This is a genomic window from uncultured Cocleimonas sp. (assembly GCF_947495625.1).
In the GTDB taxonomy this organism is placed as follows: Bacteria; Pseudomonadota; Gammaproteobacteria; order Thiotrichales; family Thiotrichaceae; genus Cocleimonas.
Map to the genome: position 1 here is coordinate 1 of NZ_CANLZW010000011.1, position 57671 is coordinate 57671.

Here is a 57671-nt window from a genome sequence, read left to right on the forward strand (position 1 = left end):
CTTTAATGAGAGATAAAGCTCAATATAGAATCGTTTAGACTTATTGCTTGATTATTACCATAGAATCTCGGCTGGTTCGTTTATTTTGGCTGAGCAAAATAAATGAACTCGTAGCTTTCGCTACGAAACAATTAATCCCCAAATGCCGTATATCTGTTTTCTAAGATAGAAATAGCTTTGCGAGCTATTCTCATTTACGATAGCACAACCAATCATAACAATAATTTGCATGGACATAATGTTCCATGTTTTAAAGGTAAAAAATGCATAAAAAAAGTCTTAGAGTAATCCTCACTACTTTGTTTATTAGTGTCTGTTCGTTTTCTTCTTCCGTTTTTGCAGAAAAAAGTTATACCGTTGGCGTGGTTCCGCAGTTTGATGCACGACGCACTCAAGAGGTTTGGACACCTATTCTTAAACAACTTGAAGCTGAAACAGGTAAGACATTTAAGCTGGTGGGTTCGCCGGATATTCCTGAATTTGAGAAGGCTTTTAATGCGGGCGAATACGATTTCGCTTATATGAATCCGTATCATTTGATTGTAGCTAACAAGAGTCAGGGTTATCAGCCGATTGTGCGCGATATTGGGCGTAAGTTGTATGGCGTTATCGTGGTGAAGAAGGACAGCCCTATTACTGATGTGAAGCAACTGGATGGCAAAGTTGTTGCGCTTCCTGCGCCTAATGCATTGGGTGCGGCGCTTATTCCGCGTACTGAATTTGCGACCAAGTTTATGATTAAGCCTGAATACAAATATGTGAAGAGCCATTCTTCTGTGTACCTGAATGTGTTGCTGGGTCAGGCTGAAGCTGGCGGCGGCGTGCAGAAAACGTTTTCTCAACAAAAGCCTGAGGTTAAGGATAATTTACGCATTCTGTATGAGACGACTAAAGTTGCGCCTCATCCGGTTGCGGTCCATCCACGGGTTTCTGCTGAGGTGAGTCAACAGGTGCAGGATGCCTTTTTGAAAATGGCGGCGTCTGAAAAAGATATGAAGCTATTGCAGAAAATTCCGATGAAGCAGCTTGGCGTTGCTGAACTCAAGGATTATGACGAGTTACTTGAGATGGGGTTGGAGTCCTTTTACGTTAAGTAATGTACTGATTATTTTATTTTTATGAGATACCTTAAATACTACTTCCCCTTTTTATTTGTAATGATCAGCCTGGCTGTGATCCTGCATTTTTTCTGGTTGCCGTATTATGTTGATACGGAAATAGAAAGCATACTGACACATGAAAAAGAGAAGACACGCCTTTTATCAGATACTGTCATCCCTGCGATGTTGTCGGGTGATTTGGCGGAAATTCATACCACACTTGATAACGTTGTAGAAAAGAACCCGGCCTGGACTGCTGTGGTTTTACAAAAACTGGATGGTACGCAGTTATATCCTTTATCTAAAATAGAATTAACACAAACAGATGCATTAAATGTCGTTAAACATTCTTTAATCTATAAAGAGCAGGAACTGGGCAGTATTCAAGTTCAGACGGACGTTAAATCACTGATTGCACCCAAAGTGGAGAAGCTTCAACATCTGGAACTGCTAGTACTGGCTTCGAGTTTTTTAATCGTTATGGTCGGGGTATTTCTCCAAAATAGAATTATCCATTTGCCATTAAAAAAGTTGAGTATTGCGACCTCGCGCATTGCCGAGGGAGATTTTCTGACGCCCCTGCCGCAATCATCAAATACCGTGCTTTCAAAGTTTGTTGATAACTTTAACCGCATGCGGAATGACCTTGAAAGCCGTGACATTCAGCTGATGCGGCAACAGACCATTCAAGATGCTGTACATAATATGCAGTCAAAATTTCTAACCGTACAAGATACTGGCGCGGTTTACTGTGACATGCTCGATACCTTGTTAGAGTTGAGCGAGAGTGAATTTGGCCTTATCGGCGAAGTGAAATACGATGATAATAATCAACTCTGTATGAAAGTGTTGGTTGTGACTAATATCGCCTGGGATTTACCAAGCCGCAATATGTTTGAAGCGGTGATTAAAGGCGACTTGACGTTTACTGATATCGATAATCTGTTTTGTCGCGCGCTAATTACGGGCAAAGTTGAAATTAATAATAACCCTGAGTCTGAGTTATTAAAAATGGACCTGCCTGCGGGTCATCCTGCAATAAGAAATTACGTTGGAATCCCGCAGTACAATGGTAAGCAACAGCTAACGGGTATGGTGGCGCTGGCTAATACTAAAAAAGCGTATTCAGATGCTTCTATCAACGAGCTGAATATTATCTGGAATGCGATCGGCAATTTGATTGATGCGTTTCACCGCAAGGAATTGTTAAGCGAAAGCGAAGCCCATTTAAGGGCCATTGTGGATAATGCGGTTGATGGCATTATCGTGATAGACAGCAATGGAACGGTGCTGACTTTCAACCCGGCTGCTCAGGATATTTTCGGTTACAACGAAAATGAAGTCATTAATGAAAGCATCAAAATATTAATGCCGCCAATGTACGCCGAGCATTATGGTGCGAATCTTTCGAGTTATTTAAGCACAGTTAAATCTCAACTAATCGGCAGCAGCAGAGAGATGGTTGGACAGCGCAAGAACGGCGAAGAGTTCTTTATGGAAGTGTCAGTGGCTGAGGTAAGAACCGGGACCATTCGACATTTCACAGGTATTGTCAGAGATATTACAGAACGAAAAGAGCAAGAATCTCAACTTATTGCGGTGCAGGAAATACTGTCTGAAAACAACGAACAGCTGCTTGGCTTATCGATTAAGGATGGTTTGACGGGAATCGCTAATCGCCGTTGTTTTGATGAAACCTTGGAGACGGAGATTAAACGTGCTGTTCGTTCTGAAACACCTATTTCTCTGATTCTTTTCGATCTTGATCATTTCAAACTGTATAACGATCATTATGGTCACGTTGAAGGCGACAAATGTCTGAAGACGATTTCTAAAATCGTTGCTGATATTTTTAATCGCGATGGAGATCTTGTGGCACGTTATGGTGGCGAAGAGTTCGCGGTGATTCTGCCTTTAACCAATGAAAATATAGCCATCAAATTCGCTGAAGTAATACGCGAAGATTTAATAAAAATGGCCATCCCCCATGAGAAATCACCAACAGCACCTTATGTATCGGTCAGCTTAGGTGTGGCCACACTGGAGGCAGGTGAAATTTCAACGGCATCGGATCTCATTAAATTAGCTGACAAGGCTTTATACCGCGCCAAATCTGAAGGCCGAAATCAAGTCTATTCAAAAGAAATGAGTCTTGAGACTGCCCAGCTTCATTAATATCGCGATTGCCGCAAAACGTCTCAAAGTGCCAGCAGGCATGTCATTAAAAACATGAAAGGCTTAAAACAAGGCATTTAGCCCACGTTAACCAGCTAACACAGAAATTTCTGAAATAGAAATATCGTCCTCTATCCTTCTGCTCCCTTCTCGTTCCTTTATTTACTCCCTTTCTACTCTGTTGTTACTCGACGCTATTTATTCGATAGATTCGTTAATCATTACAATTAATTAACAAAAAACAATGACCGACAGTTTGTGAACTATTAGACTAAGAACCAGTCCGAAATTACTAACCTCTCAATTCTGGAAGTCCCGTATATGTTTAAAAAAATCATTTTAACTGTTGTTGTTTTAATCGCGATTGTTGTTGGCGCACTGATAATTTTTGTCGCTACCTTTGATGCAAATGATTACAAAGATCAAATTACCAAGTTGGTAAAAAAGCAAACCGGGCGAGATTTGAATATAGATGGCGAGTTGAAGCTTGCGATTTATCCTGATGTGGCTCTGGAAATGGGCAAAACATCGTTATCGAATGCCGAAGGTTTTGCCGGGGATCAGTTCGCGACGATTGATTCAGGTAAAGTTTCTGTGAAGTTAATGCCTTTGCTTAAGAAACAGGTTGAAGCTGATGCAGTATTACTGGATGGGCTGAAATTAAATCTTCACCGTAAGGCTGACGGTTCTAGCAACTGGGATGATCTGGCTAAAGGAAGCACAGACGTTAAAGATGAGAGTGCAGTAGAAAAAGAGCCATCGAAAGTGGTTGAAGAAATGATGCAGAATCTTTCGATTGCAGGCGTTAGCCTGAATAACGCCAATATCCACTGGCGCGATGATGTGGCGAAGCAGGATATAACGCTTTCTCCGCTTAATCTAAAAACAGGAAAATTCAGCCCCGGCAAACCATTGCCTGTAGAACTCGATGTGGTATTGAAACAGAAGAATCCTGCGATGACAGTCACTGCTGATGGCAGTACCACCATTAATCTAACGAATAACAATAAAGACTTCAGCCTGAGCAAACTTAAATTAAAAACCAAGGTAACGGGTGCGCAAATACCTAATGGTGCCTTAGAAGCGAATATCAGCGGTAGTATTCAGGGCAATCCGCAGAAAATCAGCGTGTCTGATTTGGTTCTGCAATCGACTCTTACGGGTGACTTAGTACAACAAGGTACGGCTAAAGCAGATGTATCTGGCAATGTGGATTTTGATGTTAGTGCTCAGCAGTTAACAATTGCCGGAATGAAGCTTAATGGCAATGTGAATGGCAAGCCTTTGGCTGGCGGAACTTTGCAGGCGTTAGTTACGGGCGATACAAAATTCAATCTGAAATCACAGCAGTTATCGATTCCTAATCTTGCATTAGATGCAAAACTTGCAGAAGGCTATGTTAAAGGCGGCGCAGCAAACGTCAAAATAAACGGCAATATGCAGCTTGATCTGGCGAAGCAACTACTCAACATCAGTGGCATGAAAGCGGTGACTGATGCCAGTGGTGAAGTTTTACAAGGCGGTAAAGCGAATGCCAATGTGAATGGCGATTTGCAACTTAATATTGGTACGCAAAAACTATCTATACCTAATCTCGCATTAACAACCCAGTTAACGGGTGGTTATGTCAAAGGCGGCGTGGCGAATGCACAGGTAAACGGCAACACACAGTTTGATCTGGCTAAGCAGTTGCTATCAATGACAGGATTAAAACTGACTGCGGATGCGAATGGCGAGTTATTAAAAGGCGGCAAGGCAAATACCAATATCGCGGGAGATCTTCAACTTGATCTCAAGAACTCGCAAGTCACATCACCGAAAATTACGCTTAACAGTCAGGTAGAAGGTGGTTTGGTACCCGGTGGCAAATTGACACAAACAGGTAGCGGCAACCTTGACCTGAACTGGGCGAATAACAAAGGCGCGGTGAATTTATCCAATCTACTGGTTAATCTGGCGGGTCTTGAACTTAAAGGCAGCGGCGTGCAGTTACAACCGCTGGCGGCGAAACCGGGCGTTTCTGGTCAATTTAGCACTAATACGTTTAATCTGAAAACGGTGATGAAAACCTTTGGTATCGAACCACCGGTGACGAAGAACCCAGCTGCGCTTTCACAGGTACAGGCTCAGTTTGCACTTAAGGCAGATACCGATAGCGTTGATTTACAAAACCTAAAGGCAACGCTTGATAAGAGTCAGCTTTCGGGCAATCTGGCAATCGCGAATTTCGCATCGCCGAGTATTCGTACCAAGTTAACCATCAACACAATCAACCTCGACGACTATTTAGCACCTGAAGCAAAAGGTGCGACCGCAGCTGCGCCAGCGAGTGCTGGGGGTAATAAAGAATTATTACCGCTGGATACTTTGCGCAAATTGAATATTGATGGTGATTTCAATATCGGCAAGATGCTGGTGAATAAAATCAATATGAGTAATATCAGAGCTAAAGTAAATGCAAAACAGGGGCTGATTGTTATCGACCCAGCGAATGCGCAGTTGTACTCGGGTACTTACAAAGGCCGCATCACACTGGATGCGAAACAGGCAGTTCCAACTATGAAAATGCGCCACGAGCTAACAGGCGTTCGTTCGGAAGGTTTGTTGTTTGATTTATTTCAGGATAAGTATGTATCTGGTGGTACTAAGTTGATCACCGACTTGAGTTCGCGTGGTAATAGCATCGATGCTTTATTGAAGAACCTTAATGGAACCACGAGCCTAGGACTTAACGATGGCACGATTCGTGATTCGAATCTCGCAGAAAAAGTATCACTAGCGGTTAAAGCGTTTGAAAAGAAGGAAGTAGAAGACGGTAAATCTGTAGTGAAATTTACTGGTTTGAGCGGCGACTTCAAAGCTACAAATGGCGAATTCAAGACCGATAATTTGAGTCTGGAATCACCCTATTTCAATATCAAAGGCTCTGGTACGGCGAATGTCGCCAGTCAGGAATTGAATATGAGCTTGCGTATTGGGCCTAATAATCAGGACCCTAAACGACCTTTATTTGCGCCACTAAGAGTAACGGGTACTTTTTCTAATCCTAAATTTTCTCTGGATTTGGCAGACTTGATCAAAGCTGTTGCCGCACAAGATATAGAAAAACTTAAACTTCAGGCAAAAGAGAAACTTGAGGAAGAGAAGCAAGCGCTTAAACTCAAAATAGAGAAAGAGAAAGCGGTTCAGGAACAAAAGATCAAGCAGAAACTTGAAGACGCCAAAGCCGACGCTGTTCAAAAACTGAAAAAACAAACTGGCGATAAACTGGGTGATGCGATTATCAATCAGTTAGGCGGAAAGAAGTCTGAAGCTCCTGCTAACCAAGATCCAAATGCACCTGCAGAGAAACCTAAGAGTGTTGAAGATCAGGTTAAAGACAAGTTAAAGGATAAATTAAAGGGATTGTTCTAAAACGATATAAAAAGCTACATAAGCACAGTCGAATTAGACTGAATCAGGATATTGTGAATAGATTTAGTCACCCCCCTACTTTAAGTGACTTTTCATTTCGTTTTTAGAAATGACAAAAGGAACTTATGCAGAGCTAGGCCATTTTTTTGAATACTAGAAAACAGTCTATAAGTAGGGGGGTGACCTATTAAGTATTAGTTAGACTCATCAAGAGTCAGATATTCAGAATATCTAATTAGAGAGTGATCCGTTTAGATAAGCAAACGGAAGATTCATTAAATGCATCATAGATTCCGGTGGATACCGAATGAGTAATCTATCTAATCTAGGTTATCTAGGTTGCAAAGAGAGTTGGTTTAATTTGTGGTCTATTTAATTGAAATTAGATAGACCCAATACAGATTAAATCTAAGTACTTTGCTCTTAGCTAAGTACCTAGTTTTGTTCTTGGCTTTGTTTTTAGCCTAGTTCTTGACCAGGCTACTTAGCAAAGATACTTTTCTAAGGCTTTAAGTACATCAGTACGTCCAATCATGCCAATCACGTTGCCATTCTCTACTACAGGGTAACGTCTGTAGTGATCCTTGAGGAACATTTCTGCAACATACAAACAGCTGTAATCAGCTTCTACCGTTCTAACATCTGGCGTCATGAAATCTTGAACTTTACCTCGGAAAGAGGAATCGAAATTTGATTTAAGCGCTGCTTTAATGCAGTCAGTACCAGAAATCATACCAATTAAGTTGCCAAGATCATCAACTACGGGTGCGCCAAAAATACGGTGTTTATTGAAAAGCTTAATTGCTTCTGCTATTTCCTGATCCGGTTTGAATTTAATAAAATTAGGATTTAGGTGATAACGCACATGAAGTTCATCAGACTTTGACATATATAAGAGCTCCTATTTGAAACCTTATTGCTAAGGTTTATTTAGCGGGGTAAGTACTAGCGGACAAGCCTAGCATACTATTACTTTATGCCTGATCTCAACTTATCAATGTTAATCTGGGCGTAATCTTTTGTTATATTATTTTGTTCGTTGGTGTTTGTATTGTCTTTTTCTTCTTGAGCCATACGCGCTTTGCGTTTCTCACAAGGGTTAGCACAGCTACAATCTCCTTTAACACCAGGAATATTTGATAAACCGCCGCAGCTGCCTTTGAGCTCACGATTGTTCATTAGTACCCCTGCCGCCATTCCCAAGAAGGCTAGCATTAATACCAAAAATGTAAATAAAAATAGTTGCATGTTATTTTCCTGAAATACTCGTCAACGAATTCACTAACGAGTATTTCTAAGTTCTTGCTGTGCCTGGGTGTTATTCGGCGCTATTTAGCCACCAAAGTCATCCAGCATAATGTTTTCTTCTTCTACGCCCATTTCTTCCAGCATATCGACAACAGCGGTGTTCATCATCGGTGGACCACACATGTAAAACTCACAATCTTCTGGTGCTTGATGTTCTTTAAGATAGTTCTTGTAAAGAATATCATGGATGTAGCCAGTGTAGCCTTCCCAGTTATCTTCTGGTTGTGGTTCTGATAAACCGAGGTGCCATTCAAAGTTATCGTGTTCTTTAGCCAGCTTATCAAACTCTTCTACATAGAAAGCTTCGCGTAGACTTCTTGCGCCGTACCAGAAGCTGATTTTACGCTGACTTGCTAATCTACCAAGCTGGTCAAAGATATGAGAACGCATAGGTGCCATACCTGCACCACCACCGACAAATACCATTTCTGCATCGGTATCTTTCGCAAAGAATTCACCGAATGGTCCAGAGATAGTTACTTCATCTCCCTTTTTTAAATCGAAGATATAAGAAGACATAATACCTGCAGGGATATTGTTTTCACCTGGAGGTGGTGTAGCAATACGCACATTTAGCATTATCAACCCTTTTTCTTCAGGGTAGTTGGCCATCGAATAAGCACGTAGCGCTGGCTCTGGCACATGAGATTCTATATCCCAAAGTTTAAAGTGATCCCAATCGGCGCGGTATTCATCCTGAATTTCAAATTCAGAATACTTCAAATCATACGGTGGACATTCAATTTGAATATAACCACCAGCGCGGAAATTTACGTCTTCGCCTTCAGGCAACTCAAGAACTAGCTCTTTAATGAAAGTCGCTACGTTTTTGTTAGATTTAACTTTACATTGCCACTTCTTAACACCAAATACCTCTTCAGGTACTTCGATAACCATATCTTGCTTTACATTTACCTGACAAGCTAGACGATCACCATGTCGTGCTTCACGTTTGTTGATATGTGATTCTTCAGCAGGGAGTAAACTTCCTCCTCCATCAAAGATTCTTACTTTACATTGCGCGCAAGTTCCACCACCACCACAAGCAGATGCAATGAAGAGTCCGCTATCAGAAAGGGCGTTTAACAGCTTACCCCCAACAGGAACTTCTATATCGCGTTCTTTATTGATGTGAAGCATTACATTGCCGCTAGAAACCAACTTTGAGCGTGCAAAAAGAATAATGAATACCAAGCTGATCACGATGCTTGTGAAAAGTAGTATTCCTAATAAAATTTGAATAGTCATATTATTGTATATTCACCTAAATACTTAAATCTTGAGTAGTGGGTACTAAAGTTGAATGCCAGAGAAGGCCATAAAGCCCATAGACATTAAACCTACGGTGATAAAGGTAATCCCTAAACCCTGTAGCCCTTTTGGTACATCGCTATATTTCAACTTTTCACGTACTCCAGCTAAGGCAACAATCGCAAGCGCCCAGCCCAGTCCACTAGAAATACCGTATACCGCACTTTCAGCAAATGAGTAGTCACGCTCAACCATGAACAATGAGCCACCCAATATTGCGCAGTTAACCGTAATTAATGGCAAAAACACACCCAGTGCGTTGTATAAGCTTGGTAAATATTTATCCAATACCATTTCGAGTATCTGTACCATCGCCGCGATAACGCCGATATAACTGATTAAGCCTAAAAAGGTAAGATCAACACCTTGTAATAATGCGTTTTCTTTAAGCAAATAGTTCAGAATCAAGTTATTAACAGGAACTGTAATTGCCTGTACAACAGCTACTGCAATACCAAGACCAATGGCTGTTTCAATCTTTTTAGAGAGAGCCAGAAAGGTACACATTCCCAGGAAGAATGCGAGCGCCAGGTTTTCAACGAATATCGCTTTAACCGCAAGACTTAGTAGATCTTCCATTAGTGAACCTCCGCTGAGCCGTGTACATGTGACTCGTGTATTTTAAAATCTGGCTCTTCATTTTGTTCAGGCTTCCATGTTCTGACTGCCCAAATTAGTAAACCAATAATGAAGAAAGCACTTGGAGGAAGAAGCATCATGCCATTCGATTGATACCAACCACCATCAGTGGTTAATGGGAAAAGCTTGTAACCTAATAATGAGCCGGCACCAAGAAGTTCTCTGAAGACCGCAACGATGATTAGAATCAAGCTGTAACCCATGCCGTTGCCTAAACCATCAATAAAGCTGTCTTTGACTCCGTTTTTCATGGCATACGCTTCTGCACGTCCCATAACGATACAGTTGGTAATAATCAATCCAACAAATACGGACAGCTGCTTAGACGTATCATAAGCAAATGCTTTCAATAACTGATCTACCACAATTACCAATGAAGCGATGATCGTCATTTGTACGATGATACGTATGCTATTAGGAATGTGATGACGAACCGAACTGATCGATGCGCTTGAAAAAGCAGTTACAACTGTCAAAGCAACAGACATCAATAAAGCAGTTTTAACCGAGGTTGTTACTGCAAGTGCCGAACAGATACCTAGTATCTGTAACGTAATCGGGTTTTGGTCTACTAACGGTTCGACCAGCGTTTTTTTAGTTTCAGGGTTCATTATTTAGCTCCCTCTTTACGAATATTATCCAAGTATTTGTCATAGCCTTGTTTGCCCAGCCAGTAATGCAGCATGTTTTCTACACCACGAGAAGTAAGCGTTGCGCCAGATAAGCCATCAACCTTATATTCTGGATCTGGTGTACCGCTGCTCACGCTTCCTTTGATGACCTGAATCATTACTTCTCCAGAATCGTTATAAACCTGTTTGCCAATCCACTTTTTACGCCATTCCGGGTTATCAACTTCACCACCCAGACCCGGTGTTTCTGCATGCTCGTAAAAGCCTAAACCAACAACTGTTTTTGCATCATTTTTTAAGGCCAAAAAGCCGTACAAAGTAGACCATAAGCCGTAACCATGAACAGGTAAGATGATAGATTTAATATTCTCTCCATCTTTTACCAGATACACAGACGTATATTTAGCACGACGTTTAATTCCTGCAATATCGTTTTCTTTCTTTAATTGAATATTCTGCTTTGGATCGTTAGAAGCTTTACGTTGATCGTAAGTTACAGCGTCAACATTTGTTACGTATTCGCCTGTAGACATATCGATAACGCGAGGCTCGATTTGAGAGAACAGCTCATCAATAGACTTGCCTTCTTCCATCAGACCTGCGATTTCAAGAATGTTCTTCTTCTTATCAAGCGCTTTGTTTTGATCTTGCATTGGTTTTAATACAACCGCTGCACCTGATACTAATACCGAGCACACTAAGCAAAGTGCGACAGCAACTGCGAGCGTTTTTTTAACGCTATCGTTAGGTAGATCTAGAATTTTTTGAACTGGAGCAAACATAATTATTCGCCTCCTTTTTCGTCAGATGCCGAGAACGCAGACTCACGTCTCAGACGACGTTTTACATTCGCTTGAACCACGAAATGGTCAATTAATGGTGCAAAAATATTCGAGAATAAGATCGCCAACATGATTCCCTCAGGGAAGGCAGGATTTACCACACGAATTAACACCGTCATAAAGCCAATTAGTGCACCGTAATACCAGCGACCTAGATTAGTCATCGACGCTGATACCGGATCAGTTGCCATGAATATCATGCCGAATGCAAAGCCACCCGTTACCATGTGCCAATACCAAGGCATTGCAAACATTGGGTTTTTGTCGCTGCCAATGAGGTTGAACAATATACTTGTTGCAACCATGCCGATCATTACACCGGCAACAATACGCCACGATGCGATCTTGGTGAATAATAGAATTGCGCCACCGATGAAGATTGCGAGTGTTGAGGTTTCTCCCAATGAACCAGGAACCATTCCGAGGAATGAGTCGAACCAGGTAATCTGACTTTGAATAATGAGGTCAACGCCTCCTTCAGCAGCCATACCAAGCGCTGTTGCACCGGTATAACCATCAACCGCTGTCCATACGGCATTACCTGACATCGCTGCCGGATAAGCAAAGTATAGGAACGCACGACCCACCAAAGCAGGGTTCAGGAAGTTTTTACCCGTTCCGCCAAATACTTCTTTACCAACAATGATGCCAAATAGAATACCTAAACCTACCATCCACAAAGGTGTATCTGGTGGTAGAGTCAGTGTGTAAAGAATAGAAGTAACGAAGAAACCTTCGTTGATTTCATGCCCACGCACTAGCGCAAACGCTGCTTCCGCAATACCACCCACAATAAACGTGGTCATGTATATCGGCAGGAAGTACGTCAATCCATGCAAGAAATTGGCAAAGAAACTACCAGGATCATAACCAAATGGATTCAAAAACCAGCCGCGGATACCATCAATAGATTCCAGACCCAAGCTCGCCATTGCTACGTTAGCTTGATAACCCGTGTTGAAACAGGCCATAAACATAACAGGGAAAGTGGCCATCCACACATAACCCATTACACGTTTTAAATCTAACGCATCGCGGATATGAGGAGCACCAACTGTTGTGTTTGGAGGGCTATAAAATAGTGTATCCACCATTTCATAAAGTACATAAAGACGTTCTAGCTTACCGCCACGTGTAAAATGCGGTTCAGCATCGTCTAGTACTTTTCTAAGTAAACTAGGCTTATTTTTTCGCTTATTTTCCGAAGTACTCATGACTAGCCCTCCCTCTCAATAATTTCAAGGCAGGCACGTAGTGCTGGGCCATATTCGTATTTACTGTGACAAACAAATGTACACAAAGCGAGATCTTCTTCATCTAGCTCAAGACAACCTAATTTTTGTGCCGTTTCAGTATCGCGCACCAGTAATGCACGTAATAATTGTGTAGGCAGAATATCTAAAGGCATTACACGCTCATAGCTTCCAAGAGGCACCATTGCTCTGGCACTACCGTTTTGCGTACTACTAAAAGTAAACTCTTGTTTATCTTTGGTTAAAGCGTTGGTAAATACATTCATCACAGAGAACTGCTTCAGGAATGGATTCACCCAGTGTAAAAATTGACGTGGCTGCCCTTCAGGAACAACACTTAGCTGTAGATTAAAACGACCTACATAAGCGCGGTTACCCACAGCGTGTAATCCGCTAAGCACAGAACCCGAAATTACTCGAGAATCACCTTCTTTTAATTGACCAGCAACCAGTTCATTGGTCGATGCGCCCATGCGTGATGCAATTAAGCGAGGTTCTTTAACCATTGGACCGGCCAAGGAGAAGATACGATCTACATTGCGTTTACCAGTGGTTAGCAATTTACCAATTGCGATAACATCCTGATAATGCAAGTGCCAAACAGTGCGATGCGCACTCGCAGGTAAAATATTATGGATATGTGTTCCTACTAAACCAGCCGGGTGCTTACCCGAGAATTTTTTAGTAACAACATTGCTTGCTGGAGATTCAGGAAGCGTTGCATTCTCATGCTGACAAACATAAACCTCACCTTTAGTCAGCTTCGAAATCGCTTTCAAACCGTCCAGATACGCATCAGATTTATAATTTATAATGAGTTCAGGATTTGCACTTAATGGATCTGTGTCTATCGAACGAACGAAAATACCAGCTGGCTCGCTATCAACCTCAGGTGTCTTGCTATAAGGGCGTGTACGAAATGCTGTCCATGCGCCACTATCCTGTAATATTTTACGGATATCTTCAGCAGAAGCAGAATCTAACTCTTTTGATGAGATTTTAGGGAATTCAATAAACTCCTCTTCTTCATCGAGTTTAATGATTACCGACTGTAACGCGCGTTTAGCACCGCGAGGAATGGCAGTAATTACACCAGCACCGGGAGAGGTGTAATTAAACCCCGGATTGCGTTTATCGGTGAATAATGCCTGCCCGCCCTTTACGTGATCGCCAACAGCGACCAGCATTGAAGGCCTAAGTAAATGGTAATCGGTACCAATGACTGCGACAGTTGTAATGGGCGGAGAATTAGTCTCAATATCTTCGCTGATAGCTTGTACTGGTTCACCCGTTATAGAGATGTCCAGGCCTTTCGTAATTTTCATTTAAATAGCAGTTCCGACTCTAAATACATAGAGCCCTTCAGTAGTTAAAATTTATGTGCACAACGCCGCAAAATAACATCATCAGCATTAAAATTCATGTACTTAAATGTATAAATACTATTTAATTTTATATACTTTACATAAAAAAGCTTAAACATCTTGATAGGGCGAACAGCTGATTAATCAAAATTATTTATACTGATATTAAAATCTAATTGAGAAACGTAAAAGGCTTACTCTTTGTATGAAAATACACCCCCCCTACTTTAGGGCACTTTTTACATACAAACGCAGGCTAGTGATCTAAATCCAGATCACGAGCCTCACGAAAAGTTTCTTTGGAAGATTATTACTCGGCGCGTAAGACGAAATAGTTCTTTTTGCCACGCTGCAACAGGACAAACTTATCATTGATCAAATCGGCTTGAGTAATTTGATAGCCGTCTTCTACCTTCTCTTTATTAACAGAGATAGAATTTTCTTTAAGCGCTCGACGTGCCTCGCCATTTGACTTTAAGAAACCTGTATCCGTGGCTAATGCAGCAACGATATCCAAACCAGCTGCGATCGCAGAAGCTGGCACTGTGGCTTGAGGCACACCATCAAAAACATCGAGGAAGGTTTGCTCATCAAGCTTTTTCAAATCTTCACTGGTCGACTTACCAAACAAGATACCACTCGCCTGAATTGCTTTTTCGAGCTCTTCTTCAGAATGCACCATTGCAGTTATTTCATTTGCTAGACGCTTTTGCAGCAAACGTAAATGCGGCGCTTCATTGTGTTCTGCGATGAGTGCTTCGATTTCATCTTTACCCAAAAAAGTAAAAATACGAATAAAGTTTTCACTATCGACATCTGTTGAATTCAACCAGTATTGGTAGAACTTGTAGGGAGAGGTATATTTAGCAGATAACCAGACATTACCACCTTCACTCTTACCAAATTTGGAGCCATCCGCCTTAGTGATTAATGGCGTGGTAATAGCATAGGCTTTACCTTGCCCCATTCTGCGAACAAGCTCAGTACCCGTAGTGATATTACCCCACTGGTCGCTACCCCCCATTTGCAAGGTGCAGTTTTTATTTTTATATAAATGAAAGAAGTCATAACCCTGTACAAGCTGGTAAGTGAATTCGGTAAAACTCATTCCTTCAGTACCACCGGCATCTTCGGTTTCTGGCTTGATACGGTTTTTTACTGAATCCTTAGCCATCATATAATTGACGGTTATGTGTTTTCCCACATCACGAATGAAGTCTAAAAACGAAAACTCTTTCATCCAGTCGTAGTTATTGACTAATTCTGCACCATTTTCGGTATCCGAATTAAAATCAAGGAAATGCGCTAGCTGCTTTTTAATTGATTCTTGATTATGACGCAGCGTTTTTTCATCCAGCAAATTGCGTTCTGCAGATTTTCCCGAAGGGTCACCTATCATACCTGTAGCGCCACCCACCAATGCAATAGGCTTGTGCCCACAACGCTGAAAATGAGCAAGCAACATGATCGGAACCAGATTTCCTATATGTAAAGAATCTGCCGTAGGATCAAAGCCAACATAAGCACTGCGCACCGCTTCCATCAAATGTTCTTCAGCACCTGGCATCACATCGTGAATCATATTGCGCCAGCGTAATTCTTCAATAAAATTTTTCATAATCAATTCTTAATTTTTAGTCTGATATCTCGAGGAGCGTATTATAGGGGAGATTCCAGATAAAAAAAGACACCCCCCTACTTTTAGCGTGTTTTTCATTTTACTTATTGAAAATGCAATTTTTGATCAGTTGTTTTTTAAACCCTCACTATCGCGTCATTAACAACTTGCCTTAGACACTGACTGCCACTATTCAAAGTAAGCGCTATTGACCATATTTAGCAATTTGATTGAATAGTGCCTACATCCTCTTTACTATGTCGACCCTATATTCAACAATTTTTATTTGAACAATTACAATTTATTGAGGAAATCGCATGGCTAAGTTTATGTTGGTGTATTTAGGTGGCAACCAACCATCAAACCCAGAAGAAGGAAAACAGCATTTTGAAGAATACCGTAACTGGCTGGTTTCTTTAGGTGATTCAATTGTGAGTGCGGCAAACCCATTAAAAGACACGCATGTCATTCACCCCGATGGAAAAGTCGAAGCTGGCAGCACAACAGCGATGTCTGGATTTTCTGTGATTGAAGCAGATTCAATCGAAGAAGCAGTAAAGGTTTCTCAAACTTGCCCTTTCCAGAAAATTGGCGGAACACTTGAAGTGTCTGAGCTAATTCAAATGAATCGTTAGAAATACGTCTAAAAGGTAGGGGGTGTCATATAAAATGACACCCCCTACCTTTTAGGGCTTTTTTGCTATTTTTTTGATATTAAAGAAGAACTTTCTCAATCCCGCCTTTAGTCACTCTCTCTACAAATTCATTCTGCCACTTCTCACCGTGCATATGCTTCATCATTTCAACGACGATGTAGTCCGTATCCATTCCAGTATCATCTGCATAACGTGACAAACCTTGTTGACAGGCTGGACAGTTGGTTAATATTTTTACATTACCATTTTTAGCCGTATCTTCACCCGTTTGCACAACAAGACTTTCACGCAGGCTTTCTTCTTTTTTAAATCGCAACTGACTGGCGATATCTGGACGACTTACAGCGAATGTACCTGCTTCACCACAACAACGATCAGACAAAGCAACTTCCTGCCCCATTAACTCAGAAGTTAACTTGGTTGGATCGTAATTCTTAATCGGCGTATGACATGGGTCGTGATATACGTATTTAATTCCATCAACCGCTTCTAACTTAACGTCTTTTTCCAAGAGGTATTCGTGAATATCTAACAAACGACAACCCGGGAAAATTCGCTCAAATTCATATTTAAGCAACTGATCCATACAGGTTCCGCAAGATACGATAACCGTATTAATTTCCAGATAGGTCAAAGCTTGAGCAATACGATGGAATAGCACACGATTCTCGGTGGAAATCTGCGTACCTTTTTCTATATCTCCACCTGCTGTTTGCGGGTAACCACAACATAAGTAGCCCGGCGGCAATACCGTGGTTGCCCCCGTATCGTATAACATCGCGATTGTTGCCATACCGATCTGAGAAAAAAGGCGCTCTGAACCACAACCAGGGAAGTAGAATACAGAATCACCACGCTCAGCTTCGCTCAACGCTGGATTACGAATGATCGGAACAACCTTCTCATCTTCCAGACCCAAAACGGCTCTCGTGGTACGCATAGGAACATGCGCTGGCATTGGCTTTTTAACAAACTGGATAACATGCTCGGTCAAGCCTGCATTACCGGTTGTACCAGCAGGTCTTTGATTTGATTTCAACAAACCTAAACGTTTGAAAATCGTATGTCCAAAGCGTTGAGATTTATACCCAAGCTGAACTAAACCAGCACGCATTAACTTAATGGTCGTTGGATCTTTGACGTTAAGGAAAGCCATTGACGCCCAGGTCACAATATTGGTTTTCTTTTGCTTACGTTCGCGCAAGATATGACGCATACGAACGGTAACATCACCGAAATCGATATTAACAGGACAAGGACTCAAACATTTGTGACAAATCGTACAATGATCAGCTACATCGTTCATTTCCTCAAAGTGGCGCATTGAAATACCACGGCGAGTTTGCTCTTCGTATAAAAAGGCTTCCAGCATCAAACCAGTCGCTAAAATCTTATTACGCGGTGAATAGAGTAAATTTGCACGCGGCACATGAGTGGTACAAACCGGCTTACATTTACCACAACGCAGACAATCTTTAATATCGTCATTCAAAGCGCCAAGCTCGTTATGCTCAAGCAACAACGCCTCTTGTTCTACCAAACGCAACGAAGGCGTATACGCATCCTGCAAGCCAGAACCTGGCATTAATTTTCCACGATTAAAGTGACCATTAGGGTCTACTTCGTTTTTGTAAGACGCGAATTCATTAATTACCTCTTCCGACAAGTAATGCATTTTCGTCAGACCAATACCATGCTCACCCGAGATTACACCATCCAGAGAAAGTGCTAATTCCATCACCTGATCAACGATGCGATCTGCTTCTTGCATCATTTCATAGTCGTTTGAGTTTACCGGGATATTCGTATGCACGTTGCCATCACCCGCATGCATATGCAAAGCAACAAATAGGCGTTTAGAAAGTACATCCTTATGTACTTTATGCACTTCGGCACGCAATGGCTCTAAATCCTGACCTACAAAAATATCATCAAGAGGCTTTTTGATTTCTCGTTTGTAAGAGATACGAAGATCACGTCTTAATAACAGATTGATAATCTTGTCATCATCGCGACACTGCTTTTGCGCTTGAACAGAGAGTAATTCTGGATGGGCTTTAGCACTTTCATCACCTAAATCCAGAATAGACTGCCAGCGTTTACGAACACTTGCCAAATGATTTATCGCGAGATCTTTTTTGGCCTGAAGCATGGCTTTATTATCATCGCTGTCAGAAGCGCCAGAACTCTGGCGTAGCTTTTTATCTAAATCAGGATTTTCTTCAGTGAAAATCTCTAATGCAGTGTCGATAAGCTCAATCTTATTAGTAATCGACTGATGCACATTGATGCGCTCAATGCCTTCACTGTACTTATCCAGATTATTAAGCGGTATTACAACATCTTCATTGATTTTGAACGCATTGGTGTGTGCTGCGATTGCCGCTGTACGCGAGCGATCTGCCCAAAACTGCTTACGAGCCTCAGGACTCACTGCAACAAAGCCTTCTGCATTTCTTGCATTGGCAAGTTCAACAACACGCGATGCTGACTTAGCCACTTCTTGCTCATCATCGCCAACGATATCGGCAATCAACACCATTTTAGGAAATGAACCACGCGCTGCTTTCGGCGTATATTTAACCGCTTTTACATAGCGCTCATCTAAATGCTCTAGACCTGCCAAAAGTACGTGTTGATTGCCATCTAAATAGTCTTTAACTTCTACAATGGCTGGAACGGCTTCTTGCAAATCCGTACCATAAAATTCCATACAAACGGTTCGTGTATGATCTGGCATACGATGAAGAATAAATTCAGCAGAGGTAATTAGACCATCACAACCTTCTTTCTGAATACCCGGCAAACCGCCCAGGAATTTATTGGTAACATCTTTGCCCAAACCCACTTTACGGAAGAATTGCCCTGGCAAAGTAAGAACTTCAACCTCACCTTTTTGGGTTTTCGCATCTTGCTCAAAACGGGTAACTTGAAAACTAACTTCTTCCTGATCGTGAATTTTGCCCAGATTATGATTGAGTCGAACGACTTCAAGCCATTCTGCATCGGGTGTTACCATTCTCCATGATAATAAGTTATCTAAGGCAGTTCCCCACATGACAGCTTTTTTACCGCCTGCATTCATGGAAACATTTCCGCCAATGGTCGATGCATCTTGTGATGTAGGGTCTACAGCAAAAACCAGACCTGCATTAGCAGCCAAATCTGATACACGACGCGTTACAACGCCCGCATCTGCTCTAACCACTGCAACTTCACTATCCACCCCTGGCAAATCTTTACGTCTTTGCACTTTCCCCAGTGTTTCAAGCTTTTCTGTATTGATGACAGCGCTCATTGAATCCAATGGAATCGCGCCACCGGTATATCCCGTTCCACCACCTCTAGGTATTACGGTTAGTCCAAGTTTGATGCTTGTCTGAACGAGTAGAGCAATTTCTTCTTCTGTATCCGGAGTTAAAACCACAAACGGATATTCAACGCGCCAGTCAGTAGCATCGGTAACATGCGATACACGAGCTAAACCATCAAACTGGATATTATCTTTGCGGGTAATCGAACGAAACTTGCGTTTGGCACGCTTACGCAGTGCAAAATAATCGGCAAACCATGTCGCAAATTCATCAACGGCTTTATCAGCAATATCGATAAGCTCCAGAGTGAGCTCATTACCCTCTGCTCGATCTCTAATTCGCTTTAGGCGGGAACGTTTGGTTTCTATTAAAGAATAACGACGTTTCTCATTCTCTAATAAATCATCTTGAATATAAGGATTACGTTTCACTATCCACATATCGCCCAAAACTTCGAGCAACATGTGCGCAGAGAGACCGGTAGTCCTCCTTTCGCGGAGCGTTTCCAGAATATCCCAAGCTCGTTGACCGAGTAAGCGTAAAATGATCTCTTTATCTGAGAACGACGTATAATTGTAGGGGATTTCCCTAAATGGCGTTTTAGTTTTCATGTGTGTGCGGATTCTAACGCTTTACGATGAGAGAGTGAACAAACCCTAAAAAAATACTGTAAAAAATCTTAATATTTACTATAACAAGAGCATGAAACCAGAGCGCTACCAGACCATGAATTACAGCCTAGATAAAAATAAAATTATTGCACATCGTGGGGATAACACTAATCACCCTGAAAACACCTATGCTGCCATAGAATCTGCGCTACTTGCAGGAGCACTTTTTGTTGAATTTGATATTCAAATGAATGCTGATAAAAGCATCGTTGTATTTCATGATGAAGACTTCAAGCGCATGTCCGGGGATGATCGATCACTATTTGACACAACAGATGAATCATTAAGAACACTGAGTATTCACGAACCTAATCAATTCGCCAACGAACACTACCCTACTTATATTTCATACCTTGATGATATTTTGGTACTGCTTAAAAGTTTTCCCAAGGCTACATTTCTAGTAGAAGTAAAAGTTAAGAGCCTGGAACATTGGGGTTTAGAAACGGTAATGGAAAAACTATTTACTAAACTTAAACCTTATAGCGAGAACATTATTGTAATTAGTTTTAGTGTCGCTGCGCTTGAATACGTAAGACAACATAGCAAAATAAGAATTGGCCTAGTATTCAATCAATATATTGCAAAACACAAAGAAATCGCAAATAAATTAAAACCTGAATACATGCTCTGCCCCTATAAATCGTTTCCTGAATCAGGTTATTGGCAAGGAACGTGGGAGTGGATGGTTTATTCCATCAATGACATTGAGAATGCGAAAAAATGGCTAGCTAAAGAGGGAATAAGCTATATCGAAACTGATGACATAAGACTTTTATTAAATAAAAGTGTTAATAAAGAAGCAACAAAATAGTAAAGGTCACCCCCCTACTTTAAGTGACTTTTCATTTTGCTGTATAAAATGACCTAAGGAACTTATGCTTTGCGGAATGATATTACGTTTTTGTCGCTTAAAAACGTAAATAGAATTTATGCAGAGCTGAGCACTTTTTATAATTAAAACGATTTTTTCTGTGCGTGAAATAAGCGCATATAGTAATGATATAAAGGCCAGATCAATAGACTACTAAATACGGTATACCAGTAACCCCAGCCTTCAGGAGTATTTCCGGTAATTCCTAAAATCCATAAATTGATTAATAAATAAGTACCTAAAACTAAAAATAACAGGAAGAGTTGCTGAAAATAACTATCCATCAAAAGGCGCGATCGCATTCTTAAGGTCAAGAATAAAACGATTGTAAAACCCAAGGCGTGCTGGCCCATGATTGTGCCGTAGAGAGAATCAATAAGCAGTCCGACAAACCAGGCAAATACCAAGCTTGATTTGCTAGGCGAGACTAACCCCCAATGAATAAAGGTTAAAGCCAGCCATTCTGGTCTATGTAAAACCCACTGCTCATTAATGGGCAATATAGTCAGGGCAAATGCGATAATTACAGACAATGTAATCGCACCGGTAAACCTTGGATTAATTTCTTCCATCGATTTACTTATCTGCCTCTTGTTCTTGACCAGTGTTATTTTTGATTTCTAACTCAGAAGAGTAATCTGCACGCCAAATCATCAGTATTTCTCGGGTCTTACTGAAATCTGTAAAAGGTCTTGCATGCACTTTCATAAATGAATCACCCGGATTGTATTCAACACTATCCACAATCGCTACGGGAAAATCTGGCGGAAACAACTGACCCAGACCAGAACTTACAAATTTATCGCCAGTTTGGATATCCATGCTCGTTTCGACATGCTTAAGCTCCAAACGGTTGATCTTACCGGTACCAACAGCGAGTGCACCCTGACCGGTTCTAACGTTTCGTACATGAATCGCATGCTTCACATCAGTGAGCTGCATAATCACGGCAGAACTAGGCGTCACACTTTCAGTCTGGCCGTAAATATTATTACCCGCCAGAGCTACCTGTCCGACGAAAATACCATCATCAGTACCTTTATTGATCACTACATTTTTACTGAAGGGATTAGAAGATACCGAGAGAATCTCAGTTAAGGTAAATTTTTCACGAACTGCAGGAGTTGCACTTAACTGACTTCTTAAACGCTGATTTTCTTTAGCGATAGAATGATATTTCTGGTCTCTTGCCGCATAAACACCCACTAAAGCGCGCAACTCACGATTAGCTTTTGATAATTCATCGTGATCGGAGAAAAATTCTTGAGTAAAATTCGCCAAACGATAAGGTAAATCGACCGTATATTGGACTGGATAGATAAGAAACTTAGTTAATCCGGTGCGAACAGGCAAAAGTCTATTCTTGCGGTAATCCAAAGTCATAAAGGCCATAGAAATCAAAGCCAAAATCACGAACTTAATCATGTAGCCTTGTTGCTTACTATCGTCTCTGTCTAGATTATAAATAACAGACTCCCTCGGAATCCCTGATTTTTATAGATATTATTATTCAGAAGCCCAGAAATCAAAACCATCATCATCAAGCATATCCAGAATACGTCCGCCGCCTCTAGCTACACAAGTTAATGGATCATCGGCAACAACAACGGGGATTCCTGTTTCTTCCATAAGAAGACGATCTAAATCACGTAGTAACGCCCCACCGCCAGTTAATACGATACCTCTATCAGCAACATCAGCACCTAATTCTGGTGGTGTTTGCTCCAAAGCAGTCTTTACCGCACTGACGATACCGAATAAAGGCTCTTGCAATGCTTCTAAAATTTCATTACTGGTTAATGTAAAGCTACGTGGAACACCTTCAGAAAGGTTACGCCCTTTAACTTCAAGCTCCATTAACTCTTTACCCGGATAGGCTGAGCCAATTTTGCATTTGATATTTTCTGCTGTTGCTTCACCGATAAGCATGCCGTAGTTTCTACGCACATAACTGATAATGGCATCATCTAGACGGTCACCACCAATACGTACAGAAGCCGAGTAAACGATGCCACGAAGAGACATTATCGCAACTTCAGAGGTACCACCACCTATATCCAGCACCATAGAGCCGACAGCTTCATCGATTGGGATACCCGCTCCGATTGCAGCAGCCATTGGTTCTTCAACCAAATAGACTTTACGAGCACCTGCGCCCATTGCAGAATCTTTGATTGCGCGTCGTTCAACCTGAGTTGCACCACAAGGCACACAGATAACCACACGAGGACGAGGGCCAAATATTCTTCTTGGTGCTACTTTTCCAATAAAATGCTGTAACATTTTCTCGGTATAAGTGAAATCTGCAATCACTCCGTCTTTCATCGGGCGGATCGCTTGAATATTTTCCGGGGTTCTACCCAGCATTTTTTTCGCTTCAACACCGACAGCTTCTATTTTTTTCGGACCACCAGGGCCACGCTCTTGTCGAATAGCTACGACCGAAGGCTCATCGAGGACGATACCTTTACCACGCATATAAATCAGTGTGTTTGCTGTTCCTAAATCGATAGATATATCGTTAGAGAACATGCTAAAGAATGCTTTAAACATAGAAAATTTTTCCAATTCTTGAGTAAATCAAGACCCCAATATGAAGGACGTAGATCGTCCTTAATGATTTGTATATAAGCTTATACTATTTTACTTCTAAAAAAGAGCATAAAATAGAAATCGCGTAATGTATCAATCACAGCTAAATAGAGCAAGAATTTGCTCAATTAAGTACACTGATTTAGAATGCGCCACCCTCTTTAGACTATACCTTATTATAATGAATGTACTGATTGTTTTCACCCACCCAAATCCTGCAAGCTTTAATCACGCTTTATTGGAGAGAGTTTCTGCTGGCCTTAAAGAAGCTGGACACTCAATAAAGATAAAGGATTTGTACCAGGAAAATTTCGATCCTATCCTTAGTGCTAGTGATCTTGATCAGCTACATAAAGGAGAAATCCCGTCTAAAATAGCAAAAGAGCAAGAGCAGCTATTATGGGCTGATTCTCTTATATTCATTTATCCGCTTTGGTGGTTTGGTCGTCCAGCCATGCTAAAAGGCTGGTTTGATCTGGTTTTAACCAACGGCTTAGCTTTCGAATACTCAAGCGATGGTGTGAAAGGCTTATTAAAGCATAAACGTGCTTTAGTATTAATTACTGCAGGTGGTTCAAGAAAGTATTTTGAAGATACTGATGCACTTCAGTTAATTCACAGACCGACAACTGACGGCACTCTATCTTTTTGTGGCATTAAAGACGTTTCACATGAGATTTATTATGATATCGCGAATATCAGCAATGAAGAACGCATTGAAATACTCGACAATGTAGAAGAAATGGGAAGAACTTTTTAATAAGCCCGCGTTAATTAGCTCAAATTAATAGTCTCAAGCTAAAAAAAAATTATCACTGAATTGAATATGCAAACTCCAGAAACTGAAATCTTAAGTCATAAAGTCTATCCTGGGGAAACTCCTCAGGCAGAAAAGCAAATTCCATTGATAATCCTTCATGGATTATTCGGCTCTATGGACAATTGGCGATCACAAGCGCAACGCTTATCCGCCAAAAGACCCGTAATTATTCTGGATTTGCGTAATCACGGTAACTCTCCTCATATAAAAGGCATGAGTTATCGCGAAATGTATGAGGATGTGATCAAACTCGCAAAACACCTAAAGATTCCCAAGTTTGATTTATTAGGTCATTCAATGGGTGGCAAAGTGGCAATGCAAATGGCATTGGCACAGGAAGAGTTGCAACTAGACTTCATCAACAGACTGATTGTGGTTGATATAGCACCACGACCTTATCCTTTATGGCACCAAACAACCTTAAAGGCAGTATTGGGTGCGCCAGTAGAAACATTAAAGTCACGTCAGGAAATCGACGATCACCTCAAACTGACTATTGATGATGCTGTTGAACGCTCCTTTATGATCAAGAATCTAAGACGTGCAAAACAAGATATTGATGGATCAGACATTGGCTTTCGCTGGAAAAGTGATGTTCAGGAAATTGCCAAAGGCTATTTGAAAATAGCTGGGTTTACCACATCTGGTCAAACTTTCTCTAATCCAACACTCTTTATAGATGGTGAAGATTCCCGCTATATGAGAGAACAAGATCATCCCATTATTAAAGCATTATTCCCAAATTCCACCATTTCTACAGTCAAAAATAGCGATCATTTGCCGCACATTCAGCAAGCAGACGAATTTTTTTCACTCTGCGACACCTTCTTAAGCCCTACAGAATAGGCACTTCAAAAAAAGTTCATACTTTTTGCAAAATATTCTTGTATAAATCAAAAGAAGTATATTAGAATATACTCATATTCGAAGTTAATTGAATACTTACTTACATTACACAAGGAGATCGTCATGAAATTACAAGCTATCACACTAACTGCTCTTTTGGCTCTTGCTGGTACTGCATCTGCTGATTGGTTCGATGGATTCAACAACGGTAACGGTTCAGGAAACGGATACGGCAACGCTGCTGGTAACGGTTCTACTGCTGGAAATGCTGCTGGTAACGGTTCTGCAAACGGCAACGGCTGGGGCACTGCAAAAGGTGATGCAGACGGAGAAGTTGATTTCTCTATCACTTTTAAAGGTAAAGGCCGCACAGATATGGACACTGCGGGTAACCTAAGCGGAAACGGCGAAGGTGCTGGAAATGCTGCTGGTAACGGAAACGGCTACGGCAACATGGCTGGAAACGGTTACAGTAACGGATACAGCTCGACAAACACTAACGGATACGGCCAAGGTTTCAATAACAATGGTTACGCTCCTGCTGGATCATACGCACCTGCTGGTTACAACCCTGCAGTAGCTGCACCAGCTCAAGACTACACACAGCTTAAAGCTATGTGGGAAGCACAAGCTAAGCAAGCAGAAGAAATGCTTAAGCGTATCGAAGCTGCACAACAGAGCGCTGCTAAATCATAATCAATTGATTTAGACTAAAACGCTAAAAAAGGCCCGCATTTGCGGGCCTTTTTTATGCATATTTAAATGCGCAATAAGCCAATATCAAGTAAAGTGCCTTACTTCTTAGAATTAACTGACTTTAATTAGTAAACAGCAAAATGATCACAAAAAACCCATACCTAGATAACAGACATACCTCACTCAGAACCTTGGCAATGCCAGCGGATTCTAATCCCAGCGGTGATATTTTCGGTGGCTGGTTAATGTCACAAATGGATATTGCTGGTGGATTTTATGCGCGCCAGCTATCAAAATCTCGTGTAGTTACGGTTGCTGTAGAAGCCATGACTTTCCATTTGCCGGTTTTCGTTGGCGATGAAGTGAGTTGCTATTGCGAAACAGAAAGACTCGGCAGAACATCAATTGCCGTACATGTCGAAACCTGGGTAAGAAGAGATATATTATCTGATGACAGCATCAAGGTAACTGAAGCGGTATACACCTATGTAGCAATAGACAAAGATCGCAAGCCTATTGCAATCAAAAAACAAGAGACTTAATAGACCTAAATAGACCTCAGATTATATTGAGTTTGTTATTTTGTTTTATAGCCTCCTTGTTTGCCCTTGATCGAAAAAAGACTTTAATTGGGACAAATACCAATCACTAAATCCATCACATTGGTACCACTTGCTCCCGTTGTTATGAGACCTTCTGTTTGTTTAAAGTAGGAGTGTGAGTCTGCCCTATTTAGATAATCAGCTGCATCAAGGTTTTTCAATAAGCCTTTTTCTATGGTCTGATTGTCAACTATTGCTCCTGTAGCATCAGTCAAACCATCAGTTCCATCGGTGCCTGCTGCGAGTAGATAACACTCATTTTCCCCTGCCATATATTTGGCAGCTGTCAGCGCAAGATGTTGATTCCTGCCGCCCATTCCCGGGTTACTGGGTAAATTTACCGTTGTTTCACCACCCCAAATTACTAATATTCCCACTTCTTTTTTCAAAGTATCGACACAATTAATCGCAGCTTCCGAGGCTTCATTCTCAAGAAAATCAGGAACCACTTTACAGGAATAACCTAGTGACTTTGCTTTTACGGCAGCTGCTTCTTTGGCGATCTCTAAAGAAGCTATTATCTTCCAGTTAAAGTCACCCCCCCACATTGGGGCCTTTATTTTATTCAACTTATCCTTCCAACGCTCAGGAAGGTCAGGCAATTCTTTCTCATCAACGAGAAATAGCAAACCTGAACCAATAACTTCGGGATCATCTTCTGGCACATCAGAAATCATCAGGCAATTTACTGGCCTTCCGTTAAGGTAGCGCCAAAGTCCGCCCCCTTTAATTGCAGATAAGCGACGTCGAATAGAATTAATTTGGTCGATAGGGTAGGCATTAGCCAGCAAGTAATCCGTCAGCTCCTGCAATTGGGATAAATCCCACCCCTCGTTTAAAACCTCAACCAGTGCAGATGCACCACCTGATATTAAAAATAAACAAGGTTCTCCTTCTGGTAATTCTCGAAGGAAATCTAACAAGACCTCTCCCGCTTTAATACTGTTTTCTCTGGGCACAGGGTGATCTGATTCAACGCATCTTGCTTTAGTATCTTGCTCGACTGCTGTGCTGATATGTCCATGCTTCGAAATAACTAACGCAGATTTAATCCGATCATGAGGCACACCTTGGTACATTGAATCTGCTGCTTTTCCAATAGCGATAACATGAAATTCCGCAGGATATGGATAAGGGTCATTATCAGCTTCCAGCTCGTTACTCACCACAGTCTTACCTTCCACTGATGATAAAGCAGCGTGAAATATCGCTAATAGATTTTCTTGGTGGTTATTCATACTAAATGACTTCCTTAAAAAGTGCCTATAAGTAGGGGGGTGTCTATTTTACAAATACGAACTAAATCAGGCCTCTAGCCAAATCATTCTGTATATCCTGAATATCTTCAAGACCTACTGATACTCTTATTAAACCATCAGAAATCTGAGTTTCATCTCGTAATTCCTGAGATAAACGTCCATGCGTAGTGGAAGCCGGATGCGTAATGGTACTTTTGGTATCACCCAGATTCGCCGTAATTGATAGCAACTGAGTATTGTTTATAACTTTCCACGCATTTTCTTTTCCGCCTTTTACAACAAAAGAAACAATGCCACCAAAACCAGATTGTTGCTTTTTGGCTAGCTCATGCTGGGGATGATCTTTTAGCCCCGGATAATAAACATGCTCTACGGCATCTTGCTTGTTTAACCACTCAGCCAGCTTCATTGCATTTTCACAATGTGCTTTCATACGTAGACTAAGCGTTTCTAAACCTTTGGTAAATACCCACGCATTAAATGGGCTCATCGAAACACCGCCGGTTCGCAATACACCTGCAATATCTTCGCCTACGATTTTATTATTACCAACCACTGCTCCACCCAGACAACGACCTTGACCATCGAGGTATTTGGTAGCGGAATGAATAACAATATCAGCCCCCATCTTTAATGGCTTTTGCAAAGCGGGCGTACAAAAACAGTTATCGATAACCAATAAACAATTATTGCTATGAGCGATATTCGCAAGTGCTGGAATATCGACCAATTCAGTTATCGGATTTGATGGAGTTTCTGCAAATAGAATACGTGTGTTTGGCTTAATTGCTTTTTTCCAGGCCTCTAGGTCTGACAGCTCGACAAAATCAAAACCGATACCAAATTTTTCTAGATATTTTGTAAATAGGACCGTACTTGTACCAAAAATAGAACGTGAACTAACAACATGATCACCTGCTTTCAACACGCCAAGCATCGTAGCTAAAATCGCTGCCATACCGGATGCCGTTGCAACACATGCTTCACCCTCTTCCAGCGCTGCTAACCGATCTTGAAAACACTTGATTGTAGGGTTTGAAACACGTGAGTAGAAGAAACCTTCTTCATCACCACCAAAACGTGCTGCTGCTTCTTCTGCACTTTTAAACACAAAACTTGAAGTGGTGAAAATCGCCTCTCCATTTTCCTGAAAATCACTACGTTGATGCCCTGCTCTAATCGCTAAAGTATCAAATTCAAATTCGTCCAATTTATTATCCATCTGCTTGTCTAATCCATTATTATTTATCAGCTTTAGCGAAAGTTATATATACATCAGACTACAGCAGGCACAAAAAAACCCGCGTAGTCATGACTAAAGCAGGTTATTTAACATTCATTGACCGCGCTTTAGCAAAATTTAAAAGTAATAGCTGATCAAATAAGTTGAATTTAGACGGTGATAAAAATTGTTCAGTTCTTCAAACAAAAAGGCCAGAATAGTTATTCTATTTTGGATGTTTTGTTGGAGAAAATGAGCGGTTTTTAGTCTGTATAAATCAACGACTTTGACCAATTAGTGCTTTTGCGCCTGCAAGCTGATAATCAAATCGGCGCCTTTCAAATACTATAAACCTAATTATTATTAGCGTCAAACACCCTTTGTTTAAGAAATTCAATCGCCGTAGTTTGAGCTATTTTCTCAAATTCATCAGTATCTAAATCTTTATATTCAAATACTTTCGCAGAAATACTGCGGCTAGAAATAACCACGCGATGTCGTATTTTCAGAAACTCAATCACTTCAAATTTATTATTTGGTTTCTGCTTTCGATCATCGACTATTACCGATAGTCCTGCCTGAGTGAGTTCCTCATAAAGATTGTCTGTTGCTAACTTAACATTAAGGAATGTTTCAGATTGCATCGGCACAATGGCTACTTGAAATCCTCCACCATTTTCTACTTTATCGCGTAATTCATCGATATTGGATTGACTCAGATACATCGTATTACCTGGCTATGAGTACTTATTTTATTAATAGGCGTTGCCCACTTGAATAAGCGCTAAACTCTGGCGCATAGACACTTTGAACACTCGCTGGTGCAACTCTAAACTGCCCAGAGGTTGATGCTCTCAAACGGTATTTAAAGGTATATTCCCCTTTTCTTAGTTGGTCAAAAAAGTAGTTTGCGCCGCTGTCACGAATCTCTTCGTAATAGCCCGTTCCATTTCCCCAGCGATAGCCTGATTGTTGAGACTCTGGTTCAAACCCTGCTCCACGAGGTGCACGTAAATGTACAAACTCTGCATTATTTTTTGCAAATAACTTAAGTTGAACTTCCAATTGATCGCCGACCGCAATCGTTGCACCTTCGGCTAAAGGCTGTAACTGCCAATCATTTCCTTTTTTCACGCGCTTAAAGAAAGAGCGATTCACTCTAAAGAAATCTCCTTGTGCTTGCGCGGGGAGTTTTTCAGTAGAAAAGTTCCAGTTTGCAGAGGCAAACATCAGTGAGTCGCTTTTATTAGCGATACGAATATTCGCCATATCAGGTTTTACATCATCACCTTTCACGACGATTTTATTGTTAGAGCCAACGTATTCATTTGGGGCAAACACCATGGTTTCTGAAAGCGAATTACCAATGTTAATTTGCACTCTTTCTTCTTTGCCCAGCAGATTTTCTTTATCTAAATAATGCACCATCGAATAAATGCTTTCGGCGGTTGCTCGGGTTGATTTCCAATGATTTAATTTTTTATTCATCATCAACCACTGCACCAAACCATGACGACGTGAATCTTCAGGGTCTAGCTCCATTAAGGCGCGCAACATAAATGCATGTGTATCTAAATCATCGTTATACCAATACCAACTGCGGTCTTGTTTGGGCCAGTAAGTACCTAGTTCTTCGGTGGTTTTTGCGGCATCCATAATACTGCCAAATACCAGCTTAGCGTTATCTACTCTGCCTGCTCGTTTCAAGCTCAATGATAAATAAGCTTTGGATAATGGAGATAACTTTTTCCATTGCTTAAAGCTCTCATTCAACATTTGATTGCGTTTATTTTGATTGAACGCTTTACCTTGCCAGCTTTTGTCTGGGTATGAAGAAAGCACATAGTTGATCAGCACCACTTCAGCGGTGTTTTGTTTTATCTTGGCATTAAAGTCTTTCGCATAATGCTTATCCAAATACCCCCATGCTTTTTGCACCATATCTTTAGGTATATCGACATCAAACTCTAAAGCACGAGAGAAGCCTTGTAACAGATAAGTAGTGATGTAAGTCGAGTCTTGCCCGCCTTCCCACCAAGGGAAAGCTCCTGATTCATTTTGTGCCTTACGCAGTTTTTTCAATGCCTGCTGGTATTGGTCTTTAGCGACTTCAGGGTTGAGAATACGTTGCATATTCTCGATGCTTTTAGTTCCCGTTGCGCGATTCAACCACGGTGTTTCTTCCAATAGCATTTTACGGTTTGGGTCATTATCGACGGCATTCCATTGTTCTAAGCGACTATCTCGTTTCGACATATCTTTAGCTAACGTCGCTAATGCAGGATGCCTTGCGAATATCGAGCTTACCATTGAAGTCGAGAGGAAACGATTTAGTGTCTGCTCGGTGCATTCATAGGGGTAATCTACCAAGTAGGGTAAGGCGTTCAAGGTAGAATAAAGAAGCTGGCCATCAATCGTTACGACCAGATTCTCATTATTCAAAGTAGAATCGTTATTAGCCGCTAATTCAGGGAAACTCAATTGCTTAGTAGATTGAGCTTTTAAGGCGGTAAAACGACTTTGGCTTAAATACAAACGGCTAGGTAAAACCGGCAGCGGTCGCTGTTCGCCATCGCCAAATTGCTCCTTTCCATTGCTCGCACTAGCTCGAGCTCTTATCGCAATCACACCCAAATCTTTCGGCGCTTTGATCGGGAAGCGTAAGCGACTGCTTTGTCCGGCAGCTACGGTGAAATTACGTTTGTTATCTGTTAGCTGGAAGCTTTTTGCTAAAGACTCTTTGCTCGCAGGATCCAATACATCAAAGTCCATCTGACCTGTTAATGGTTTCTCACCAGTATTGTTAACGAGTACTTCAATATTTGCCTGATCGCCAGCGCGTAAAAATCGCGGCAAATACGGTCTCACAATGAGTTCTTTGGTAGTTTTTGCATAGGCAGTTAGGTCTCCACCGCGCAAATCTTTGGTAATTGCGGATACCCATACTTTCCAATCGGTGAGTGATTCAGGGACTTCAAATTCAAATGCTACAGAACCATTTTCTTCGAGAATTAAGTGTGGATAGAAGAAGGCCGTTTCATTGAAGTTTGTGCGGGATTTAATATTATCCAAAGAGGAAACATTGTCGTCTTTGGGGGCGTCAGGATCTCCATCATCATCTCTCTGCATGAATTTTTGTAATGCCGCACGGGTATCGGCATCAACAACACCATTAACAGGTCCATTATAGTAGCCAGCTGCTTTTAGTTTACGTTGCAGAGCATGGACATCTACTTGAGGTTGAGCTGCCATTCTTTTAGATGCTGGCGCTGGAGCTGGAGCCATCATCGGAGCAGGCATTGGTTCGCCTGCTTCTGTGTGTCCCATTTGCCCAGGGCAATTAACTTTATGCTGATGATTCCTCTTAGAATATTTATGCGTATGCCTAATTGCTTTTGTACACCCAGGAATTGCACGGTGATAGTGAGTAAATGGTGTTGAAGTACTATTATTTAAATAGTCAAAATCATTGAGTACTGCTCCCTCGAATCCTGTAAAGGTATTATCTAAAACATAATTTTTATTGAAGTTACTCCATGCCGCACCCAAATTATTGCTGATTCGTAAATTCATATGTTTTGCGCCGTAAAGGGAAGCAACACTCGCAGGATAATGTTCACCAAATAAATCCAGGCTTCTGTCATACATCGAAGCGAGGATTTCAACAGCACCCTTTTCTAGTGGCTTATTATTCGAGTCTTTCACGCTAATGCGCCATGTTTCTTTTGCACCAGGTGTTAATTTGTCTCTGAAACTAGACAGCGTGACATTAAGGTTTTTACTTTTCCATGGAACACTTATAGATTGTTTTTTAGTAAATACCGTATAGTCTTTTACAGCGGTTAATACAAAAGATAAGCCGCCCTGATGTTCACGTTTTACAGGGAAATTAAATTGCTTAACACCGCCTTTAAATACTCTTCTTTTTAATAAAGTATTGCCACGATAGATATCTAAACTATAAGGCTGTTGAGAAAATCCAGAGCCGACAAGTAACTCCACATTGCTACCGACTGGAACACTATTAGCTTGCGTTTTTAGAACTGCTGGCAACATCAGAGGCATATTTTTCTTGCCTGCAACGGTGAGGTTTTTGCTTGTTTCGAACAGCTTTCCTGCTTTGTCTTTAGTAGTGTATTTTAATTTATACAAACCAGCTTGAGGGATTGTTAGTTTTAACTCTGCAGTGCCATCTTGTTTGTGTCTAAGTCCGCCTTTCTGAATAACTGAAGCGACTTTCCAGTTATCAATTTGATTATCATAATTTACAGCTCCTTCCCAGCGTGGCTTGAGCTTATCGCCATCTGTGGCGTAAGGTATCAGTTGTTTTTCTATGAGTGCAGGAATTTCATGACCCAATAATATTTTGTTCGGCTGTTGAATTTTCTGTAAGGTCCAAAAACCACTGCCTGTTCTTGGTGTTCCGTCTAAATCTTCACGCTGAAAAGATAAATCAAATGGCTTGCCAGCCTCACTGTAAGTCTGGTTTGTATTAATAGACGCCCTAATACTGGTTTTTCCTATATTAAGTGTTTTGCTGATACTCCGTGTTTCGCCACCAGCATTCGTAATATCTGCAGTGATAATGTATCGATGAATAATTTCATTGTTCTTATTGCCTACCGTTCGTCGAGGAAAGCTCACTTCTTTAGGTAAGAATTTAATTAAAAATTCACCTTTAGCATCTAAAGCAATATCGCCCGATGCGACATTGAGAGCTTTAACTTCTCTGCCCAGATAGTGGTGTTGCCAGGGGCTGAATGCTTGTCGCTCAACGCGCCATTTCACTTTGCCATCTGTCACTGCCTGGCCGAAGTAATAACGAGCCGAACCAGTTACCTCTGCCCATTGGTTTAAACGCAGGCTATCTTTTGTGCTCTTAATTTTCACCTCGAAAGTAGGACGTTTATATTCTTCTACACGAATACCCTTATAACCAGAAAATGATGTTCTGATACTCCAGTTACCCAAAAGCAATCCTGTTTTGGCCGTAAATTCACCTGAAGCTGAGCCATATTGATTGCTGGTAATATCAATTTTTTGTACTTCTTTGCCGTTCGCATCGAATAGTGTCGCTGTACCTTTTTTGTTTGGCGCAACGCGATACTTTCCTGTGTCTGTATTACCGTTGTAAGCAATGATCTTCCATTTTATTTTCTGCCCTGGGCGGTAAATAGCGCGCTCAGTAAAAACTAATGCGTTACTCAGGTTTGCATCGCCGCCACCATAGTAACGATTGATATTGCTAACTAAAGAGAAGTCATCACCTTTTTGGGCTACAACAAGATATCTATCACTTGATTTTTTAGCAAAACGGACACTGCCGTCGTTAAGGGTTACTCCACTATCAATTTTTTTATACGGCGTTCTATAATTATTGCTCCACAGTTCGACATTAACGTCTGATGCGACCTTACCCGTTTCACCATCATAGACTCTTACTGTCACATTTTTTTCAGAGGCACTCGCATCTATTACAAAGCCAGATACATTTAGTCCATTTCCTGCGATTACATTTTTTTCATCAGTTAATGAAAAATCAACTTTTAAAGATGCGGCCATTAACCAATAGCCTTTTGTTTTAAGAGGAGGCGTTAGAAAAGTTTTGTGTGTGCGGTAGTCCTTAGTAGGAGGTAATTGAGTCTCCCACACCACGTGCGCTTTTCTTTTAGACTTGATTAATTTTTCGATATATTCACGGTTGTCTTCAAGAATGGCTTCATTCTTATTTAACTTCCACGCTCTAAAATACACTTTGTCGATATTGGCATGATTAATCAGAACTGAACGTTTATTTAAACCATCTACCTTCATCGAAGCTAGACTAAGTTCTGGTTTTTGAATGAGATTAAGTTGTGCCTGACAGCTCCTAGTGACTTTTTGTTTATTATGCAAAGACAAACATTCTTTAAGCAGCTTAATGCTTCTAATATTTGCATCAGGCGTATTTGTGTTGCGAATCATTTGCGCTAAATCATTTCGCAGCATATTAGTCCATGGCAGCCCCTTATCTGCAGCATCAATACGTGCACGTAACTTTTCCATCAAGAGCTTTTTATCCGGATCTCCTTTGTGTGCTGCAATTGTATTAATCTTTACTCTGTATGCTTCCAGTGCCGCCTCAGGACGATTGCGCTAAAGCTCCTGTTGTTCCAGTTGATTTAATAAGCTCACTGCCCTAAGTAAGGGGTGTTTTGTTGTATCAGCAGGATTGATAAATAATACTGGGGAAAGTAATTCATTTAGAGCTAGTTTGGCTTTTTGACCTTGCTCAGCGATGCTCCACATACTGCTATCTAATAAATGCTCTACCCATAAATACGCAATCGTATCCTTTATTCCACCGCGAACATTTAAAGGATAATCCGAGTTGATGAAATAAAGATTTTTGGCCTTAAGCCCCTCTAAACTCAATGAGCCCAAAGCATCATTTGGTCTTGATTGTGCGAGTTGATAGGCAGCCTTAAAGGTTAAATTAATGTCTGCGTTTATCTGTTCTATGGTCTTTTTTTCAATGCCTATTTTCTTTTTGGATTTAATCGTTTCCCGGTTATGAATTTCCCAATGGTTTTGTTTTACGTATTGGGTGAGCACCTTGGCAAGATATAAATTCAACAAAAGTTTAGAGTCTTTGTCATTAGGCCATTGTTGATTCGTTAGATACTTAGCAGTTTCCTCAATCGGATCAGTCTTTAGCTTTAATGTCGTTCCCAACACCAAAGCCTGTCGCCAATGATTATTGTTTTTAGCGGCTTTGAATTTTTTTAATAAGGTGTCTACCTGATCGCTAGCTGCATTAAACTTTTGTTCGTCCATTAGTCGAGCAACTGATTGCCAGTTTGTTTCAGCAGAGGCCAAAGGACTAATTATCAAAAATGATATGACAAAAAAGATACGTAAAAATGAGCTAATTTCACAAGTTTTCATAAAAGTGGACTCAATAGATCTCAAAGATAGGATGAATTTATTATTATACAAATATTTTATATGCTTTCTGCTTTAGAAAAATTTTATTTTTCTGATAGATAAGTCGCAGGAGATGCGCTTTTAAATTTTCAAGATGATAATATTATTTGCCAATTACTGACCGCGCCATTTATCCATTTGACGGCGTTCTTTTTTATTTGGTTTTTTATCAGGTCTTGTCACACTGGCATTATTTAAACGACGAATTTCGCGTTCACTTTCTCTGGCTTTTATACTCGTTTCGCCTTCTTCATAGAGAAGTTGCGCTTCTTTTGCTGGACGACGTTTGTCATTTAAACCCGCAACAGTAACCTGATATCTTTCGTTATTACGGGTGATCTCTAATTTATCGTTGATTTGAACATTTCGCGACGGTTTAACGCGCGCGCCATTGAGATGCACTTTTCCACCACTAATAGCTTCGACGGCATCTCTGCGGGTTTTAAAAAAGCGTGATGCCCAGAGCCATTTATCCAGGCGAACAGATGTTAATTCAGCGGCCATTCGACAATATGCTCCTCTAATTCATCCTCATCCACATCTTTTTCAAAGACCACTCTGCCAACTGCAGAATTTCCCGTTTCGTGAATGGTATTTTTATCACCGGAAATCAGATGATGCCAATCTTCCAATCCTCGACCTTCGAGTATTCTTCTATAGGAACAGCTTGGAGGCAACCATTCGATATCATCCAGGTTATCCTGTGTAAGTTTGATACAAGTAGGCACGAGCACTTCTCGATTCCAGTAGTCAGTGCAGTGTCCGTCATTTTTATCGAAAAGATCACAGACAACATCAGTGTAATACACTGATTCTGCATCATCATTCTCGCTGTCTTCATCTTGTAATTTTAACAGGCAGCATTTGCCGCAATGATCGCAGAGGCTTTCCCACTCATCGCGATTCATTTCTGTTAATTTTTTTTCTTCCCAGAATGGCATTTGTTGATTGCTCATTTAGTAACGCTGTATTTGTGCTTCCATAGGCAATGATTTCTTCAGCCTATCAAAATCCTTATTTGCCACATAATAGAAGATTTCTTTACCTTCAGTATCCCACAGCAATATCATGCCACGATTTGGGTATAGCCAGTATTGCGCCGTCTCACTCACTTGAATTTTTTCATCTGGCTCACCAAAAAACTTCATTTGCTTTGGCTCATAATCAGTAATTGGCAAGTAAATAAGGCGCCATACGCGTAAATCATTCGCAAGCTTGGTGTTTTCGACACTTAAACTGTATTTCCAGTGATTGCTTGGCGTTGAATCTCTACCCATTTGCTCTTTTAGCATTTTCTTTAATAGCGCTTCATCGGCATCCATTTCAACCACTAAACGCGCTTCTAATACACCAAATTTCTTTTTTCCAAAGTATGCCTCCAGCGATAAGTCGCCATTGGGTGCTTCAAACAATGCGGGCTCTGCTAAAAGTTTAAGCTTAAACATTAATTCTTTGAATGTTGCATCACCAATATCGACACCCAGAATGTGCGTTGTTCCGTCTGCTTTAGTACTCACTTGCCATGGTAATGCCGCCTTGTATTTGACCTCAACCCCGCTAAACATGAGTTTTAGAGCACCGAAACCTAATAGCGCAAAAAACAAACTTCCAATTATTAACCTTTTCATAGTTTCTTCATTTAACATCCTAATCGCTCATGATAACGTATATAACTTATGATGAGACCACCTACGTCAATATTTTAAGCTATAATTCATCCGTAATTCTAATCATCCTATTAACTCAATTAAGGCCAATTTGTAAACACATGGAAAAGAAAGAAACAGTCACAGTTACAGATAACTCCACTGGAAAAACAGTCGAATTACCGATTCTTAGACCTAGTAATGGCACTCCTACTATTGATGTTAGAGCCCTTTATGGCAGTCTGGGTTACTTTACGTATGACCCTGGCTTCTTATCTACTGCCAGCTGTCGTAGCTCTATTACTTTTTTAGATGGAGAAAAAGGAATCCTGCAGTACGGCGGATACCCTATTGAGCAACTTGCCGATAAGAGCACGTTTCTAGAGACTTGTTACTTGCTTCTTCATGGCGAGCTTCCAAATACCGAAGAGTTAATGGAATTCACTCATGTGATCACTCATCACACAATGTTGAATGAAGCGGTAAAACGTTTCTACAGCGGTTTTAGACGCCGCTCTCATCCTATGGCTATCATGGTGGGTGTAGTTGGTGCTTTATCTTCTTTCTATCATGAAGGTATAGATATACGAAATGCGAAAAGCCGCATGATCGCAGCACATCAGTTAATTGCAAAAATGCCAACTATCGCAGCATGGAGTTATCGTTATGCGAGTGGTTTACCTTTCACCTATCCTCAAAACCATTTAGGTTATGCAGAAAACTTCTTGTACATGATGTTTAGTATGCCAACTGAGGAATACACTCCAGACCCATATTACGCAAAAGCACTTGATTTGATTATGATTTTGCATGCAGATCACGAGCAAAACGCATCGACATCTACCGTAAGACTTACGGGTAGTTCTGAAGCAAATCCTTTTGCGGCGGTCTGCGCAGGTATCGCTTCGCTTTGGGGACCTGCTCATGGTGGTGCAAACGAAGCTGTAATCAAAATGCTTCTTGATATTGTCGATTCAGATAATGATGTTGCTTACTATGTAGACCGTGCAAAAGACAAAGACGACCAGTTCCGTTTAATGGGCTTCGGGCATCGTGTTTATAAAAACCACGACCCACGCGCTACGATTATTCGTGAAACTTGTCACGAATTAATCGAACATCTTGGGCCTGGAAACGAGTACGAAGAACTATTAGATACAGCGATGGAACTTGAGCGCATAGCTCTTGAGGATGACTACTTTGTATCTCGTAATCTATATCCCAATGTGGACTTCTATTCGGGTATTATATTGCTTGCAATGGGCATTCCATTAAATATGTTCACCGTAATCTTTGCTATGTCTCGAACAGTTGGCTGGATTTCACATTGGAACGAAATGATTCAAGATCCTGAATCTAGAATTGGACGCCCGCGACAGCTTTATGATGGTGCATTGCCGCGTGATTATACTGAAGTAGAAAAACGCGTTTAATATATAGCTCAACGTACCTGATAGAGTTGTTTAGAATATTTACTATGCGAGGTCTTTCTCTACACTGAAAGATCTCGAATTTACTTTGTAATCTAAATAATTTTGGAGAAATACTATGACAATTAATAGTGCTGTAACTGCTTTTGCAGGTGTAATGGTTTTGATTAGCGTTGCGCTAACTTATTTTGTCCACCCTAACTTCATTTGGTTCACCGTTTTTATTGGTGCAAACATGATTCAATCAGCGTTCACAGGCTTTTGCCCTCCGGCAATATTTTTCAAAAAGCTTGGAATGAAAGAAGCTTAGAAGCAATATCTGTATTTCCAATAAGACAAAACTACTCCATATCCTTATTAAATTAAGGATATGGATATATTTAGATCTAAGGTCACCCCCCTACTTTTAACCCATTTTTTAACGCTCATCCAGGTAATCACCTCAATTAATGAATACCGATACACGCCTGCAACAACTCACCGAATGGGTTCATCAAGACTGGCCAACTGCAACGATTGAAGTTGCTTCTGCTGATGCCAGCTTCCGTAGATATTTTAGAGTCTCTAACATTGACGCAACGGAGAATGGAACAACCTACATTGCAATGGATGCGCCTCCTGAACAGGAAGACTGCACCCCGTTTATTGATGTTACAACGCGTCTTCGAAATGCCGTAGTTCACGCACCAGAAATTATCAAACAGGATCTAGAACAAGGCTTTTTATTGCTTGAAGACTTTGGCAATACCCCATATTTAGATAAATTGAATGATACAACAGCTGATCTGCTTTACGGTGACGCGCTCAAATGCCTGATCAAAATCCAGCAAGCGGATACAGACGGTCTACCAGAATACGATGATGCCCTACTGCTACAAGAAATGCAGTTAATGCCAGAGTGGTTCTTAAATACACATTTAGAAATCACACCTAGCGATGAACAGCAAAAAATCATCAACAGAACACTCCATTCGATTACCGCTGTGGTACTGCAACAGCCTCAAGTATTTGTACATCGTGACTATCATTCGCGCAATCTAATGATTACCGAAAACGCTAATCCTGGCGTGATTGATTATCAGGATGCAGTACTTGGCCCTGTGACTTACGACCTCGTTTCACTTTTACGCGATTGCTATATCAAGTGGCCGATTGAAAAAGTTAGCGAATGGGCATTAGCCTTTAAAAAAGATGCAGTAGCAGCTGGTTTAATCCACGATGTTAGTGATGAAACTTTCAGCCAATGGTTCGATTACATGGGCATGCAACGCCATATAAAAGTATTGGGTATTTTCGCCAGATTGAACCATCGTGATGGTAAAGCTAATTACCTCAATGATTTACCGCTGACGCTTGAGTACTTTATGAATGTTGCGAATAAATACCCTATGACGCGTCCACTCGCTAATCTATTTACGGAATGGCAGACTCCCGAAAAGATTGGGACTGCAAAAAAATAATGAGAGCGATGATACTAGCAGCTGGCCATGGAACCCGCATGCGCCCTTTGACTGATCACACGCCAAAACCGTTGCTAGACGTTGGCGGCAAACCTCTGATTGTTTGGCATATTGAAAATCTGCAACGTGCCGGATTTAAAGATATCGTCATCAATATCGCATGGCTTGGCGACTTAATTCCAGAAGCTCTTGGTGATGGTGCTGAATTTGGTGTGTCTTTGCATTATTCAGACGAGCAACAAGAAGGCGCTCTGGAAACCGCTGGCGGTATTCTAAAAGCGTTACCTTTACTCGGTGATAAGGTTTTTCTGGTAGTGAATGGCGATGTCTGGTGTGACTTTCCTTATTCAACTGAAAATCCACTTAAAGATGACACACTTGCTCATCTCGTTTTAGTCAATAATCCGCCACAACATCCCGAAGGAGATTTCACTCTTACAGAAAATATCGTTGCGGATGGCGGTGACAATGCTTTTACCTTTAGTGGCATCGGCTATTATCACCCTGATTTATTTAAAGATTTAGTGCCAGGCAAACATCCGCTTGCGCCTTTGTTGCGCAACGCGATGACAACTCAGCAAGTGACGGGTGAACACTTTGATGGTGATTGGCAAGATATTGGAACGCCTGAAAGACTCGACCGATTAAACCAACAATTAATAAAATCTGCTCTTAGCTAACGGCGTTGCCTGATCTTAATCAGTCAGTCATTCATAAAAGCCAAACTAAAGCTTGGCTAGTGATTCACGTAATGTGTTACTCAACTCCGCATCAGCCAACTGCCCTGTCTCACTATCAAACACATCGTAGTAAGAAGCGACTGAAAAACTCGCTTTGATATCTGCGCCAAAAAACGGAGCAGACTCTTTCGCTGTTTTCAAAACACTGGCAGCGCCACCAGGCCCTGGAGATGCAGACATTATTATCATCGGCTTGCCCTGAAAGACTTTAGAATCTATGCGCGAGACCCAATCGAAAATATTTTTATAAGCGGCCGTGTAGGTGCCGTTGTGCTCAGCGAATGAAATGACTAATGCATCAGCCTCACCAATTTTATTAAAGAATTGTTTAGCTAGCTCTGGAATACCGCCTTCATTCTCGCGATCGATACTGTAGATCGGCATTTCAAAATCGTTCAGATCAAGCAATTCACTTTCGATATTTTCCTTGATCTCCTTTTCTAAAACAGTGACAGCATGAGTCACTAATTGTTTATTGATTGATTGGCGACTGCTTGATGCAGCAAAAGCTAAAACTTTCATTGGGTTTTCCTATTCGGTAATAAAATGTATTTTAATTAAAACAACTTTAATATGTTGCACAAATATGCTCAATGAGCAATATTGCTCTTAATCTGCGCATTTTTGCAACTTATTAAATTATCGAAGAGCTTTTACAATAGCGGTGAAATGAATAAATGGAATGAAATAAAAACAGCCTATCAAGTGGCGCGTTTAGGGACCATCAGTGCCGCGGCCGAAGCACTGGGTGTTCACAGAGCAACCGTGCTGCGACATATTGATGCGCTTGAAGAAGAGTTAGGTGAAAAGCTTTTTCAAAGACACACACGTGGTTATATTCCAACAGAATCTGGTTTAGATTTAATGCGAGTGGCACAAGCAACTGATGACCAATTCAATCAATTTGCAGGTCGGAGTAAAGGACGTTCAACAGAGCTCACCGGAGAACTAATTGTCACCTCGTTAAACATTGTTGCGCCGTTATTGATGCCAGCTATTGGAATTTTTCAGGCACAAAATCCTAAAACAACCGTGCGTTATTTAACCAGTGACAAACTTTTTAAACTCGAATATGGCGAAGCTCACATAGCCGTTCGAACAGGCCCTGAGCCCAATCAGCCAGACAATGTTGTTCAACCATTTGCCACACATCCTGTCGGTATGTATGCGCATGCAGATTATGTCTCGCGAAAAGGTAAACCTAACTCAATCAAGGATATTGCAGAGCACTCCTTTCTTGGTTTTGAAAATATAGACAGCAAAAAAGGTAAACCGCAATTTCAGGTATGGATAGAAAACAATGTTCCAAGTAAGAATATTGTGTTCCGCTGCACTGATACAAATCTACTTGAGCTTGCTCTGGCATCAGGGATTGGAATAGGCTTCATGACAGAACAAAGAGCGAAACTGAATCAGGATCTGGTAGAAATATTTCCTCCCATTGATGAATGGAGTGTCAGGCATTGGCTTGTTACACATGGTGATTTGCACCGATCTGCAAAAGTGCAGGCATTTCTAAAGATATTGAAAAGCAAAGAATAATTACAAATACGATTAGCACCCCCTACTTGAATGATATTAGGTTTTTGTCTTCTAAAAACCTAAATAGAATTTATGCAGAGCAAGGGCGCTTTTTTAGACTATAACGCCTGAGAACACAGGCTATACTCAAATTGTATCAACCTACACTACAATCAGGAAAAACCACTACTTATGCAAACTTCTGACCTCACCGAAGGTAATGTACCCCGACTTTTATTAGGTCAGGCATTACCCATGATTTGGGGCATTTTTGCTGTTATCAGCATGAATCTTGCAGATACCTATTTCGTCGGCCAACTCGGCACCGACGAATTAGCGGCGATGGGTTTTACTTTTCCCATCGTGATGATTATGAGTAGCGTTGCCTTTGGCATCGGTATTGGCGCGTCGTCACTAGTTTCGCGAGCGATTGGTAGCAAAAAGCTCGACGAAGTTCGCGGATACACCACCTCATCCATTTTGATCGCACTAGGTATAGCGATTATTCTCGCTATCATTGGAATTTCGACGATCGACCCAGTGTTTCGTTTGCTTGGGGCACCTGATTCTGTTTTGCCATTAATTCATGATTATATGAATATCTGGTATCTTGGCAGCTTCCTGATCGTTGTTCCCATGGTAGGCAATTCAGCGATACGTGCCGCTGGTAACACCAAGTTACCGAGTTACATTATGATTGGTATCGCAATCGTCAATGTAATCCTCGACCCCATCCTTATCTTTGGCTGGTTTGGATTTCCAGCAATGGCATTGAAAGGTGCAGCACTGGCGACGATTATCTCTTTCTCCGTGGCGTTTATGGCCAGTATTTATGTATTACGCTTTAAACTGGACTTTCTTGCCTTGGAGCATTGCTACCATCGTATCTGGCCTCGATGGAAAGCGATTCTACGCTTAGCAATTCCTGCAGCAGCCAGTAATATTATTTCTCCACTATCGATTGCGGTTACCACCTGGTTGGTTGCAAGTTACAGCAGTGATGCAGTCGCAGGCTACGGTATTGCTGCACGTGTAGAAAGTTTTATGCTGATTGTTCTTATGGCGTTATCCGCCATACTCGCACCTTTTTCGGGTCAAAACTGGGGCGCAAATAAACTTGATCGTTTACAAGAAGCTATCAAGTTTGGTTATCGTTTTTCCTGGGTATGGGGAATTGGAATAGCTACTTTACTCTGGCTCACCTCTGATTATTTACTTAGCGCATTTACGGATAACGAAGCTGCGCTTAACTCCGCAAAAAGTTACCTAATGATCGTATCTCTAACCTTCTGCTTTCTGGGCATGGTGATGATGACGAACAGCGTCGCAAACGGCATTGGCAACCCAATTCCTGCCTTGGTATTTACCTTTTCAAGACTGCTTGTGATTTATTTACCGCTGGTTTATGTATTATCGAACGCCTTTGGTTTGCAGGGTATTTATATTGCCACTGCCGCTTCTAATATGTTGGTTGGTATTGCCGCCTGGTACTGGTCATCCAGAAAATGTCGTGGAGAGGAAATAACCGAAAGCCTTTCTTGAAAGCTATATTAAAGGCTTCAAGAACTTACTTTTTTAGTCACCCCCTACCTTTTAGGCACTTTTTTATTCGGTTTATTTACACGATATTACGAATAGATCAATTTCCCTACTTCATTTGTTTGTTATTATCCGCTGCAACATTTTTTGTAATTACTTTCCCATAAGCGATGAGAAGCGCTTAGATAAAGCTTAAAAGAAAGCTTTATAAAGGACTTTGCAATAAATTTTTCAGACTACTTTCAAGACCTTAACTCATGAAAAAAATACTAAAGAATTTCATCTTCCTTCCTCTTATTATCGCTGCCGCTGTTGCTTTTGTGGTGATGCAAGTTAAATCAAAACAGGCAGTCGAGCATAAAGAAGTCCAGTTTCCGGTTAAAACGGTCGAAGTTCTGACGGTTGAAAAAATACCTTTTAGGACTCGTGCTGTCGCTTACGGCAATGTTGAGCCAGCAACGGTTTTACAAGCCAAGTCTGAAGTAAATGGCAAAATTAGTTATATACATCCTGATCTAAAACAGGGTGGTAGTTTGCCAAAAGGCACAACGGTACTAAGAATTGAAACAACTACGTTTCAGATTTCGTTAGATTCCAGTAAAGCAGGTTTAGCCAGCAGTCAGTCTTCTTTAAAACAAATCGAAGCAGAAGAACAAAGTGCAAAACGCTCATTAGCAATTGCGCAAAAGAATTTGAATCTAGGATTAGCAGAACTCAAAAGAGTTGAGGTGTTGGTAAACAAACGCACGCTAGCGCGTAATCAACTGGATATTGAAGAGCAGAAAGTACTTCAGCTCCGTTCTGCCGTACAGGATTTACAAGGTAACCTGGATACATATGCCAGTAGAAAAGCATCGATACGCGCTCAAATAAAGCAATCTGAAAGTCAGGTAGACCAAAGCAAAGACACCTTGGTTAGAACTGAAGTTGTATTACCTTTTGATGCCAGAATTGGTGAAGTATCAGTCGATGCGGGTGAATTCATTTCTGCTGGAGGACAATTATTCGAAGCCTTGGGCGTAGAGGCAGTAGAGATTAATGCACAACTGCCTGTTAATCATCTTCGACCTTTGGCAAGCACCATGAATGCAATGCCTGAGCAAGGTAAGGCACAGAATCTAGGCAATCTACAACAAGCTATTACCAACTGGAATCTAGATGCAAAAGTACGCATTGTCGGTAGTGAAACAAGCGCAGAATGGGATGGTAAATTAATCCGCTTGAGTGAATCTGTCGACCCAACCAGAGATACCGTCGGCATGGTAGTCTCTGTAGAAAAGCCTTATGACGGTGTTATCCCCGGGCAACGTCCGCCATTACTCAAAGGTATGTATACCTCTGTGGAGTTTCTTGCACAGGCAAAAAACATGTTAGTGATTCCGCGTAAAGCATTGCATCAAAATCGTGTTTACGCTGTTAGTGCTGAAAATACCCTGGTTATCCGTCCTATCACGGTTAGTTTTTCTCAAGGTCAGTTGGTGGTTATCAAGGATGGACTTAAAGCCGGAGATAAAATCATCACCAGTGATCTGGTTCCTGTCATCGAAGGCATTAAACTTGAGCTGATTGAATCTGACGATTTTCAGAATGAGATTAAAGCAATGGCGCTGGGTAAAGAGTCATGATTCGTTATTTCGCGTCTCATCCGACTGCCGCCAATATCTTAATGTTGGCGATTATCGCCATTGGTTTAGTTGCCCTGCCCGGGTTGAATAAGGAGACCTTTCCTAAAATTGAACTGAATCAGGTCCAAGTATCGGTGGCTTATCCTGGCGCCTCTCCTTCTGATGTTGAAGAAGGTATCTGTAACCCCCTGGAAGATGCCACAGATGGCATTAGTTTCACCAAAGAGCAACGTTGTGAAGCGCGCGATAATATCGGCATGCTCACCTTGGAAATGCAGGAAAGCGGTGAAATCCGCCAGTTTATTGATGATATAAAATCTGCGGTAGATGGGATTACAGACTTTCCCGAAAATACCGAAGACCCAGTCATTACCGAATTAGGTAGAACGGAATCTGTTGTCACCGTAGCAATCACTGCAAACAGCTTATCTTCGCCCGAACTCAAAACCCTGGCTGAGTATTACCGCGATAAATTACTGTCGATACCACAAGTGCCGATTGTGACCGTATCCGGTTTCTCAACGCATCAATTAAATGTTCTGGTTAAACCCGAAGCAATGCTGAAATACGATTTAAGCATTCAAGGTATTGCTGATTTGATTAAATCACAATCATTAGAATTACCCGCTGGCATTCTTGAATCCAAAGATACTTCGTATCAAATTCGTTTTGATAACGCCCGTAAAACGGCATCGGAACTCGCTTCTTTGGTCATCATCAATACTAGTAAAGGTGGCGAAATTCGATTAGGCGATATCGCCACAATTGAAGATCAATTTGAAAATCAGGAAGAGCGAGTAGAGTTAGATGGCAAACAGGCTGCCCTACTCACGGTAAATAAGAATACCAGTGACGACACCATTACCATTTACGATGCGGTGAAAGGCTTCGTTGATGAAGAAAATGTGCGTCTACCGGATGGCACTGAACTTACACTTACCAAAGATGGCGCCAGTATCGTTAAAGACCGTCTACAGCTATTATTAAAAAATGGTTGGCAAGGTTTGTTTCTGGCAACTCTTGTGCTGTTTTTGTTCTTCAATTTCCGCTATACCTTCTGGGTTGCACTGGGATTACCTGTCTCATTCCTCGGCGGTTTAGCGGTTATGAGTGCTCTAGGGGTCAGCATCAATATGATCTCGATGGTTGCCTTATTGATGGCAATCGGTATCTTGATGGATGACGCTATTGTGCTCTCCGAAAGTATTTCCCACGAATATAATCATGGGAAAAGCCCGAAAGATGCCGCCATTATTGGCACGCAAAAAGTCGCTCGAGGGGTGTTTTCATCCTTTGTGACCTCAGCATTATTATTCGGAAGCTTGTTATTTATGAAGGGTGACATAGGCCAGGTGATGGGGGTGCTGCCGGTGGTGTTACTCTCGGTGCTAACCTTTAGCTTGCTTGAAGCCTTTCTGGTGTTACCCCATCACCTTAGACATTCTCTGGAGCACAGTCATGACAAAGAGAAAGCCAAATGGCGCCAGGTATTTGAGGCTAACTTCTTAAGACTTCGAGACCTATTCACTTCACTTGCGCGTACTGCAATCACTTACCGCTATATCACTGTGGGTATCGCTTTTGCGATGCTGGTATTGTCCATTGGCATGCTGGCAACCGGCACGATTAAATTTAAATCGTTTCCAGACCTAGAGGGCAATAGACTCGAAGCAAGGATTTTATTTCCACAAGGAACACCATTAGCAAAAACGGAAGCCTTGGTAGATAAACTCATTTCTGCTGCGCGAAAAACTCAAGAGCAATTCCAGCCCGATGAGTCAGCCCCCTTGATCAAAAACATTCAGGTTGCCTACAGTGAAAACAGTGACTCCAGCGAATCTGGTGCGCATTTAGCGACGGTAAATCTGGAAATACTCGATACTGAATCACGCAATACCTCGTTAAAAGACTTTGAGCCAGCATGGCGTGAGAATACTGGACATATACCAGGAATCATTAGCTTACAGTTTAAAGAGCCTTCGCTAGGCCCAGCGGGTCGCGCCATTGAAATTCGTTTAAGTGGTAACGACCTCGATGAATTATCCAAGGCGTCTTATGAAATTCAAAACTGGTTAATTGGTTATGACGGCGTATCGAATATTCTTGATGATCTGCGCCCCGGTAAACCACAGTATAAAGTAAAACTTTTACCAGGAGCCTTAGCTGCTGGAGTAGATGCACAAACCATTTCCTCGCAATTACGCGCGGCGTATCAAGGCGCAAAAGTAAATGATATTTACAAGGGACGAGAAGCCTATGAAATTAACGTCAAACTCGACAGTAGTCTGGATCAGGCATTAGCCGATTTTGACGATTTATATATCTTCTCAAAAACCGGTGAAAGCATTCCGCTAGTGAGTGTTGCCACCGTAGAAGAGTATCGTGATTACGCACGTATCGGACATGTTAACCACCAGCGTGTAGTGAATATCTTCGGCACTATCGACTCAGCAAAAGCAAATACCTCTGAAGTTTTAAATGACACCAAAGCGCGTCTATTTCCCGACTTACGAAAACGCTACCCTGATTTAAACATTGCTCTAAAAGGAGAAGTTGAGAGTGGCGCGGAAACGAATAATTCGATCCTTTCTGGATTCTTCCTCGCACTCATGGGGGTCTTTTTATTGCTGAGTTTACAGTTTAGAAATTACCGTGAACCGTTAGTGGTCATGCTAAACATCCCACTCGCCCTAATTGGTGCAATCTGGGGTCACTATATTATGGGACTAGATTTCACCATGCCGAGCATGATTGGTTTTGTGTCACTGGCAGGTGTTGTGGTGAATGATTCGATTCTATTGGTTGAATTTGTAAAATATCGAGTCAAAGAAGGCATGGTATTGCATGATGCAGCCAGTCAGGCAGTTCATGATCGCTTCCGCGCTATTTTCCTCACGTCGATAACCACGGTTGCCGGAATGGCACCATTGTTGCTAGAAACCAGTCTGCAAGCGCAGATATTGATTCCTTTGGTCACCAGTATCGTGTTTGGCATGTTGACGTCCACACTTCTCGTTTTACTGGTGTTGCCAGCAGCATACGGCATTATGGAAGATATTGGTTTTATAGAATTAGCCGATGAAGATGACATCAATGAACGTGATGCTGTTGCACATTTAGGATAATCAGGTACTAATCATAAAAACCCCCTCTAAGTAGGGGGGTGACTTTGAACAATATTTTAACAATATTTGACTAGCTAAACCATATCAGTTTAGCTGAGCACACTTTGCAATACTGTTTTTAGTCTATCAACTGAATAAGGCTTTTCTAACACGCCTTTAAAACCATACTTCTGCAGATCTGACATAACAGGATCATTTGAATAACCACTAGATACAATGGCAACAACATAAGGATCGATTTCTTTTATTTTCTGTATCGTTTCTATACCAACCATGCCATCCGGAATAGTGATGTCACTAATCACTGCATCAAAAGGTTTACCTTCACTAGCTGCCCTGACATAGCTTTCTACCGCTTTATCACCTTCAACCACCGTTTCTACTTCAAAGTTAAGGGTTCTTAAAATCAAGGTAATCGCACGTAGAATTAGCCTGTTCTTATAAAATAAAGCCATAGATATCAACTATATTGATAGGGATATACAATCAATATCATAATGCAATCGTACATTTGGGTAATTGTTTGATATAGATTAATAATATATAAAATCTATTGCGAGAGAGAAATAACGCTTTTAGGAGTGTTGAATATGTATGGAAGAATAAAATTTCTAGGGAATCCATGGCCCGACGGACACCCCTTGAAAGACTTTCGACTCGGTGTTTTGCTACACGAATCGAGAGGAGATATACCTGCCAAAGCCACATTAGATCTGAGATTTCGTTCGGAGGATTACTGTTATCCTGCTACATCTGATGTGGAACTCTCTAATGTTCAAGATAAAGAAGCTCCTAAATGGGAATCGATCAATTCATGGCTAAGCTATGGAGCGGCTTATGCAACCTCAATAGCCAGCCACGAGGATATGGTCATCGCCAATACAAAATCGGGTTTTGACATAGAGTGCTTAAACGATTTCACACGAGTCATCGACCCCATTCCTGACACAATTACGGATGATGATACTAAACTTGAAATCCCTGCTTTTCATTCTCACATACTGTCATGGGACGATATGGCAGATCACCATATGACTATTAAGCGTAACCCAAAATCTGGGCTATATGATGTTTACTGGAAAGGGAAATGTGACAGAAGTGAAATAGGTAATTACAGATTTCAGCATGAGTTCGAAATAGAAGTTTCGGACGTTCCTTTTAGTGGATACGCCGGACATAAACTCAGCTGGCAAGAACAAGCCAGAGTATCGCTGGAAGAACGCGACATGGAATTGCGTTCACTGCTTAAATCTTTAGTCGTCAATCCCGGAAAAATGCAATTTAAGACAGGGCATTTTCCCGGGAGAGATCAATTATTTCCAGATTAAAAAAAACTGACACCAAGCAAACAAAAGAAAGTCATCCCCCTACTTTAAGCGACTTTTTTTAGCTGTTTAAAATGACTTAAGGAATTTATGCAAAGCTAAGCCTTTTTTTTAAGCTAGTCTTCCTTTTTTTCAAAATCAGCAGGATTGGTTTTCAAATTACGATCTATCAGTAACTTAAAGAAGAAGGGCAAAAAGAATACCGCAAGGAACGTTGCTGCCAACATTCCGCCCATTACACCTGTACCTACTGATTGACGCGCTCCCGCACCTGCACCACTAGAGAACGCCAAAGGCACTACGCCTAAAATAAACGCCAGCGATGTCATGATAATCGGACGGAATCGCAGACGCGCTGCTTCCATCGCGCCAGCCGTGGCACTCATTCCATCTTCTACTTTATATAAGGCATATTCAACAATCAAAATGGCGTTCTTGGCGGCCAGTCCTAACAATGTCACCAGTCCAATCTGGAAATAAACATCGTTGGTGAAATCACGCAGATAAACTGCTGCTAACGCGCCGAAAGTACCAAAAGGTAATGCCAGCAATACAGACAACGGCAATGACCAACGCTCGTAAAGTGCGGCTAGAATCAAGAACACCATAATGACCGCTAAGCCTAATGCCATCGCTGAGCTACCACTGGATTGCTTTTCCTGAAAAGATGAGCCGGTCCAATCGTAGGTAAAATCAGACGATAATGACTTTTTGGCAATATCTTCAACGGCATCCAAGGCCTGTCCCGAACTGATTCCAGGAGCACCTTCACCCATCAATTTAACTGCGGGTAGATTGTTAAAACGATCGATCGTATCAGGGCCAGAACTATATTCCACTTTTGCGAAGGCCGATAAAGGCACCATTTCACCTTTATTGCTACGAACATACATGCGACCGACATCATCTGGCGTCTTTCGATATTCTGCATCAGCAGACAGCAATACTTGCCATGCGCGCCCAAATTTATTGAAGTCATTCACATAGTAAGAACCTAAACCTGCCGCCAGTGTATTAAACGCACTATCCAGTGAGATACCTAAAGACTTGGCGCGCTCGCGATCAACATTGATAAAAAGCTGTGGCGTCGCAGGACGCCATAAACTATTTACTCTACCTAAACGTGGGTCTTGTTGTGCCGCACCTTTGAATTTATCCATGGCAGCGGCTAGCGCTTTCGAACCGCCCTCGCCTTTATTCTGTAAATAAAACTCAAAGCCACCGGTGCTACCTAAACCAAAAATGGCAGGGGGATTAAATGCCAGAACCAAGGCCTCTTTAATATGAGCCGTTTTTGCAAAGAGCTCACCCACCAACGCTTTGGTCGGAACATCTCTATCGTCCCAATGTTTTTGTGTAACAAACATCGTTGCAGCACTGTTTTTATAACCACCACCGAGGAAATCAAAACCGGTAAATGCCACAACATTTTCGTTATTGGGATTGGATTTAATTGCTTTTAATACTTCAGAAACCACCTTGTCAGTACGATCCAGTGAAGCCCCATCTGGCAAGAAAACTGCGGCGATGTAGTACCCCTGATCCTCATCAGGCACTAAGGAATTCGGTGTGATTTTCCACAAACCAACCGTAGCGGCGACCATCACCATGAATAACAGAATAGTGATAAACGAATGACGAATCATAAACCCTACCGTGCCCACATAGCGGCGTGTCACCCAGGCAAAAAAGGTGTTAAAACCACGGAAGAAAAAGTTCGTTCCTTTGTGTTCATGCTTAAGAATCAACACACATAAGGCGGGTGTCATCGTCAATGCGACCACTCCAGACAAGGTCACCGATATTGAAATGGTAATCGCAAACTGCCGATACAATTCACCAGAAAGCCCACCTAAAAAGGCAATTGGCACAAATACCGAAACCAGTACCAGCACGATTGCTACAATAGGCCCGCTCACTTCCTTCATCGCTTTGAATGCGGCTTCGCGTGCTTTGAGACCTTCTTCGTGCATGATCCGTTCGACATTTTCCAGCACCACGATGGCATCATCGACCACGATACCTATGGAAAGCACCATACCAAACAGAGTCAAAGTATTGATTGAGTAGCCAAGTAATTGTAAACCAGCGAATGTGCCCAGCAATGAAACAGGAACGGCTAGCGTCGGAATCAAGGTAGCACGCCAGTTTTGTAAGAATAGATACACCACAAGAAACACCAGCAACATCGCTTCGCCAAGGGTTTTCAGTACCTCTCGAATAGAAACTTCAACAAAGCGCGTGGTGTCGTAGGGTGTTGAGTAAACCAAACCATCGGGAAAACTGTCAGCCAGTGTTTTAACCGTGCCTTGAACTTCATCTGCGACACTCAATGCATTGGCACCAGGCTGTAAAAACACACCTATCAGCGTAGAAGGATAACCATTAATTCGCCCTCTGAATTCATAATCTTTAGATCCCAATTGGACTCTTGCGACATCTTTTAAGCGCAGTAAGCTACCGTCATCATTGGCTCGCAGAATAATATCTTCAAACTCTTCAACGGTTGAAAGTCGACCTTTGGTAGTAATACTGTATACCATTTCCTGATTGGTTTTGATTGGCGACTGACCAATTTTACCCGCAGCAAATTGCGCATTCTGTTCGGTTAGCGCAGCACCCACATCAGTAATGGTTAAACCTAGTTTTGTGAGTTGATCGGGCTTTACCCAGATTCTCATGGCGTAATCTTTCGCACCAAAAATCTGCACATTGGTGGTACCGGGAATACGCTTGAGCTTATCCAGCACATTCAAGGTTATGTAGTTGGATATATACAAATCATCATAGCGTTCTTCGGGAGAATAAAACGCCAGTACCTGCAGGAATGCCGATGAGCCTTTGGAAACGGTAACGCCATTACGCCTCACTTCCAGCGGTAAGCGAGCATCTACCTGTTTTACGCGGTTATTTACATTCAGTGCGGCCTTATCAACATCAGCACCGATTTGAAAAGTAATAGTGATCGTACTCACGCCATTAGAGGTTGAGGTTGAAGACATATACAACATATCTTCAACACCATTGATGGCATTTTCTAACGGTGTGGCAACGGTTTGCGCGGCTATTTCAGCAGAGGCTCCGGGGTATACAGCAACCACCTGAACAGTCGGCGGTGCGATTTCCGGATATTGCGCCACAGGCAAGGTTCGCATCGCGGCAAGACCCGCAATCATGATAAAGATCGAAATTACGAAGGCAAATATCGGTCGATTTATAAAGTATTGAGAAAACATCGATTATTGCTCTGAAGATTTTTTATTATTGTTCATTTGGGCAGTCTCATTACTGATAGATTTCTTGGTGTTATTGTCTACCGAGCTCTGCATTTCATTTTCTAATTCACTCTTTAATTCGGAGGTCATGAGATTTGAAGAATCTGTGGTTTTTTCCTTCTTTTGCACATCAGCTTGTTGCTGATTCGCTTCTGAATTATTCTTAGTCACCCCCCCACTTTGGGGCGTTTTTTCTGTGGCATCTTCGGTTTTTACTGGCGCAGATGGTTTAGATGCCGCCTTCTCCGCTGCCGCAGCAGTCATAATCGGCATACCCGGGAAGAAGATACGCGCACTTCCTTCCGTAACAACTTCATCACCCGCATTCAGGCCTGATTTAATAATCCAGCCGTTTTCCAAATCACCGTCGAGTTGCACCCATTCACCGACTTCAACCGGTCGCTGTTGAGCAACGGTCATTTCGTTACCGTCTTTGCCTTTCATCTTGCCAACGACATACACATACTTGCCTTGCGGATTATCAAGTACGGCACGTTGTGGCACCACAATCGCTTGTGGGCGAATAGCACCGAGCAAATTCACTCGTACAAACTGCCCCGGAGATAAAAGTCTTTGTGGATTATCAACCGTTGCTCGCACAGCAAAGTTACCGGTATTTGGGTCGGTTTTATAATCTTCAAAACTCACCATGCCTGTTTGCGGAAGCTGCTGCCCATTACTGGAAGTCAACGCCACTTTGAAACCCGACGCAGGGATTTTCAGCAAACCCGAGCTAATCTCTTGTTGCTGACTGATCTGTTTTGGCTCAGGAATACCAAAGTTCACATAAGCGGGATTGGTTTGAGAAATCGTCGTTAATAAACTGTCGCTTCCCGCTTGAACCAAACTGCCTTGTAATTTCATCGCGCGTCCGGCAATACCAGAAATCGATGCTTTTACATTGGTGTAATCCAGACTGATTTGAACGGTCTTTATCGCTGTCTCTGCCTGCAAAATGGTTGCATCAGTTTGTAAGATTGCAGCCTTCGCAATTTCCAGCGCTGATTCCGCATCGTCTTTATCACTTTGACTTAATAATTTTTTATTCGCCAAAGGAATCACCCGCGCATAATCACGCTGTGCTTTCTTTAACTGTGCCTGAGCACTACTTTTAGCCGCTTTAGCACTCACTAACGCTGCTTTGGCTTCCGCCATGGCCGCATTCAACGGTGCACGATCAATCGTAAATAACAGGTCGCCTTCTTTGACAAAGCGACCTTCTTCATACAATCTTTTTTCGATGATTCCAGAGGTTCTCGCGCGTACTTCTACCTCATGCGAAGCAGCTACCTGACCCGTATAGGAAAAGCTCACTGGAACATCCATTGGCATTACTACAGTGCTAATAACCTGGGCTGGAGGCATTCCAGCTGGAGCAGCAGGTGCTTCTGCTGCATTAGGCAGATCACAAGCGGTTAAAAAAACCGCCAAACTTATTATAAGTAGTCTATTTAATTTATTCATTTTATAGTATCAATTTGTACCGATCGGTATATTTTATGCATTCTTTATAGTTCGTTAACTATAGTCAAGAATTATCACTAAAGAAGCGATAAAGAGTAGGAAGTATGAAAAGTTTAAACTGCTTCCTTTAATAGGGGTATTAATATATTTACTAGTTGTAGTAAATTTATGATGAAGCTAGTTATTTAGCAGCGCTAAAAACCTGAGTATTAAAATTCAAGCCTGAGTGAATTCCAATAAAAATAACAGGTGGCTATCGTCTTAAGACTTAGAGACGAAAGCCACCTGTAATTATTTATTTAGCTAAACAGTATAGAGTAATACAGTGTTTAGGGCTGACCTACATACAAAACAATCTTGCCTACTGTGCGTCCTGATTCACTCAGAGTATGCGCTTTTACTATATCTTTTAGTGCAAATTCAGCACCAATAACTGGGCGCAGTTTTCCCTGCTCAACTAATTTAGACAACTCTTCGAGGATAGGAGCATTCGGTTCGATAAAAACAAAAGCACTTCGAACATTCAGTTCTTTTGCTTTTTCCTCAGACGGAGGACTAACGATAGAAACCAGAATACCGTCTTGTTTCAATACCGACCAAGATGACTCTTGAATATCTCCACCAAGCGTATCGAAAACGACGTCAATATTACTTAGAACTTCGGCAAAGTTATGAGTCTGATAGTCAATGACTTCATCAGCTCCTAACGATTCCACAAGGGCTTTATTCTTTCCAGAAGTGGTTGCAATGACATAAGCACCGCGTGATTTCGCAATCTGAACGGCAAGTGTTCCTACACCACCCGATCCTGCATGAATCAGTACCTTTTGGCCTGCGGATATTTGTGCTGTTGTTATTAGCGCTTCCCAGGCAGTAATGCCTGCTAAAGGTAAAGAAGCCGCTTCATTGTGTGAAATAGTTAGTGGCTTGAGTGCAACTTCATTTTCCTGAATAGCTACATATTCAGCATATGTACCATTACGCTTTATATCCGGTCGAGAGTACACAGAGTCACCCACACTAAAGCGAGTGACGTCGAATCCAACTTCTGTAACAACCCCAGATACATCCCAGCCTAAAGTAACTGGCATAGAATAAGGAACCATTTCTTTCAGATAGCCTTCTCTAATTTTCCAGTCCACTGGGTTTACCGATGCCGCAACAACCTTAACCAGTACTTCGCTAGAAGTTATGCTCGGCATAGGCGCATCTTCAAATGCTAAAACATTTCTGTTGCCATATTCGTGAATTCTGACTGCTTTCATTTAATTTCCTTTTACTCTTACCGTTTTTTTAATCAGGCCATTGTCATAAACAAGGTTATAAACGAGTTCATAACAATGGCAGTAAGTTTCTAAAACATTTAACGCTTAAAGCGCTTCAGGACCTGCCAGCATTATTAACTTGCCGAAGTTCTTACCTTCTAGCAAACCAATAAATGACTCTACGGTATTTTCTAAGCCGTCAACTAGATGCTCGCGGTAGTTAATTTTACCTTCTTGCAACCACTTAGACATGGCTTGGCTAAATTCATCATAACGGTCGCCATAATCATCAAATACGATGAAGCCTTGCATCTTGATTCGTTTGGTTAACAAGGTACCCATAAGCATTGATAAACGATCAGGACCTTCTGGCAAGCTAGTCGCATTGTATTGTGAAATCAAACCACATAATGGCACACGTGCTTTAGGGTTTAATAACGGTAGAACTGCATCAAATACTTTGCCACCGACATTTTCATAGTACACATCGATACCAGTATCACAGGCTTTTGCTAATTGCTCAGCAAAATCTGGGGCTTTGTGATCGATACACGCATCAAAACCGAGATCTTCAACGGCAGAGCGACATTTCTTTTCGCCACCAGCAATACCAATGACGTTACAGCCTTGTATTTTGGCAATTTGACCAACCATGCTGCCAACGGCTCCAGTCGCAGCTGCGACCACCACGGTTTCACCCGCTTCAGGTTGTCCGATATCCAGCAAGCCCATATAAGCAGTCATTCCCGGCATACCCATCACGCCTAAAGCGTAAGAAGGTTTTACAGGCTCTTTGCCTAATTTCAATAAGCCAGCGCCATTCGAAATCGAATAATCCTGCCAGCCAGAATACGAAAGTATCCATTCACCGACTTCATAATCCGGGTGATTAGATTCTGCTACGCGACATACTGTTCCGCCTACCATCACTTCATCAATCGCTACCGGTTCTGCGTATGATTTCGCATCATTCATACGGCCACGCATATAAGGGTCTAGCGATAAGTACACTGTACGCAGTAGCACTTCGCCTTCTTTTGGCGTTGGTATATCTGTTTCTACAAAATTAAAATCGCTTAATT

45 protein-coding genes (1 of these 45 running past the window's edge) are annotated in these 57671 nt (G+C 41.6%); 18 read left to right on the forward strand and 27 right to left on the reverse strand.

Annotation, left to right across the window (positions count from 1 at the left end; genetic code table 11):
• The first annotated feature begins 263 nt into the window (after positions 1-263).
• The 3 genes from Q1A31_RS07780 to Q1A31_RS07790 all read left to right on the forward strand — a co-directional run bounded on the left by Q1A31_RS07780 (position 264) and on the right by Q1A31_RS07790 (position 6689).
• Positions 264-1097, forward strand: coding sequence for a phosphate/phosphite/phosphonate ABC transporter substrate-binding protein (locus Q1A31_RS07780; RefSeq protein WP_299874773.1), 834 nt, complete (start codon positions 264-266; stop codon positions 1095-1097).
• 21 nt (positions 1098-1118) lie between these two features.
• A complete protein-coding gene (locus Q1A31_RS07785) occupies positions 1119-3275 on the forward strand; it encodes a diguanylate cyclase (protein WP_299874776.1) in 2157 nt (718 codons plus the stop codon).
• A 321-nt stretch (positions 3276-3596) separates the two neighbouring features.
• The gene (locus Q1A31_RS07790) at positions 3597-6689 is read left to right on the forward strand and encodes an AsmA family protein (RefSeq protein WP_299874779.1); all 3093 of its coding nucleotides are present in this window, start codon (positions 3597-3599) and stop codon (positions 6687-6689) included.
• A 484-nt stretch (positions 6690-7173) separates the two neighbouring features.
• Here Q1A31_RS07790 and Q1A31_RS07795 read toward each other — a convergent pair whose 3' ends face one another.
• The 9 genes from Q1A31_RS07795 to tyrS form a co-directional block, all read right to left on the reverse strand.
• Complete coding sequence (locus tag Q1A31_RS07795; protein ID WP_299874781.1) at positions 7174-7578, reverse strand: CBS domain-containing protein; 405 nt, start codon at positions 7576-7578, stop codon at positions 7174-7176.
• Between the two features lie 80 nt (positions 7579-7658).
• Positions 7659-7937, reverse strand: coding sequence for a (Na+)-NQR maturation NqrM (gene nqrM, locus Q1A31_RS07800; protein WP_299874783.1), 279 nt, complete (start codon positions 7935-7937; stop codon positions 7659-7661).
• 84 nt (positions 7938-8021) lie between these two features.
• A complete protein-coding gene (gene nqrF / locus Q1A31_RS07805) occupies positions 8022-9245 on the reverse strand; it encodes an NADH:ubiquinone reductase (Na(+)-transporting) subunit F (protein ID WP_299874786.1) in 1224 nt (407 codons plus the stop codon).
• A gap of 45 nt (positions 9246-9290) precedes the next feature.
• Positions 9291-9887, reverse strand: a complete 597-nt coding sequence (gene nqrE / locus Q1A31_RS07810) for an NADH:ubiquinone reductase (Na(+)-transporting) subunit E (protein ID WP_299874789.1) — start codon at positions 9885-9887, stop codon at positions 9291-9293.
• The gene (locus Q1A31_RS07815; RefSeq protein ID WP_299874792.1) at positions 9887-10558 is read right to left on the reverse strand and encodes an NADH:ubiquinone reductase (Na(+)-transporting) subunit D; all 672 of its coding nucleotides are present in this window, start codon (positions 10556-10558) and stop codon (positions 9887-9889) included. The genes nqrE and Q1A31_RS07815 overlap by 1 nt, the downstream gene beginning before the upstream one ends.
• Positions 10558-11361: a Na(+)-translocating NADH-quinone reductase subunit C gene (locus Q1A31_RS07820; protein ID WP_299874794.1), complete on the reverse strand. Its 804-nt coding sequence runs from the start codon at positions 11359-11361 to the stop codon at positions 10558-10560. The genes Q1A31_RS07815 and Q1A31_RS07820 overlap by 1 nt, the downstream gene beginning before the upstream one ends.
• Positions 11362-11363: 2 nt before the next feature.
• The gene (locus tag Q1A31_RS07825) at positions 11364-12635 is read right to left on the reverse strand and encodes an NADH:ubiquinone reductase (Na(+)-transporting) subunit B (RefSeq protein ID WP_299874797.1); all 1272 of its coding nucleotides are present in this window, start codon (positions 12633-12635) and stop codon (positions 11364-11366) included.
• Positions 12636-12637: 2 nt separating this feature from the next.
• Positions 12638-13999: a Na(+)-translocating NADH-quinone reductase subunit A gene (locus Q1A31_RS07830; RefSeq protein WP_299874800.1), complete on the reverse strand. Its 1362-nt coding sequence runs from the start codon at positions 13997-13999 to the stop codon at positions 12638-12640.
• A gap of 349 nt (positions 14000-14348) precedes the next feature.
• Positions 14349-15656 carry a tyrosine--tRNA ligase gene (gene tyrS / locus Q1A31_RS07835; RefSeq protein WP_299874803.1) on the reverse strand — a complete coding sequence of 436 codons (1308 nt, stop codon included), beginning with the start codon at positions 15654-15656 and terminating at the stop codon, positions 14349-14351.
• A gap of 317 nt (positions 15657-15973) precedes the next feature.
• Here tyrS and Q1A31_RS07840 point away from each other — a divergent pair, with 317 nt between their 5' ends.
• Positions 15974-16291, forward strand: a complete 318-nt coding sequence (locus tag Q1A31_RS07840) for a hypothetical protein (RefSeq protein WP_299874805.1) — start codon at positions 15974-15976, stop codon at positions 16289-16291.
• Between the two features lie 79 nt (positions 16292-16370).
• Here the strand turns inward: Q1A31_RS07840 and Q1A31_RS07845 are convergent, their stop codons facing one another.
• The gene (locus tag Q1A31_RS07845) at positions 16371-20237 is read right to left on the reverse strand and encodes a DUF3683 domain-containing protein (RefSeq protein ID WP_299874808.1); all 3867 of its coding nucleotides are present in this window, start codon (positions 20235-20237) and stop codon (positions 16371-16373) included.
• A gap of 91 nt (positions 20238-20328) precedes the next feature.
• Here Q1A31_RS07845 and Q1A31_RS07850 point away from each other — a divergent pair, with 91 nt between their 5' ends.
• Positions 20329-21111 (forward strand): glycerophosphodiester phosphodiesterase family protein, encoded by a 783-nt coding sequence (locus tag Q1A31_RS07850; RefSeq protein WP_299874811.1) that lies wholly within the window; start codon positions 20329-20331, stop codon positions 21109-21111.
• A 143-nt stretch (positions 21112-21254) separates the two neighbouring features.
• Here Q1A31_RS07850 and mreD read toward each other — a convergent pair whose 3' ends face one another.
• From mreD to Q1A31_RS07865, 3 genes are all read right to left on the reverse strand, one after another.
• Positions 21255-21743: a rod shape-determining protein MreD gene (gene mreD / locus Q1A31_RS07855; RefSeq protein WP_299874813.1), complete on the reverse strand. Its 489-nt coding sequence runs from the start codon at positions 21741-21743 to the stop codon at positions 21255-21257.
• Positions 21744-21747: 4 nt separating this feature from the next.
• Entirely contained in the window at positions 21748-22596 is an 849-nt protein-coding gene (gene mreC, locus Q1A31_RS07860; RefSeq protein ID WP_299874815.1) for a rod shape-determining protein MreC, read from the reverse strand.
• Positions 22597-22677: 81 nt separating this feature from the next.
• Entirely contained in the window at positions 22678-23724 is a 1047-nt protein-coding gene (locus Q1A31_RS07865) for a rod shape-determining protein (RefSeq protein WP_131904201.1), read from the reverse strand.
• 220 nt (positions 23725-23944) lie between these two features.
• On the opposite strand from Q1A31_RS07865, the gene Q1A31_RS07870 reads away from it, so the two are divergent.
• From Q1A31_RS07870 to Q1A31_RS07885, 4 genes are all read left to right on the forward strand, one after another.
• Positions 23945-24523: an NAD(P)H-dependent oxidoreductase gene (locus Q1A31_RS07870; RefSeq protein WP_299874821.1), complete on the forward strand. Its 579-nt coding sequence runs from the start codon at positions 23945-23947 to the stop codon at positions 24521-24523.
• A gap of 66 nt (positions 24524-24589) precedes the next feature.
• The gene (locus tag Q1A31_RS07875; RefSeq protein ID WP_299874823.1) at positions 24590-25429 is read left to right on the forward strand and encodes an alpha/beta fold hydrolase; all 840 of its coding nucleotides are present in this window, start codon (positions 24590-24592) and stop codon (positions 25427-25429) included.
• Positions 25430-25552: 123 nt separating this feature from the next.
• Positions 25553-26125: a hypothetical protein gene (locus tag Q1A31_RS07880; protein ID WP_299874826.1), complete on the forward strand. Its 573-nt coding sequence runs from the start codon at positions 25553-25555 to the stop codon at positions 26123-26125.
• A gap of 140 nt (positions 26126-26265) precedes the next feature.
• Positions 26266-26667, forward strand: a complete 402-nt coding sequence (locus Q1A31_RS07885; RefSeq protein WP_299874828.1) for an acyl-CoA thioesterase — start codon at positions 26266-26268, stop codon at positions 26665-26667.
• A gap of 83 nt (positions 26668-26750) precedes the next feature.
• On the opposite strand, the gene Q1A31_RS07890 is transcribed toward Q1A31_RS07885, so the two are convergent.
• The 8 genes from Q1A31_RS07890 to Q1A31_RS07925 all read right to left on the reverse strand — a co-directional run bounded on the left by Q1A31_RS07890 (position 26751) and on the right by Q1A31_RS07925 (position 37802).
• Positions 26751-27965, reverse strand: coding sequence for a glycerate kinase (locus Q1A31_RS07890; protein WP_299874831.1), 1215 nt, complete (start codon positions 27963-27965; stop codon positions 26751-26753).
• A 61-nt stretch (positions 27966-28026) separates the two neighbouring features.
• Positions 28027-29208, reverse strand: coding sequence for an O-succinylhomoserine sulfhydrylase (locus Q1A31_RS07895; RefSeq protein WP_299874834.1), 1182 nt, complete (start codon positions 29206-29208; stop codon positions 28027-28029).
• 353 nt (positions 29209-29561) lie between these two features.
• Positions 29562-29933, reverse strand: a complete 372-nt coding sequence (locus Q1A31_RS07900) for a His/Gly/Thr/Pro-type tRNA ligase C-terminal domain-containing protein (RefSeq protein WP_299874837.1) — start codon at positions 29931-29933, stop codon at positions 29562-29564.
• Between the two features lie 22 nt (positions 29934-29955).
• Complete coding sequence (locus Q1A31_RS07905) at positions 29956-35253, reverse strand: alpha-2-macroglobulin (protein ID WP_299874840.1); 5298 nt, start codon at positions 35251-35253, stop codon at positions 29956-29958.
• A gap of 90 nt (positions 35254-35343) precedes the next feature.
• Positions 35344-36135, reverse strand: coding sequence for a hypothetical protein (locus Q1A31_RS07910; RefSeq protein ID WP_299874843.1), 792 nt, complete (start codon positions 36133-36135; stop codon positions 35344-35346).
• Positions 36136-36288: 153 nt separating this feature from the next.
• Positions 36289-36678 (reverse strand): RNA-binding S4 domain-containing protein, encoded by a 390-nt coding sequence (locus tag Q1A31_RS07915; protein ID WP_299874846.1) that lies wholly within the window; start codon positions 36676-36678, stop codon positions 36289-36291.
• A complete protein-coding gene (locus tag Q1A31_RS07920; protein ID WP_299874849.1) occupies positions 36663-37130 on the reverse strand; it encodes a YcgN family cysteine cluster protein in 468 nt (155 codons plus the stop codon). Before Q1A31_RS07920 ends, Q1A31_RS07915 begins: the two co-directional genes overlap by 16 nt.
• The gene (locus tag Q1A31_RS07925) at positions 37131-37802 is read right to left on the reverse strand and encodes a hypothetical protein (RefSeq protein WP_299874852.1); all 672 of its coding nucleotides are present in this window, start codon (positions 37800-37802) and stop codon (positions 37131-37133) included.
• Between the two features lie 140 nt (positions 37803-37942).
• Here Q1A31_RS07925 and Q1A31_RS07930 point away from each other — a divergent pair, with 140 nt between their 5' ends.
• From Q1A31_RS07930 to murU, 4 genes are all read left to right on the forward strand, one after another.
• Positions 37943-39253: a citrate synthase gene (locus Q1A31_RS07930; protein ID WP_299874855.1), complete on the forward strand. Its 1311-nt coding sequence runs from the start codon at positions 37943-37945 to the stop codon at positions 39251-39253.
• Between the two features lie 115 nt (positions 39254-39368).
• The gene (locus Q1A31_RS07935) at positions 39369-39560 is read left to right on the forward strand and encodes a DUF2892 domain-containing protein (protein WP_299874859.1); all 192 of its coding nucleotides are present in this window, start codon (positions 39369-39371) and stop codon (positions 39558-39560) included.
• Between the two features lie 139 nt (positions 39561-39699).
• On the forward strand, positions 39700-40710 hold the full coding sequence (locus Q1A31_RS07940) for an aminoglycoside phosphotransferase family protein (protein ID WP_299874861.1): 1011 nt from the start codon (positions 39700-39702) through the stop codon (positions 40708-40710).
• Positions 40710-41390, forward strand: a complete 681-nt coding sequence (gene murU / locus Q1A31_RS07945) for an N-acetylmuramate alpha-1-phosphate uridylyltransferase MurU (protein WP_299874864.1) — start codon at positions 40710-40712, stop codon at positions 41388-41390. The genes Q1A31_RS07940 and murU overlap by 1 nt, the downstream gene beginning before the upstream one ends.
• 45 nt (positions 41391-41435) lie before the next feature.
• Here murU and Q1A31_RS07950 read toward each other — a convergent pair whose 3' ends face one another.
• The gene (locus tag Q1A31_RS07950; protein WP_299874867.1) at positions 41436-41972 is read right to left on the reverse strand and encodes an NADPH-dependent FMN reductase; all 537 of its coding nucleotides are present in this window, start codon (positions 41970-41972) and stop codon (positions 41436-41438) included.
• A 147-nt stretch (positions 41973-42119) separates the two neighbouring features.
• Between Q1A31_RS07950 and Q1A31_RS07955 the strand changes: the two genes are divergently transcribed.
• From Q1A31_RS07955 to Q1A31_RS07970, 4 genes are all read left to right on the forward strand, one after another.
• On the forward strand, positions 42120-42992 hold the full coding sequence (locus tag Q1A31_RS07955) for a LysR family transcriptional regulator (protein WP_299874870.1): 873 nt from the start codon (positions 42120-42122) through the stop codon (positions 42990-42992).
• 171 nt (positions 42993-43163) lie between these two features.
• Positions 43164-44513: an MATE family efflux transporter gene (locus Q1A31_RS07960; protein ID WP_299874873.1), complete on the forward strand. Its 1350-nt coding sequence runs from the start codon at positions 43164-43166 to the stop codon at positions 44511-44513.
• A gap of 254 nt (positions 44514-44767) precedes the next feature.
• Positions 44768-46135, forward strand: a complete 1368-nt coding sequence (locus Q1A31_RS07965; protein ID WP_299874876.1) for an efflux RND transporter periplasmic adaptor subunit — start codon at positions 44768-44770, stop codon at positions 46133-46135.
• On the forward strand, positions 46132-49260 hold the full coding sequence (locus tag Q1A31_RS07970) for an efflux RND transporter permease subunit (RefSeq protein ID WP_299874879.1): 3129 nt from the start codon (positions 46132-46134) through the stop codon (positions 49258-49260). The genes Q1A31_RS07965 and Q1A31_RS07970 overlap by 4 nt, the downstream gene beginning before the upstream one ends.
• 89 nt (positions 49261-49349) lie before the next feature.
• Here Q1A31_RS07970 and Q1A31_RS07975 read toward each other — a convergent pair whose 3' ends face one another.
• Positions 49350-49715: a response regulator gene (locus tag Q1A31_RS07975; RefSeq protein ID WP_299874882.1), complete on the reverse strand. Its 366-nt coding sequence runs from the start codon at positions 49713-49715 to the stop codon at positions 49350-49352.
• Between the two features lie 135 nt (positions 49716-49850).
• On the opposite strand from Q1A31_RS07975, the gene Q1A31_RS07980 reads away from it, so the two are divergent.
• Positions 49851-50588, forward strand: coding sequence for a hypothetical protein (locus Q1A31_RS07980; RefSeq protein WP_299874885.1), 738 nt, complete (start codon positions 49851-49853; stop codon positions 50586-50588).
• 113 nt (positions 50589-50701) lie between these two features.
• Here the strand turns inward: Q1A31_RS07980 and Q1A31_RS07985 are convergent, their stop codons facing one another.
• The 4 genes from Q1A31_RS07985 to Q1A31_RS08000 all read right to left on the reverse strand — a co-directional run.
• Positions 50702-53821, reverse strand: a complete 3120-nt coding sequence (locus tag Q1A31_RS07985; protein WP_299874888.1) for an efflux RND transporter permease subunit — start codon at positions 53819-53821, stop codon at positions 50702-50704.
• 3 nt (positions 53822-53824) lie between these two features.
• Positions 53825-55324, reverse strand: coding sequence for an efflux RND transporter periplasmic adaptor subunit (locus Q1A31_RS07990; protein WP_299874891.1), 1500 nt, complete (start codon positions 55322-55324; stop codon positions 53825-53827).
• Positions 55325-55653: 329 nt separating this feature from the next.
• Positions 55654-56589 carry an NADP-dependent oxidoreductase gene (locus Q1A31_RS07995; protein WP_299874894.1) on the reverse strand — a complete coding sequence of 312 codons (936 nt, stop codon included), beginning with the start codon at positions 56587-56589 and terminating at the stop codon, positions 55654-55656.
• 105 nt (positions 56590-56694) lie between these two features.
• A protein-coding gene (locus Q1A31_RS08000; RefSeq protein ID WP_299874897.1) for an NADP-dependent oxidoreductase crosses the window boundary here: on the reverse strand, positions 56695-57671 show its 3' portion. 79 nt of this gene lie beyond the right edge of the window; only the last 977 of its 1056 coding nucleotides appear in the window; its start codon lies off the right edge, out of view; the stop codon is at positions 56695-56697.

Bases quoted from the DNA above. Each gene is read 5' to 3' on its own strand.
- Q1A31_RS07780 (WP_299874773.1), top strand. From the start codon at position 264: ATGCATAAAAAAAGTCTTAGAGTAATCCTCACTACTTTGTTTATTAGT.
- Q1A31_RS07785 (WP_299874776.1), top strand. From the start codon at position 1,119: ATGAGATACCTTAAATACTACTTCCCCTTTTTATTTGTAATGATCAGC.
- Q1A31_RS07790 (WP_299874779.1), top strand. From the start codon at position 3,597: ATGTTTAAAAAAATCATTTTAACTGTTGTTGTTTTAATCGCGATTGTT.
- Q1A31_RS07795 (WP_299874781.1), bottom strand. From the start codon at position 7,578: ATGTCAAAGTCTGATGAACTTCATGTGCGTTATCACCTAAATCCTAAT.
- nqrM (WP_299874783.1), bottom strand. From the start codon at position 7,937: ATGCAACTATTTTTATTTACATTTTTGGTATTAATGCTAGCCTTCTTG.
- nqrF (WP_299874786.1), bottom strand. From the start codon at position 9,245: ATGACTATTCAAATTTTATTAGGAATACTACTTTTCACAAGCATCGTG.
- nqrE (WP_299874789.1), bottom strand. From the start codon at position 9,887: ATGGAAGATCTACTAAGTCTTGCGGTTAAAGCGATATTCGTTGAAAAC.
- Q1A31_RS07815 (WP_299874792.1), bottom strand. From the start codon at position 10,558: ATGAACCCTGAAACTAAAAAAACGCTGGTCGAACCGTTAGTAGACCAA.
- Q1A31_RS07820 (WP_299874794.1), bottom strand. From the start codon at position 11,361: ATGTTTGCTCCAGTTCAAAAAATTCTAGATCTACCTAACGATAGCGTT.
- Q1A31_RS07825 (WP_299874797.1), bottom strand. From the start codon at position 12,635: ATGAGTACTTCGGAAAATAAGCGAAAAAATAAGCCTAGTTTACTTAGA.
- Q1A31_RS07830 (WP_299874800.1), bottom strand. From the start codon at position 13,999: ATGAAAATTACGAAAGGCCTGGACATCTCTATAACGGGTGAACCAGTA.
- tyrS (WP_299874803.1), bottom strand. From the start codon at position 15,656: ATGAAAAATTTTATTGAAGAATTACGCTGGCGCAATATGATTCACGAT.
- Q1A31_RS07840 (WP_299874805.1), top strand. From the start codon at position 15,974: ATGGCTAAGTTTATGTTGGTGTATTTAGGTGGCAACCAACCATCAAAC.
- Q1A31_RS07845 (WP_299874808.1), bottom strand. From the start codon at position 20,237: ATGAAAACTAAAACGCCATTTAGGGAAATCCCCTACAATTATACGTCG.
- Q1A31_RS07850 (WP_299874811.1), top strand. From the start codon at position 20,329: ATGAAACCAGAGCGCTACCAGACCATGAATTACAGCCTAGATAAAAAT.
- mreD (WP_299874813.1), bottom strand. From the start codon at position 21,743: ATGGAAGAAATTAATCCAAGGTTTACCGGTGCGATTACATTGTCTGTA.
- mreC (WP_299874815.1), bottom strand. From the start codon at position 22,596: ATGATTAAGTTCGTGATTTTGGCTTTGATTTCTATGGCCTTTATGACT.
- Q1A31_RS07865 (WP_131904201.1), bottom strand. From the start codon at position 23,724: ATGTTTAAAGCATTCTTTAGCATGTTCTCTAACGATATATCTATCGAT.
- Q1A31_RS07870 (WP_299874821.1), top strand. From the start codon at position 23,945: ATGAATGTACTGATTGTTTTCACCCACCCAAATCCTGCAAGCTTTAAT.
- Q1A31_RS07875 (WP_299874823.1), top strand. From the start codon at position 24,590: ATGCAAACTCCAGAAACTGAAATCTTAAGTCATAAAGTCTATCCTGGG.
- Q1A31_RS07880 (WP_299874826.1), top strand. From the start codon at position 25,553: ATGAAATTACAAGCTATCACACTAACTGCTCTTTTGGCTCTTGCTGGT.
- Q1A31_RS07885 (WP_299874828.1), top strand. From the start codon at position 26,266: ATGATCACAAAAAACCCATACCTAGATAACAGACATACCTCACTCAGA.
- Q1A31_RS07890 (WP_299874831.1), bottom strand. From the start codon at position 27,965: ATGAATAACCACCAAGAAAATCTATTAGCGATATTTCACGCTGCTTTA.
- Q1A31_RS07895 (WP_299874834.1), bottom strand. From the start codon at position 29,208: ATGGATAATAAATTGGACGAATTTGAATTTGATACTTTAGCGATTAGA.
- Q1A31_RS07900 (WP_299874837.1), bottom strand. From the start codon at position 29,933: ATGTATCTGAGTCAATCCAATATCGATGAATTACGCGATAAAGTAGAA.
- Q1A31_RS07905 (WP_299874840.1), bottom strand. From the start codon at position 35,253: ATGGAAAAGTTACGTGCACGTATTGATGCTGCAGATAAGGGGCTGCCA.
- Q1A31_RS07910 (WP_299874843.1), bottom strand. From the start codon at position 36,135: ATGAAAACTTGTGAAATTAGCTCATTTTTACGTATCTTTTTTGTCATA.
- Q1A31_RS07915 (WP_299874846.1), bottom strand. From the start codon at position 36,678: ATGGCCGCTGAATTAACATCTGTTCGCCTGGATAAATGGCTCTGGGCA.
- Q1A31_RS07920 (WP_299874849.1), bottom strand. From the start codon at position 37,130: ATGAGCAATCAACAAATGCCATTCTGGGAAGAAAAAAAATTAACAGAA.
- Q1A31_RS07925 (WP_299874852.1), bottom strand. From the start codon at position 37,802: ATGAAAAGGTTAATAATTGGAAGTTTGTTTTTTGCGCTATTAGGTTTC.
- Q1A31_RS07930 (WP_299874855.1), top strand. From the start codon at position 37,943: ATGGAAAAGAAAGAAACAGTCACAGTTACAGATAACTCCACTGGAAAA.
- Q1A31_RS07935 (WP_299874859.1), top strand. From the start codon at position 39,369: ATGACAATTAATAGTGCTGTAACTGCTTTTGCAGGTGTAATGGTTTTG.
- Q1A31_RS07940 (WP_299874861.1), top strand. From the start codon at position 39,700: ATGAATACCGATACACGCCTGCAACAACTCACCGAATGGGTTCATCAA.
- murU (WP_299874864.1), top strand. From the start codon at position 40,710: ATGAGAGCGATGATACTAGCAGCTGGCCATGGAACCCGCATGCGCCCT.
- Q1A31_RS07950 (WP_299874867.1), bottom strand. From the start codon at position 41,972: ATGAAAGTTTTAGCTTTTGCTGCATCAAGCAGTCGCCAATCAATCAAT.
- Q1A31_RS07955 (WP_299874870.1), top strand. From the start codon at position 42,120: ATGAATAAATGGAATGAAATAAAAACAGCCTATCAAGTGGCGCGTTTA.
- Q1A31_RS07960 (WP_299874873.1), top strand. From the start codon at position 43,164: ATGCAAACTTCTGACCTCACCGAAGGTAATGTACCCCGACTTTTATTA.
- Q1A31_RS07965 (WP_299874876.1), top strand. From the start codon at position 44,768: ATGAAAAAAATACTAAAGAATTTCATCTTCCTTCCTCTTATTATCGCT.
- Q1A31_RS07970 (WP_299874879.1), top strand. From the start codon at position 46,132: ATGATTCGTTATTTCGCGTCTCATCCGACTGCCGCCAATATCTTAATG.
- Q1A31_RS07975 (WP_299874882.1), bottom strand. From the start codon at position 49,715: ATGGCTTTATTTTATAAGAACAGGCTAATTCTACGTGCGATTACCTTG.
- Q1A31_RS07980 (WP_299874885.1), top strand. From the start codon at position 49,851: ATGTATGGAAGAATAAAATTTCTAGGGAATCCATGGCCCGACGGACAC.
- Q1A31_RS07985 (WP_299874888.1), bottom strand. From the start codon at position 53,821: ATGTTTTCTCAATACTTTATAAATCGACCGATATTTGCCTTCGTAATT.
- Q1A31_RS07990 (WP_299874891.1), bottom strand. From the start codon at position 55,324: ATGAATAAATTAAATAGACTACTTATAATAAGTTTGGCGGTTTTTTTA.
- Q1A31_RS07995 (WP_299874894.1), bottom strand. From the start codon at position 56,589: ATGAAAGCAGTCAGAATTCACGAATATGGCAACAGAAATGTTTTAGCA.